12 protein-coding genes and 2 pseudogenes (1 of these 14 only partly in view) are annotated in these 51,374 nt (G+C 72.8%); 13 read left to right on the forward strand and 1 reads right to left on the reverse strand.

Annotated features, from left to right (window positions below):
- The 8 genes and pseudogenes from ACFYW7_RS36415 to ACFYW7_RS36450 form a co-directional block, all read left to right on the forward strand.
- Positions 1 to 1,427, forward strand: partial view of an SDR family NAD(P)-dependent oxidoreductase gene (locus ACFYW7_RS36415; protein ID WP_389510496.1) — the final stretch only. 9,253 nt of this gene lie to the left of the window's left edge; only the last 1,427 of its 10,680 coding nucleotides appear in the window; the start codon falls outside the window, past its left edge; its stop codon occupies positions 1,425 to 1,427.
- Between the two features lie 45 nt (positions 1,428 to 1,472).
- Positions 1,473 to 6,953: pseudogene (locus ACFYW7_RS36420) on the forward strand (SDR family NAD(P)-dependent oxidoreductase); the annotation flags it as partial.
- A gap of 34 nt (positions 6,954 to 6,987) precedes the next feature.
- Positions 6,988 to 25,470: a type I polyketide synthase gene (locus ACFYW7_RS36425; protein ID WP_389510498.1), complete on the forward strand. Its 18,483-nt coding sequence runs from the start codon at positions 6,988 to 6,990 to the stop codon at positions 25,468 to 25,470.
- A gap of 37 nt (positions 25,471 to 25,507) precedes the next feature.
- Positions 25,508 to 35,581, forward strand: coding sequence for a type I polyketide synthase (locus tag ACFYW7_RS36430; protein WP_389510500.1), 10,074 nt, complete (start codon positions 25,508 to 25,510; stop codon positions 35,579 to 35,581).
- Positions 35,582 to 35,641: 60 nt separating this feature from the next.
- Positions 35,642 to 36,898, forward strand: coding sequence for a crotonyl-CoA carboxylase/reductase (gene ccrA / locus ACFYW7_RS36435; RefSeq protein ID WP_389510502.1), 1,257 nt, complete (start codon positions 35,642 to 35,644; stop codon positions 36,896 to 36,898).
- Between the two features lie 45 nt (positions 36,899 to 36,943).
- Positions 36,944 to 38,143: a cytochrome P450 gene (locus ACFYW7_RS36440; RefSeq protein WP_389510504.1), complete on the forward strand. Its 1,200-nt coding sequence runs from the start codon at positions 36,944 to 36,946 to the stop codon at positions 38,141 to 38,143.
- Between the two features lie 570 nt (positions 38,144 to 38,713).
- Entirely contained in the window at positions 38,714 to 39,928 is a 1,215-nt protein-coding gene (locus ACFYW7_RS36445) for a cytochrome P450 (protein WP_389510506.1), read from the forward strand.
- Complete coding sequence (locus ACFYW7_RS36450; protein ID WP_389510508.1) at positions 39,925 to 40,167, forward strand: ferredoxin; 243 nt, start codon at positions 39,925 to 39,927, stop codon at positions 40,165 to 40,167. Before ACFYW7_RS36445 ends, ACFYW7_RS36450 begins: the two co-directional genes overlap by 4 nt.
- Positions 40,168 to 40,322: 155 nt before the next feature.
- On the opposite strand, the gene ACFYW7_RS36455 is transcribed toward ACFYW7_RS36450, so the two are convergent.
- Positions 40,323 to 43,847 carry a BTAD domain-containing putative transcriptional regulator gene (locus tag ACFYW7_RS36455; RefSeq protein ID WP_389510511.1) on the reverse strand — a complete coding sequence of 1,175 codons (3,525 nt, stop codon included), beginning with the start codon at positions 43,845 to 43,847 and terminating at the stop codon, positions 40,323 to 40,325.
- Positions 43,848 to 44,318: 471 nt separating this feature from the next.
- Between ACFYW7_RS36455 and ACFYW7_RS36460 the strand changes: the two genes are divergently transcribed.
- The 5 genes and pseudogenes from ACFYW7_RS36460 to ACFYW7_RS36480 form a co-directional block, all read left to right on the forward strand.
- Positions 44,319 to 44,897 (forward strand): LuxR C-terminal-related transcriptional regulator, encoded by a 579-nt coding sequence (locus ACFYW7_RS36460; RefSeq protein WP_389510515.1) that lies wholly within the window; start codon positions 44,319 to 44,321, stop codon positions 44,895 to 44,897.
- A 513-nt stretch (positions 44,898 to 45,410) separates the two neighbouring features.
- Positions 45,411 to 47,021, forward strand: coding sequence for a GMC oxidoreductase (locus ACFYW7_RS36465; RefSeq protein WP_389510521.1), 1,611 nt, complete (start codon positions 45,411 to 45,413; stop codon positions 47,019 to 47,021).
- A gap of 100 nt (positions 47,022 to 47,121) precedes the next feature.
- Positions 47,122 to 47,889, forward strand: a complete 768-nt coding sequence (locus ACFYW7_RS36470) for a thioesterase II family protein (protein WP_389510517.1) — start codon at positions 47,122 to 47,124, stop codon at positions 47,887 to 47,889.
- Between the two features lie 1,346 nt (positions 47,890 to 49,235).
- On the forward strand, positions 49,236 to 50,348 hold the full coding sequence (locus ACFYW7_RS36475; RefSeq protein WP_389510519.1) for a catalase family protein: 1,113 nt from the start codon (positions 49,236 to 49,238) through the stop codon (positions 50,346 to 50,348).
- A 524-nt stretch (positions 50,349 to 50,872) separates the two neighbouring features.
- Positions 50,873 to 51,064: pseudogene (locus ACFYW7_RS36480) on the forward strand (SpoIIE family protein phosphatase); the annotation flags it as partial.
- Positions 51,065 to 51,374 lie beyond the last annotated feature (310 nt).

The raw sequence follows: 51,374 nt of genomic DNA on the forward strand, positions 1-51,374 counted from the left end.
CCGTCCCCCGGCTCCTCGCCTCCGAGGAGCCGCAGGCGGCGCTCCGCGGCGACGCGCTCCTGCTGCCCCGGCTCGCCAGGGCCGCCGCCGACGCCCCGCGGGCCGCCCCGGACCTCGGGACCGGCACCGTGCTCCTGACCGGCGCGTCCGGCGCTCTGGGCGGGCTCGTCGCCCGGCACCTGGTCGCCGAGCACGGCGTGCGCAGCCTGCTGCTGATGAGCCGGCGCGGCGCGGAGGCCGAGGGTGCGGCGGAGCTCCGGGCGGAACTGACCGCCGCGGGCGCCGAAGTGTGCTGGGCCGCCTGCGACGTGGCCGACCGGAACGCCCTCGCCGAGGTGCTGTCCGGCACGCCGGTGACGGCCGTCGTCCACACGGCCGGCGTCCTCGACGACGGCGTGATCGGTTCGCTCACGCCGGAGCGCCTGGAGAAGGTGCTGCGCCCCAAGGCCGACGCGGTGCTGAACCTGCACGAACTCGCGGGCGACGTGTCGGCGTTCGTGCTCTTCTCCTCGCTCGCGGGCACGCTCGGCACCCCCGGCCAGGCCGGCTACGCCGCGGCCAACGCCTTCCTGGACGCCTTCGCCCGGCACCGCCGCGCCCAGGGGCTGCCCGCGGTGTCGCTGCCGTGGGGCCTGTGGCAGCGCACCGGCACCATGACCGAGTCCCTCGGCGGCGCCGACCGGACCCGGCTCGCCCGCGGCGGCGTGCTGCCCCTGTCCGACGAGGAGGGCCTGGAACTTCTCGACGCCGCGCTCGCGCTGCAGGAACCCCTCGTGGTGGCGGCACGGCTGGACCTCGCCGCCCTGCGGAACGCGACCGCACCGGTGCCGCCGCTGCTCAGGGCGCTCGTCGGCGGCCGGCCGCGGCGCATGGGCCGGGCGGCTTTAGTACCGCTGGCGCAACGGATCGCGGGCCTGCCCGAGAGCGAGCGCGAAGAGGCGGTCCTGGACCTCGTCCGCTCCGAGGTCGCCGCCGTCCTCGGCCACGGCTCGGCCAAGGCCGTCCAGCCCGACCAGGCCTTCGGCGACCTGGGCTTCGACTCGCTGACCGCGGTGGAGCTCCGCAACCGGATGAACACGGCCACCGGCCTGCGGCTGCCCGCGACGCTGGTCTTCGACCACCCGACGCCCGCGGTACTCGCGCGGCGGGTGCTGAAGGACCTCCCCGGTGGTACGGGCGGGACGGCGCCGGTCCTCGACGAGCTCGACCGCCTCGCCGCCGCCCTCGACGGCGCCGGAGCGGACCGCGTCGACAACATCACCCGAACCAAGATCAACATGCGTCTCCAGGCGCTGCTCGCCCGCTGGAACGGGGACGAGCCGGCCGATCCGGGAGGCGCCGGCGGAGCCGGGGACGAAGACGACCTCAGCTCGGCGAGCGACGAAGAGCTGTACGAGCTCCTCGACGACGAACTCGGCATCTTCTGAACTGCGCAGGTCAAAAGGGGGCGGGCGACACCGATGATGAACGAGGACAAGCTCCGGGACTACCTCAAGCGGGCCACCACGGACCTGCGCCAGGTCCGGCGGCGCGTGCGCGAGCTGGAGGCCCGCGACCAGGAGCCGATCGCCATTGTGGGCATGAGCTGCCGGTTCCCCGGCGGCGTCGGCTCCCCCGAGGAGCTGTGGCGGCTGCTGGCCGAGGGCGAAGACGCCATCTCGCGGTTCCCCGAGGACCGCGGCTGGGACGTCGACGCGCTCTACGACCCCGACCCCGAGCAGCCCGGCAAGGTCTACACCCGGCACGGCGGCTTCCTGCACGACGCGGCGGACTTCGACGCGGACTTCTTCGGGATCTCGCCGCGTGAGGCACTGGCCATGGACCCGCAGCAGCGGCTGCTGCTGGAGACCGCCTGGGAGGCCTTCGAGCACGCGGGCATCGACCCCGCCGGCCTCAAGGGCAGCCGCACCGGTGTTTTCACCGGCCTGATGTACCACGACTACGGCTTCACGCCCGGAGTCCTCCCCGAAGGGGTCGAGGGGCTGATGAGCACCGGCAACTCCGGCAGCGTCGCCTCCGGGCGCATCGCCTACACCTTCGGGTTCGAGGGCCCCGCGGTCACCGTCGACACCGCCTGCTCGTCCTCGCTCGTCGCCCTGCACCTCGCCGTGCGGGCGCTGCGGGGCGGCGAGTGCTCCATGGCGCTCGCCGGCGGCGTGACGGTCATGGCGGGCCCGAGCGCCTTCGTCGAGTTCAGCCGCCAGCGTGGACTCGCCCCCGACGGCCGCTGCAAGTCCTTCGCGGCGGCCGCGGACGGCGCGTCCTGGTCCGAAGGCGTCGGCCTGCTGCTCGTGGAGCGGCTGCGCGACGCCCGCCGGCTCGGCCACAAGGTGCTCGCCGTCGTCCGGAGCAGCGCCGTCAACCAGGACGGCGCGTCCAACGGCCTGACCGCGCCCAACGGCCCCTCGCAGCAGCGCGTGATCCTCGAAGCGCTGGCCGGCGCCCGGCTGTCCGCCGAGGAGGTCGACGCCGTCGAAGCACACGGCACGGGCACGAACCTCGGCGACCCGATCGAGGCGCAGGCACTGCTGGCGACCTATGGACAAGAGCGCGAACGACCGCTCCTGCTCGGCTCGCTGAAGTCCAACATCGGCCACACACAGGCCGCGGCGGGCGTCGCCGGCGTGATGAAGATGGTGCTGGCGATGCGGCACGGCGTGCTGCCGAAGACGCTCCACGTGGACCGGCCGACCCCGCGGGTCGACTGGTCGGCCGGCTCGGTCGAGCTGCTGAGCGAGGCGATCGCGTGGCCGGAGACCGACCACCCCCGCCGGGCCGGGATCTCGTCGTTCGGGATCAGCGGCACCAACGCCCACGTCATCGTCGAGCAGGCGCCCGAACCGGAGGCGCAGGACCCGGCCGACGAGAGGCCCGAAAGCGAGGGCGTGGCCGAGGAACCGCTGCTGGCCCGGACCACGGTGGTGCCGTGGGTACTCTCCGCGAAGACCGGGGAGGCGCTGCGGGAGCAGGCACGACGACTGCTGTCGTCCGTGGACCTCGCGGCCGCGTCCCCGGCCGACGTGGGGTTCTCGCTGGCGGCCACCCGCTCGGCGCTGGAGCACCGGGCGGCGGTCGTCGGCGCGGACGGGGCAGAGCTGCGCGCGGGGCTGACCGCCCTCGCGGCGGGCGAGCCCGCCGCACAGGTGGTGACGGGGCGCGCCGGCGCCGACCGGGGCAAGGTCGGGTTCTTGTTCTCGGGTCAGGGTTCGCAGCGGTTGGGGATGGGGCGTGAGCTGTATGCGGCGTATCCGGTGTTCGCGGCGGCGTACGACGAGGTGTGCGCACATCTTGAGGTCACGGTCGATGTTGGTTCGGATGAGCTGAACCAGACCGGTCGCACCCAACCGGCGTTGTTCGCTGTCGAGGTGGCGCTGTTTCGGTTGCTGGAGTCGTGGGGTGTGCGGCCGGACTATGTGGCGGGTCATTCGGTGGGTGAGATCGCAGCCGCTCATGTGGCGGGTGTGTTGTCGCTCGGGGATGCGGCGAGGTTGGTGTCGGCGCGGGCGGCGTTGATGCAGGCGCTGCCCGCGGGCGGGGCGATGGTCGCTGTCGAGGCCACCGAGGACGAGGTACTGCCCTACCTGACCGACGGTGTCGGGATCGCGGCGGTCAACGGCCCGCGGTCAGTGGTGGTTTCCGGTGCGGAGGGCGCGGTCGTCGCCATCGGTGAGGTCTTCGCCGGTCAGGGTCGTAGGACGTCCCGTCTGAAGGTCAGTCACGCGTTCCACTCGCCGTTGATGGACCCGATGCTGGAGGAGTTCGCGCAGGTCGTCAGTGGTCTGGTCTTCGACGAGCCGCGGATCCCGGTGGTCTCGAACCTCACCGGCCGACTGGCCGAGCCGTACACGCCCGAGTACTGGGTCCGGCACGTCCGCGAGGCGGTCCGCTTCGCCGACGGCGTCCGGACTCTCCACGAGCTGGGCGTGAGCACGTTCGTGGAGATCGGCCCCGGCGGCGTGCTGAGCGCCCTCGCCCAGGGCTGCCTCGACGACGCGGACATCGTCACTGTTCCCGCCCTGCGTACCGACCGTCCCGAACCCCAGGCGCTCACCCTCGCCCTCGGGCAGGTGCACGCGCACGGTGTCTCCCCGGACTGGCAGGGGCTGTTCCCCGGCGCCCGGCGCGTCGACCTGCCCACGTACGCCTTCCAGCGCGAGCGCCACTGGCTCGAAGGCACGGCCGCGCCCGACGTCTCCTCGGCGGGCCTGGACCCCTCCGGCCACGCCCTGCTCGGCGCGGTGGTGGAGACCGCCGGGGTGCAGGACGTGCTGTTCACCGGTCGGCTGTCCCCGGCCGAGCTGCCCTGGATCGCGGAACACACGGTCGGCGGTGTGCCGGTGCTCCCGGTCGCCGCGCTCGTGGAGCTGGCCCTGGCCGCGGGACGGCAGGCCGGGTTCCCGCACCTGGAACAACTGGACGTGGACGCCCCGCTCGCCCTGGCCGAACAGGGCGCCGTACGCGTCCAGGTACAGGTCGGCGCGGGCGACGGCCCTGACCGGCGTTCGGTGCGCGTCTTCGGCCGGCCGGCCTCGGGCGGCACCGGCGAGCCGTGGGTCTGCCACGCCACGGGAGAACTCACCCGGAACGCTCCGGCGCCCGAGTTCGACATGACGACGTGGCCGCCGACGGGTGCCGAACCCGTCGACGTCGAGGGCCGTCCGGGGCTGCGCGCCGCCTGGCGCGCCGGGGACGAGCTGTACGCCGAGGCCGTACTGACCGTCGCGGAGCGGGACCGGGCGGACCGCTACGGCCTGCACCCCGTACTGCTGGACGCCGCCCTCGGCATGCTGGCGTCGGACCGCGCCGAAGACCCCGGCGAGGTGCTCATGCCCCACGCCTGGCGCGGCGTCTCCGTGCACACTCCGGGGCCCGGGGCCGTACGCATACGCATCCGACCCGCAGCCGACGACGCGGTGGCGATCGAACTGTCCGACGCCGACGGCTCTCCCGTCGCCTCGGTCGCGTCCGTCCGGACACGGTCGATGTCCCCGCAGCAGATGCTGGCCTCGCGCGTGGCGCACCAGGACCGGATGTTCGAGGTCGACTGGGTCGAGCACACCGCGGCTCCCGCCCCCGAAGCCGCGTGGGCGGTCCTGGGCAGCGAGGGTTCCCACTCCGACGTCGACGGGCTCCGCAGAGCAGTCGAGGGCGGTGCACCCACACCTGGCCACGTCCTCCTGCCGTGCGCCCCGAGCGAGGGCGATGCCGCCGCCGCGACGCGCGGGCTGCTGGCCGAGGTGCTGTCGGCCGTCCAGGAGTGGGTCGCCGACGAGCGGCTCTCCGACGCGCGGCTCGTCGTGATGACGCGCGGAGCCGTCGAGCTGGACGGCACGGCTCCGGACCTCGCGCACGTCGCGGTCTCCGGGCTGGTGAAGTCGGCCCAGACCGAGCACCCGGACCGGCTCCTGCTCGTCGACGCGGACGACTCGGTCGCGAACGGCGGCACGGTCGCGAACGGCGGCCTCGATCCGGCGCTGGCCGCGGCCCTCGCCGCTCTGGACGAGCCGCAGGCCGCGGTGCGCGACGGAAAGCTGTACGTGCCGCGCCTCGCCCGGATCACCCCGCCCGAGGAGCCCACCGGTCACGCGTGGGACCCCGAGGGGACCGTGCTGCTCACCGGCGCGACCGGCGGCCTCGGACGGTCGCTCGCGCGGCACCTCGTCGCCGAACGCGGCGCACGGAGGCTGCTGCTGGCCAGCCGACGGGGCCCCGCGGCCGAAGGCATCGGGGAACTCGTCGCCGCCCTCTCCGAACTGGGCGCGCACGTCGACGTGGCCGCCTGTGACATCGGGGACCGGGACGCCCTCGCGGAACTGCTGGCCTCGGTCCCGGCCGAGCACCCGCTCGTGGCCGTGGTGCACGCGGCGGCGGCCCTGGACGACGGCGTGGTCACCGCCCTGACCCCGGAGCGCCTGGACTCCGTGCTGCGGCCGAAGGCCGAGGGGGCGCTGCACCTGCACGAGCTGACCCGGGACCTGGACCTCTCCGCGTTCGTGCTCTTCTCCTCCCTGGCCGGAGTCCTGGGCAGCGCCGGCGCGGCGGGCTACGCCGCCGCGAACGCCTTCCTGGACGGACTGGCGCGGCAGCGCCGGGCCGAGGGCCTGCCCGGCACCTCGCTGGCGTGGGGTCTGTGGACGGACAACGGCGGCATGGGCGACCGGATCACCGACGCCGACCGCAACCGGATGGGGCGGGCCGGAGTCGTGCCCTTCACTCCGTCGGAGGGGCTGGCCCTGCTCGACGCCGCCCTCACCATGGACCGGCCGGTGGTCGTGCCGGTCCGGCTGGACGTTCCAGGACTGCGCGCCATGGCCCGCGCCGGCATGCTGCCCGCCGTCCTCCGCGGCCTCGTCGGCGACACCGGTGCCGCGGCCGGCGAGCCCGCGGCCGCAAGCACCCCCGCCCTGGTGCGCCGTCTCGCCGGGCTACCGGAGGCGGACCAGGAGAAGGTCCTGCTGGACCTGGTGCGCCATCAGGCGGCAGCCGCCCTCGGCCACGCCACCGCTGCCCGCATCGAGCCCACCACGGCCTTCAAGGACATCGGCTTCGACTCCCTGACCGCCGTGGAACTGCGCAACCGGCTCAAGGCCGCGACCGGGCTCCGGCTCAAGCCCACCCTTGTCTTCGACCACCCCAACCCCGTCGCGATCGCCCGGCTCCTCCACAAGGACCTGGTGCTCGACCTCACAGCCGAGGCCCCGCCCGTGCTCGCCGAACTGGACCGGCTGGAGGCGCAGCTCGCCGCGCTCGCCCCGCAGGACGCGGTACGGGACAAGGTCACCGCCCGGCTCAAGGCGCTGCTCTGGAAGTGGACGGACACCCGTCAGGACGCTACGGCGAACACCGCCGACGCCGAGGCCGGCCCCGACCGCGACATCGACCTGGACCGGATCGACGCCGCCACCGACGACGAGATGTTCGACCTCATCGACCAAGAGCTCGGGTCTCACTGACTCATCTCACGCACTGCTACCGAGGACGTAAAACATGTCGAACGACGACAAGCTCAGGGATTACCTCAAGCGCGTGACGGTGGACCTGCGCCAGACCCGCAGGCAGCTGAGTGAGCTGGAGGCGAAGGACACCGAGCCCATCGCCGTCGTCGGAATGGCCTGCCGCTACCCGGGCGGCGTCGGCTCGCCCGAAGACCTGTGGCAACTGGTCGTCTCGGGCGGCGACGGAGTGTCCGGGTTCCCCACCGACCGCGGCTGGGACCTGGACACGCTCTACGACCCCGAGCCCGGGCGGACGGGCCGCACGTACGTGCGCGAGGGCGGATTCCTCCACGACGCCGGCGAGTTCGACCCCGCGTTCTTCGGGATCTCCCCCCGCGAGGCACTGGTCATGGACCCGCAGCAGCGGCTGCTCCTGCAGACCTCCTGGGAGGCCCTCGAACGCGCGGGCATCGACCCCGTCACCGCACGCGGCACCCGGGCCGGCGTGTTCGTCGGCACCAACGGCCAGGACCACGCCTACCTCCAGCGGCAGGGCGACAGCGACACCGAGGCCCACCTCGTCACCGCGAACACCGCGGCCGTGGTGTCCGGCCGCATCTCCTACGCCCTCGGTCTCGAAGGCCCGGCGGTCACCGTCGACACGGCCTGCTCGTCCTCGCTGGTGGCGCTCCACCTGGCCGCGCAGGCGCTGCGCCGCGGCGAATGCTCGCTCGCCCTGGCAGGCGGCGTGACCGTGATGGCCACGCCGAACACCTTCATCGCGTTCAGTGCCCAGCGCGGCCTGTCGTCCGACGGCCGCTGCCGCGCGTTCTCCTCGACCGCCGACGGCACGGGCATGTCCGAAGGCGTCGGCGTGCTCCTGCTGGAGCGGCTGTCCGACGCCCGCAGGCTCGGCCACGACGTGCTCGCCGTCATCCGCGGCAGCGCCGTCAACCAGGACGGCGCCTCCAACGGCCTCACGGCCCCGAACGGCCCGTCGCAGGAGCGCGTGATCCGGCAGGCGCTGGAGAACGCGCGCCTGACCGCCTCCCAGGTCGACGCGGTCGAGGCGCACGGCACGGCCACCACCCTCGGCGACCCGATCGAGGCGGAGGCACTGCTCGCCACGTACGGTCAGGAGCATTCGGGCGACCGGCCGCTGTGGCTGGGATCCATCAAGTCCAACATCGGTCACACACAGGCCGCCGCGGGTGTCGCCGGTGTGATCAAGATGGTGATGGCCATCCGCAACGGCGTCCTGCCGCAGACGCTGCACGTGGACGAGCCGACCGCTCAGGTCGACTGGTCGGCGGGCGGTGTCAAGCTCCTGACCGAGGCCGTCCGGTGGCCCGAGTCGGACCACCCCCGCCGCGCCGCGGTCTCGTCCTTCGGCGTCAGCGGCACCAACGCGCACACGATCATCGAGCAGGCCCCGGCCCTCGACGAAGAGCCCGCCGTGGAGCCGGGCGGGGCCCCGACCGCCGGCGCGCTGCCGTGGGTGCTCTCGGCGAAGAGCGACGCGGTGCTGCGCGCCCAGGCGGAGCGCCTGCTGTCCTTCCTGGAGGACGGCCGGAGCGGCCCCGGGAGCGCCCCGGCCGACATCGGCCTCTCCCTCGCCACGACGCGCACCGCCTGGGACCGCAGGGCGGCCGTCGTCGGCGAGAGCCTGGAGGAACTCACCGAAGGCGTACGGGCGTTGGCGTCCGGCACCCCGTCCGCGGCCGTCGTCCACAACGCGGCCCGCCACGGCGACAAGACCGGATTCCTGTTCTCGGGCCAGGGCTCGCAGCGGGTCGGCATGGGCCGCGAACTCTACGACGCCTTCCCGGTATTCGCCGCCGCCTACGACGAGATCCGTGCCCACCTCGACGTCACGCTCGACGCGGACGCGGAACAGCTCGACCGGACCGGCTGCACCCAGCCGGCGTTGTTCGCGGTGGAGGTGGCGTTGTTCCGGTTGCTGGAGTCGTGGGGTGTGCGGCCGGATTATGTGGCCGGGCATTCGGTGGGTGAGATCGCGGCGGCGCATGTGGCGGGGGTGTTGTCGCTCACGGACGCGGCGAGGCTGGTGTCGGCGCGTGCCGCGTTGATGCAGGCGCTGCCCGCGGGCGGGGCGATGGTGGCGGTCCAGGCGACCGAGGACGAGATACTGCCGTACGCGACCGAGGAGGTCGGGATCGCGGCGGTCAACGGGCCTCGGTCGGTGGTGGTCTCCGGTGCCGAGGACGCCGTGCTGGAGATCGCCGAGGTCTTCACCCGGCGGGGCCGTAAGACATCTCGCCTGAAGGTCAGTCACGCGTTCCATTCGCCGTTGACGGATCCGATGCTGGAGGAGTTCGCGCAGGTCGTCGGCGGTCTGACGTTCAGTGAGCCGCGGATCCCGGTGGTCTCGAACCTCACCGGCCGGCTGGCCGAGGCGTACACGCCCGAGTACTGGGTGCGGCACGTGCGCGAGGCGGTCCGTTTCGCCGACGGCGTCCGGACCCTCGGCGAGCTGGGCGTGACCACGTTCGTCGAGATCGGCCCAGGCGGTGTCCTCAGCGCGCTCGTCCAGGGCTGTGTGGACGACGCGGTTGTCGTGCCCGTGCTGCGCGCTGACCGCCCCGAGCCGCAGGCCGTCGTGACCGCGCTCGCCGAACTGCACGTCAGCGGTGCCGAAGTGGACTGGCAGGCCTTCTTCCCGGGCGCCCGGCGTGTCGACCTGCCCACCTACGCCTTCCAGCAGCAGCGCTACTGGCTCGACGCCCCCGAGGCCGAGACGGCCGCCGTGGACGCGGTCGACGCCGAGTTCTGGGCGAGCGTCGAGCGTGAGGACGCCCAGTCCCTCGCCGCCACACTGGGGCTGAGCCCCGAGGAACTGGACGTCTTAGTACCGAAGTTGTCGGCCTGGCGGGGCCGGCGGCGCGAGCAGTCCGTCGTGGACGGCTGGCGCTACCGACTGGCCTGGCAGCCGCTGACCGGCCTGTCCGCAGGCGACCTGTCCGGCAGCACATGGCTGTTCGCCGCGCCCGAGGGCGACGAGTGGGCCGGCACGGTCCGCGCGGCCCTGGCCGGACGCGGCGCGTACCTGATCCCGCTGACGGTCGGCGCCGACGCCGACCGCGCGTCCCTGACCGACGAGCTGACCCGGGTCGCGGGCGAAGCCGGATCGCTCGACGGCGTCCTGTCCCTGCTCGCGACCGACGAGACCGCCTCGCCCGAACACCCCGCGCTCTCCCGGGGCTTCGCGCGGACCGTGGCCCTGGCCCAGGCACTTGGCGACTCGGGCATCGACGCGCCGCTGTGGTGCGCCACCCGCGGAGCGGCCGCCACCGGCCGCTCCGACGACGCACCGCTCAGCGCGGTGCAGAACCAGGTGTGGGGCCTCGGCCGTGTCCTGGCCCTGGAGCACGCCCGGCGCTGGGGCGGCCTGATCGACCTGCCGGCGGCCGTCGACGAGCGCGCCGCCGGCCGCATCGCCGCCGTACTGAGCCAGGGAGCCGGTGCCGCCGATGGCCAGGAGGACCAGGTCGCCGTCCGCGCCACCGGCGTGTTCACCGCCCGGCTCGCCCACGCCCGAAGCGGCGCCGACCGTTCGTGGTCGCCGCGCGGCACGGTGCTGATCACCGGTGGTACGGGTGCGCTGGGCGGGCACGTGGCCCGCTGGCTCGCCGGTGCCGGTGCCGAACACCTCGTGCTCACCGGCCGCCGCGGCGCCGACGCGCCCGGCGCGACCGCGCTCAAGGCCGAACTGGAGGAGCTGGGAGCGCGCGTCACCCTCGCCGTGTGCGATGTCGCCGACCGCGAAGCGGTGGCCGCGCTGCTCGCCGAGCACACGTTCACCTCCGTCTTCCACGCCGCGGGCGTGGAACAGCTAGCCCCCTTCGACGAGCTGACACCGGCCGACTTCGCCCGCACGGTGGCGGCGAAGGCCCGCGGCGCCGCACACCTGGACGAACTACTCGGCGACCGCGAGCTCGACGCCTTCGTCATGTTCTCCTCGATCGCCGGGGTGTGGGGCAGCGGCCACCAGGCCGCCTACGCGGCCGGCAACGCCTTCCTCGACGGGCTCGCCGCCCGGCGGAGGGCCCGGGGCCTGGCCGCCACCGCGATCGCCTGGGGCCCGTGGGCCGACGGCGGCATGGTCACCGACGCCGACGAGGAGCACCTGCGCCGCCGCGGCGTCGTCACCCTGCCCGCCGCACTCGCCGTGACCGCGGTCCAGCGCGCCCTGGACTGCGACGACACCGCGGTCGTCGTGGCCGACATCGACTGGGAACGGTTCATCGGACCGTTCACCCTCGGCCGCCCGAGCGCCCTGCTGTCCGAGTTGCCCGAGGTGCGCCGCGCCGGCACCGCCGCACCGGCCGGCGCCGCCACCGGCGCCGCGCCCCTGGCGGCCCGGCTCGCCGGACTGCCGGAGGCCGAGCGCACGGAGAGACTGATCGACCTGGTCCGCGCGCACGTCGCGGCCGTCCTGGGCCACTCCTCGGCGGCGGAGGTCGAGCCCGACCGGGCGTTCAAGGACCTCGGCTTCGACTCCCTGACCGCCGTCGAACTCCGCAACAAGGTGAACACGGCGACCGGTCTCGCGCTGCCGCCCACGCTGGTCTTCGACCACCCCAACGCCACGGCGCTCGCCCGCTTCCTGCAGAGCGAGCTGCTCGGATCGAAGGCCGCCGTGGAGCAGGAGCGGCACGCGGCCGCCGACGACGAGCCCATCGCCATCGTGGCGATGAGCTGCCACCTGCCCGGCGGCGTCGACTCGCCCGAGGCGCTGTGGGACCTGGTGACGTCCGGCGGCGACGCCGTCTCCGCGTTCCCGTCGAACCGCGGCTGGGACGTCGAGGCCCTCTACGACCCCGACCCCGACCGCCCCGGCAAGACGTACGCGCGCGACGGCGGCTTCCTTCATGGCGCCACCGACTTCGACGCCGGCTTCTTCGGGATCTCCCCGCGTGAGGCCCTGGCGATGGACCCGCAGCAGCGCCTGCTGCTGGAGGCCTCGTGGGAGGCCTTCGAGCGGGCCGGCATCGCCCCCGCGCAGCTGCGCGGCAGCCGGACCGGCGTCTTCGTCGGCATGGCCTACCAGGGCTACGGAGCCGATGTGCGCCGCGCGCCGGAAGGCGTCGAAGGACACCGGCTCGTCGGCGGCGCGTCCAGCGTCGTCTCCGGCCGGGTGGCCTACACCTTCGGACTCGAAGGGCCTGCCGTCACGATCGACACGGCGTGCTCGTCGTCCCTGGTCGCCCTGCACCTGGCCATCCAGTCGCTGCGGAGCGGCGAGAGCACGATGGCGCTGGCCGGCGGCGTCACCGTCATGGCCGGCCCGACGGTCTTCGTGGAGTTCAGCCGGCAGCGCGGTCTGTCGCCCGACGGGCGGTGCAAGGCGTTCGGCGCCGGGGCCGACGGCACCGGCTGGGCGGAGGGCGTCGGCGTGGTGCTCGTGGAGCGTCTCTCCGACGCCGTGCGCAACGGCCACGAGGTGCTGGCGGTGGTTCGGGGCAGCGCTGTGAACCAGGACGGTGCGTCCAACGGTCTGACGGCGCCGAACGGTCCCGCGCAGCAGCGGGTGATCCGCCAGGCGCTGGCTTCCGCCGGGCTCGCTCCGGGCGATGTGGATGTCGTCGAGGCGCATGGTACGGGTACGAGGCTGGGTGACCCGATCGAGGCGCAGGCGCTGCTCGCCACGTACGGGCAGGGACGGGACGACCGGCCTTTGTGGCTGGGCTCGTTGAAGTCCAACATCGGTCACGCGCAGGCCGCGGCGGGTGTCGCCGGTGTGATCAAGATGGTGATGGCGATGCGCCACGGAGTGCTTCCGCGGACCCTGCACGCCGATGAGCCGACGCCGCACGTGGACTGGTCGGCCGGTGATGTCCGGTTGCTGACCGAGGCCGTCGACTGGCCCGAGTCGGACCGTCCGCGCCGTGCCGCGATCTCGTCCTTCGGTGTCAGCGGAACCAACGCCCACACCATCATCGAACAGGCCCCCGCCGCCGAGGAGTTGCCTCCCACGCCCGACTCCGGCGCGCTCGTGCCGTGGGTGCTGTCGGGCAAGGGCGAGCGGGCGCTGCGTGCCCAGGCGGCCCGGCTGGTCGGCCACCTCGACGCGAACGACTGCTGGACGGCTTCCGACATCGGCCTCTCCCTGGCCTCCCGCGAGACGTTCGAGGACCGCGCGGTGCTCCTGGCGGAGGGCTCGGACAAGCTCCGGCAAGCCCTCACCGCCCTCGCCGCCGGTCAACCGGCGGCGAACGTGACGCTGGGACGAGCCCGCTCCGAGGGCAAGGTCGGTTTTCTGTTCTCGGGTCAGGGTTCGCAGCGGGTCGGGATGGGGCGTGAGTTGTATGAGGCGTTCCCCGTCTTCGCCGATGCGTACGACGAGGTGTGCGCGCGTCTGGAGGCGCCGGTCGACGTCGATGCCGACACCCTGCACCAGACCGGGTGTGCTCAGCCCGCGTTGTTCGCGGTGGAGGTGGCGTTGTTCCGTCTTCTCGCATCGTGGGGTGTGCGGCCGGATTATGTGGCCGGTCATTCGGTGGGTGAGATCGCGGCGGCGCATGTGGCGGGGGTGTTGTCGCTCGCGGACGCGGCGAGGCTGGTGTCGGCGCGTGCCGCGTTGATGCAGGCACTGCCCACGGGCGGTGCGATGGTCGCTGTGCAGGCGACCGAGTACGAGGTGCTGCCGCATCTGACCGGCGAGGTCGGGATCGCGGCGGTCAACGGCCCGCGGTCGGTGGTGGTCTCCGGTGCCGAGGACACCGTGCTGGAGATCGCCGAGGTCTTCACCAGGCAGGGCCGCAAATCCTCCCGGTTGAAGGTCAGTCATGCGTTCCATTCGCCGTTGATGGATCCGATGCTGGAGGAGTTCGCGCAGGTCGTCGGCGGTCTGACGTTCAGTGAGCCGCGGATTCCGGTGGTCTCGAACCTCACCGGTCGCCTGGCCGAGGTGTACACGCCCGAGTACTGGGTGCGGCACGTGCGTGAGGCGGTGCGTTTCGCCGACGGCATCGAGTCCCTGGCCGAGCTGGGCGTGACCACGTTCGTGGAGATCGGTCCCGGCGGCGTCCTCAGCGCCCTGGCGCAGGGCTGCTTGGACGACATCGTCACCGTCCCCCTACTCCGAGCCGACCACCCCGAGCAGCGGGCACTCCTCACCGCGCTCGCCGAACTGCACGTGCACGGCGTCTCCCCGGACTGGCAGGCCCTCTTCCCCGGCGCTCACCGTGTCACCCTGCCCACCTACGCCTTCCAGCGCGAGCGCTTCTGGCTGGACGGGGACGGCGACGAGGACCTGGCCGTCGCCGGCACCCCGGCCGACGCGGCGGACTCCGGCTTCTGGGACAGCGTCGAGCGCGAGGACGCGGAGTCCCTCGCCGCGACCCTGGGCGTCGCCGCGGACGCCTCGCTGAGCGCGCTCCTGCCCCGGCTGTCCGCGTGGCGCCGTCAGCGCCGCGAGCAGTCCGTGGTCGACGGCTGGCGCTACCGCGTCACGTGGAAGCCGCTCGGCGCGCTCCCTCAGCCCGGCGCGTCCGGGACCTGGCTGCTCGTCGTGGCCGGGGAGAGCGAGTGGACCGCCTCGGTCCGGACCGCGCTCGGCGAGCGCGGCCTGGAACTGGTGACGCTCGTCGCCGGGCCCGGCACCGACCGCGGGACGTTGGCCCATGAGCTGGCCGGCGTCGGCCCGGTGACCGGCGTGCTGTCCCTGCTCGCCGAGGACGAGAGCGCCTCGGCCGGCCTGCCCGGCCTGTCGCACGGCCTCGCAGCGACCCTCTGTCTGGTGCAGGCGCTCGGCGACGCGGGCGTCGACGTCCCGTTGTGGTGCGCCACGCGCGGTGCGGTGGCCACCGGCCGCTCCGACCGCGTGGAGCGCCCCCTGCAGTCGCAGGTGTGGGGCTTCGGCCGGGCGGCGGCGCTGGAACACCCGCAGCGCTGGGGTGGGCTGCTCGACCTTCCGGATCTGCTGGACGTCCGCGCCGCGGCCCGCGTGGCCGCCGTCCTCGGCCAGACGGCCGAGGACCAGGTCGCGGTCCGCTCCTCGGGCCTCTTCGGGCGCCGGCTCGTCCGGGCCGCACCCGCCACCGGCCCCGCCCCGGAGTGGTCGCCGCGCGGCACGGTGCTGATCACCGGTGGCACGGGCGCGCTGGGCGGGCACGTGGCCCGCCGGCTCGCCGGTGCCGGTGCCGAACACCTCGTGCTCACCAGCCGCCGCGGCCCCGCGGCGCCCGGCGCCGCGGAGCTCGTCGCGGAGCTGGAGGAGCTCGGCGCGGCCGCGACCGTGGTGGCCTGTGACGCGGCCGACCGTGACGCCCTGCGGGCGCTGTTGGCCGAGCACCCCGTCAACGCCGTCGTCCACGCCGCCGGCGTCGGCGACCACGTCATGATCGAGGACTCCGACCCGGCCGGGTTCGCCGGCACGGTGGCGGCCAAGGCCGCAGGTGCCACGCACCTGGACGAACTGCTGACCGGTCAGGAGCTCGACGCGTTCGTCATGTTCTCCTCGGGCGCCGGCATCTGGGGCGGCGCCGGTCAGGGCGCCTACGCGGCGGCCAACGCCTACCTGGACGCCCTCGCCGAGTACCGGCGGGCACACGGGCGCACCGCGCTCGCCGTCTCCTGGGGCGGCTGGGCCGAGGGCGGCATGGCCGGCGTCGACGACGGAGAGGAGATGCTGCGCCGCCGTGGCCTGCCGCCCATGCGGCCCGCCCTCGCGGTCTCCGCGCTCCAGCAGGCGCTGGCCGACGGCGAGACCGCCCTCACCGTCGCGGACTTCGAGTGGGAGCGGTTCATCGGCCCGTTCACCGTCATCCGCCCCAGCGCCCTGTTCTCCGATGTGCCCGAGGCACGCCACGCTCTGGAGGCACCGGCCTCCGGCGGTGCCGAAGCCGGCAACGCGCTCGCCGCGAGGCTGATCGGGCTGTCGGCGGGCGAGCAGGACCGCACGCTGGTGGACCTCGTCCGTACGCACGCGGCCGCCGTGCTCGGCCACGACGGTGCCGCGGCGGTGGAGCCCGGCCGGGCGTTCAACGACCTCGGCCTCGACTCGCTCACCGCCGTCGAACTGCGCAACAAGCTCACGGTCGGCACCGGCCTGAAGCTGCCCACCACTCTGGTCTTCGACCACCCCAACGCCACGGCTCTGGCCCGGTTCCTGCGTGCCGAACTGCTCGGTTCGCAGGGCGCCGTGCCGCAGGAGCGGCGCACGGCCGCCGTCGGCGACGAACCCATCGCGATCGTGGCGATGAGCTGCCGCCTTCCCGGTGGCGTCGGCTCGCCCGAGGACCTGTGGCAGCTCGTGACGTCCGGCGGCGACGCGATCTCCGGCTTCCCCGAGGACCGCGGCTGGGACGTCGAGGACCTCTACGACCCCGACCCGGGCACCCCCGGCAAGACCTACGCGCGCGACGGCGGCTTCCTCTACGACGCCGGCGACTTCGACGCCGCGCTGTTCGGGATCTCGCCGCGCGAGGCGCTCGCGATGGACCCGCAGCAGCGCCTGCTGCTGGAGGCCTCGTGGGAGGCCTTCGAGCGGGCCGGCATCGACCCGGCCTCCCTGAAGGGCAGCCGCACCGGCGTGTTCGTCGGCATGTCCTACCAGGGCTACGGCGCGGGCCTTCAGGAGGTCCCGGAAGGTGTCGAGGGCCACCTGCTCACCGGCAGCGCCGCGAGCGTCGTCTCCGGGCGCGTGGCCTACTCGTTCGGCCTGGAGGGCCCGGCCGTCACCGTCGACACGGCGTGCTCGTCGTCGCTGGTCGCCCTGCACCTGGCCATCCAGTCGCTGCGGGGCGGCGAGAGCACGATGGCCGTCGCGGGCGGGGTGAACGTCATGGCCGTACCGGCCGCGTTCGTGGAGTTCAGCCGCCAGCGCGGTCTGTCGCCCGACGGACGGTGCAGGGCGTTCGGCGTCGGCGCCGACGGCACCGGCTGGGCGGAGGGCGTGGGCGTGGTGCTCGTGGAGCGGCTGTCCGACGCCCGCCGCAACGGGCACCAGGTGCTGGCGGTGGTACGGGGCAGCGCCGTGAACCAGGACGGGGCGTCCAACGGGCTGACCGCGCCGAACGGCCCCGCGCAGCAGCGGGTCATCCGCCAGGCCCTGGCCTCCGCCGGGCTCACCGAGGCCGACGTCGACGCGGTGGAGGCACACGGCACGGGCACCGCTCTGGGTGACCCGATCGAGGCGCAGGCGCTGCTCGCCACGTACGGCCAGGAACGCCCGGAGGACCGGCCGCTGTGGCTCGGCTCGCTGAAGTCCAACATCGGTCACGCCCAGGCGGCGTCCGGCGTGGCCGGTGTGATCAAGATGGTGATGGCGATGCGCCACGGCGTGCTTCCGCGGACCCTGCACGCCGATGAGCCGACGCCGCACGTGGACTGGTCGGCGGGCGCGGTGCGGCTGCTGACCGAGGCCGTCGGCTGGCCGGAGACGGACCGTCCGCGCCGTGCCGCGATCTCGTCCTTCGGTGTCAGCGGCACCAACGCCCACACCATCATCGAGCAGGCCCCGCCGGCCGAACCGGCCGCCGTCGCACCAGTCGAGGTCGCCTCGCCGGCCGTACCGTGGGTCCTGTCCGGCAAGTCCGAGGCCGCGCTGCGCGCCCAGGCCGAGCGCCTGCTGTCCCTCACGGCCGACGGCGCCGAACCGCCCCTCACCGACGTCGGCTTCTCGCTGGCCACCACCCGGACCGCCCTGGAGCACCGCGCCGCCGTGGTCGGTGCCGACCACGGCCGGATCGCCGAGGGCCTGCGGGCCCTGGCCTCGGGGGCGCCCGCTCCCGGCGTCGCTCTCGGCCGCGTCGGCGCCGGCCAGGTCGGGTTCCTGTTCTCCGGGCAGGGCTCGCAGCGCATCGGCATGGGGCGGGAACTGTACGAGGCGTTCCCGGTCTTCGCGGAGGCGTACGACGAGGTGTGCGCCCACCTCGACCGGCACCTCGACCGGCCACTGCGGGACGTGGCCTTCTGCGAGAACGGTCACGAGGACGGCGAGGAGCTGAACCGCACCGTCTTCACCCAGCCGGCGCTGTTCGCGCACGAGGTCGCCGTGCACCGCCTGTTCGAATCGTGGGGCGTGCGGCCGGACTTCCTGGCCGGGCACTCCGTGGGCGAGATCGCGGCGGCCCACGTGGCCGGGGCCCTGTCGCTGGAGGACGCGGCCGCACTGGTGACGGCTCGTGCCGCGCTGATGCAGGCCCTGCCCGTCGGCGGGGCGATGATCGCCGTCCAGGCCACCGAGGACGAGGTACTGCCGCAGCTCACCGACGACGCCGACATCGCGGCGGTCAACGGCCCGCGGTCCGTCGTGGTCTCCGGAGCCGAGGACGCAGTGGCCGCCGTCGCGGACCACTTCGCCCGGGAGGGCCGCAAGACCTCCCGGCTCACCGTGAGCCACGCGTTCCACTCGCCGCTGATGGACCCCGTGCTGGCGGACTTCGCCCGCGTCGTCGGCGGTCTGCGCTTCGAGACACCCCGGACACCGGTCGTCTCGAACCTCACCGGTGAGCTCATCGACGCGTACACACCGGACTACTGGGTCCGGCACGCCCGCGAGGCCGTGCGCTTCGCCGACGGCATCCGGACCCTGGCCGGGCTGGGCGTGACCACGTTCGTGGAGACCGGCCCCGGCGCGGTGCTCAGCGCCATGACCCTGGGCTGCCTGGACGGCGCGGTCACCGTTCCCTCCGCACGGTCCGGCAGCCCCGAACCCGAGGCGATCACCGGCGCCCTCGCGCAACTCCACGTGCACGGTGTTCCCGTCGACTGGCAGGCGTTCTTCGCCGGCCGCGGCGCCCGGCGCGCCGACCTGCCCACCTACGCCTTCCAGCACCGGCGGTACTGGCTGGAGACCACCACGCCGACGGCCGCCGCCGTCGCGGGGACCGACGCCGTGGAGGCCGGGTTCTGGGCGACGGTGGAGCGCGAGGACACCCAGTCCCTCGCCGCCACCCTCGACCTGCCCGCCGAGCAGTTGGACGCGGTGCTGCCCCGGCTGTCCGCGTGGCGGCGACAGCAGCGCCAGGAGTCCGCCGTGGAAGGCTGGTCCTACCGCACGGGCTGGAAACCGCTCGGCGGCCTCCGGGCGCACGAACTGCCGGGCGACTGGCTGTTCCTGGTCACCGAGGACACCGAGGACACCGCGAACGCCGAGGCTGTCGAGTGGACCGCCGCCGTCGCCGACGGGCTCGCCGCCCGCGGGGCCCGGCTGGTCCGGGTGGCGGTCGACCCGACCGCCGACCGCGGCGCACTGCTGCGGCAGCTCGGCGACGCCGTTGGGGAGACCACGGTCGACGGGGTGATCTCCCTGCTCGGCACCGACGAGCGTCCCCACACCGGACACCCGGCTCTCTCCGTCGGCATCGCGCTGTCCCTCGCGCTCGTCCAGGCCCTGGGCGACGCCGGCATCGACGCCCCGCTGTGGGCGCTGACCCGGTCCGCCATGTTCACCGGCCGTGCGGACACGGTGCCGAGCGCCACTCAGAACGCCGTCTGGGGCCTCGGCCGGGTCGCCGCGCTGGAGCACGCGCCGCGCTGGGGCGGTCTGATCGACCTCCCGGACACGGTCGACGACCGGGTCGCCGACCGCCTCGCCGCGGTGCTCGGCCAGTCGGTCGAGGAACAGTCGGCCGAGGACCAGATCGCGATCCGCGCCCGCGGCGTGTTCGGCCGCCGGCTGTACCGCACCGCCGCCCGCAGGAACACCCGGGCCGGGCAGCGGTGGTCGCCGCGCGGCACGGTGCTGATCACCGGTGGTACGGGTGCGCTGGGCGGGCACGTGGCCCGCTGGCTCGCCGGTGCCGGTGCCGAACACCTCGTGCTCACCAGCCGCCGAGGCCCCGCGGCGCCCGGCGCCGCGGAACTCGTCGCGGAGCTGGAGGAGCTCGGTGTCCGGGTCACCGTCGCCGCGTGCGACGTCGCCGACCGTGAGGCGCTCGCCGCGCTGCTCGCCGAGCACCCGGTGAACGCCGTCGTCCACACGGCGGGCGTGGACCACCTGGAGCCGCTGGAGGCCATGACACCGGGCTCCTTCGCCGACGTGCTGTCCGCCAAGGCAGCCGGCGCCCTGCACCTCGACGCGCTCCTCGCCGACCGGGAACTCGACGCCTTCGTCCTCTTCTCCTCCATCGCCGGCGTGTGGGGAAGCGGCCACCAGGCCGCCTACGCGGCGGCCAACGCCCTGCTCGACGGACTCGCCGAACGCCGCCGGGCCCAAGGCCTGCCGGCGACCGCCGTGGCCTGGGGCCCGTGGGCCGGCGGCGGCATGGCCGAAGCCGACGGCGCGGACGAACGACTGCGCCGGCGCGGCCTGACCCCGATGCCCGCCACGCTCGCTGTGGCCGGCCTCCGGCAGGCGCTGGAATCCGGTGAGGCGACCGCCACGGTGGCCGACGTCGACTGGGAGCGGTTCCTGCCCCCGTTCACCCTGGGCCGCCCGAGCGCCCTGCTCGGCGACCTCCCGGAGGCCGACCGGATCCTCACCGCGGGCAGCACCGCCGGCGGGCCCGGCCCGGCCGCCGCCTCCCCCTTGGCCGACCGCCTCACCGGGATGCCCGAGACCGAGCAGCACGCGCTGCTGGTCGACCTCGTCCGCACACACGCGGCGGCCGTCCTCGGTCACAACAGCGCCGGCGAGGTCGAGGCCGACCGGGCCTTCAAGGACCTGGGCTTCGACTCCCTGACCGCCGTCGAACTGCGCAACAAGCTCAACGCCGAGAGCGGGCTCGCACTGCCGCCCACACTGGTCTTCGACCACCCCAACGCCCAGGCACTCGCCCGGCAGCTGCGCACCGAGCTCACCGGCCTCACCGTCGCGGCTTCACCGGAAGCCGCCGCCGCGCCCGCCGAGGACGACGACCCCATCGCGATCGTCGGCATGGCGTGCCGCTACCCGGGCGGGGTGCGTTCCCCCGAGGACCTGTGGCAGTTGGTGGCCGCCGGTGGTGACGCGGTCGGCGGGTTCCCGGCGGACCGGGGCTGGGACGTGGAGGACATCTACGACCCGGACCCGGACGCGTCCGGCAAGACGTACACGCGCCGCGGTGGATTCCTCTACGACGCGGGGGAGTTCGACCCGGGGTTCTTCGGGATCAGCCCGCGTGAGGCCGTGGCGATGGATCCGCAGCAACGGCTGTTGCTGGAGACCACGTGGGAGACGTTCGAGCGCGCCGGCATCGACGCGGAGTCGGTGCGCGGCAGCCGTACCGGAGTCTTCGTCGGCTCCGGATACCAGGACTACGCCGCCCAGGCCTTCCACGCGATCGACGACTCCGAGGGCTTCTTCGGCACGGGCAACTCCGCGAGCATCATGTCCGGCCGTATCGCCTACACCCTCGGCCTGGAAGGACCGGCGGTCACCGTCGACACGGCGTGCTCGTCGTCGCTCGTCGCCCTGCACTGGGCGGTCCAGGCCCTCCGCAACGGCGAGTGCTCCATGGCGCTGGCCGGCGGTGTGATGGTCATGTCCACCCCGCGCGCGTTCGTGGAGTTCAGCCGCCAGCGCGGGCTGGCCCCCGACGGACGGTGCAAGCCGTTCGCCGCCGGGGCCGACGGCACCGGCTGGGCCGAGGGCGTCGGCCTGCTCCTGGTGGAGCGGCTGTCCGACGCCCGCCGCAACGGGCACCAGGTGCTGGCGGTGGTTCGGGGCAGCGCCGTCAACCAGGACGGTGCGTCCAACGGTCTGACCGCGCCGAACGGCCCCGCGCAACAGCGGGTGATCCGCCAGGCACTCACCTCCGCGGGCCTCACCACCGCTGATGTCGACGCGGTGGAGGCGCACGGTACGGGTACGAGGCTGGGCGACCCGATCGAGGCGCAGGCGCTGCTTGCGACCTATGGCCAGGAGCGTGAACGGCCGCTCCTGCTCGGCTCGTTGAAGTCCAACATCGGTCACGCGCAGGCTGCCGCGGGTGTCGCCGGTGTGATCAAGATGGTGATGGCGATGCGCCACGGAGTGCTTCCGCAGACCTTGCACGTGGACGAGCCGACGCCGCACGTGGACTGGTCGGCCGGTGATGTCCGGTTGCTGACCGAGGCCGTCGACTGGCCCGAGTCGGACCGTCCGCGCCGTGCCGCGATCTCGTCCTTCGGTGTCAGCGGAACCAACGCCCACACCATCATCGAACAGGCCCCACCGGCCCCGGCCGAAAAGGCCCCAGCCGTTCCCGCCCCGGCGCTCCTGCCGTGGGTGCTCTCCGCCAGGACCAGCGATGCTCTGCGCGACCAGGCACGACGACTGCTGGACTTCGTGGAGGACGGCACATCACCGGCCGATGTCGGCTTCTCGCTGGCCACCACCCGGAGCACCCTGCGCCACAGGGCGGCCGTCATCGGAGAGAGCTGTGACGACTTCCGCCGCGGACTGGAACGCCTGGCAGCCGGAATGCCGTCGCCCGGAGTCGTCCAGGGCCGACCGGGGGGCAAGGTCGGTTTTCTGTTCTCGGGTCAGGGTTCGCAGCGGGTCGGGATGGGGCGTGAGTTGTATGAGGCGTTCCCCGTCTTCGCCGATGCGTACGACGAGGTGTGTGCGCGTCTGGAGGCGCCGGTCGACGTCGATGCCGAGAGCCTGCACCGAACGGGGTGCGCTCAGCCGGCGTTGTTCGCGGTGGAGGTGGCGCTGTTCCGGTTGCTGGAGGCGTGGGGTGTGCGGCCGGATTACGTGGCCGGTCATTCGGTGGGTGAGATTGCGGCCGCGCATGTGGCCGGGGTGTTGTCGTTGGACGACGCCGTGAGGCTGGTGTCGGCGCGTGCGGCGTTGATGCAGGCGCTGCCCGCGGGCGGGGCGATGGTGGCGGTGCAGGCGGCCGAGGACGAGGTGCTGCCGCACCTGACCGACGGCGTCGGCATCGCGGCGGTCAACGGGCCTCGGTCCGTGGTCGTTTCCGGTGCGGAGGACGAGGTTGCGGCGATTACCGAGGTGTTCGCTGCACGGGGTCGTAGGACGTCCCGTCTGAAGGTCAGTCACGCGTTCCATTCGCCGTTGATGGATCCGATGCTGGAGGAGTTCGCGCAGGTCGTTCGCGGGCTGTCCTACGGTGAGCCGCGGATCCCGGTGGTCTCCAGCCTCACCGGTCGCCTGGCCGAGCCGTACACCCCCGAGTACTGGGTCCGGCACGTGCGCGAGGCGGTCCGCTTCGCCGACGGCATCGAGACTCTGGGCGATCTGGGCGTGACCACGTTCGTCGAGGTCGGCCCCGGCGGCGTCCTCAGTGCCCTGGCACAGGGCTGTGCGGATGGCATCGTCACCGTCCCCGTACTCCGGGCCGACTGCCCCGAGCGGCAGGCCGTCGTGACCACGCTCGCCGAACTGCACACGCACGGCGTGTCCGTGGACTGGAGCTCGTTCTTCGCCGGTGCGCGGAAGACCGACCTGCCGACCTATGCCTTCCAGCACGAGCGGTACTGGGTCGACGCCCCGGAAACCGCTGCCGCCGCCCCGGCGGTGGATCCGGTGGACGCGGAGTTCTGGGAGACCGTCGAGCGCGAGGACCTGCAGTCCCTCGCCGAGACGCTCGACATCGGGGCGGGGGACGCGTTCAGCGACGTGCTGCCGAGGCTGTCGTCGTGGCGGCGGCAGCGCAAGGAGCAGTCCACCGTGGACGGCTGGCGCTACGGCGTCACCTGGAAGGCGATACCCGACCCCTCCCCGGAGGACCCCGCCCGGAACGGCATATGGCTGGTTCCGGTCAGCGCCGTCCAACTCGGCGACGACTGGGTCGCCGCCTGCCTCCGCGCGCTGACCGAGCGGGGCCTGACCCCGCTGCCGGTCCTGGTCGAGCCGGCCACCGGCCGTGAGGACCTGACCGCGCAACTCGCCCGAGCGGTCGGGGACGAGACCGTGGCGGGCGTCCTGTCGCTGCTCGCCGTCGACGGCGAGGCCGCCCCGCAGGCCGCCTCGATGCCCGTCGGCGTCACGCTGTCCGTGCTGCTCGTCCAGGCCCTGGGCGACGCGGGCGTCGGCGCCCCGCTGTGGTGCGCGACCCGGAACGCGGTGGGCGTGAACTCCGTTGACGAGGCGGTGGACCCGTACCAGTCCCTGGTCTGGGGTCTGGGCAGGGTGGCGGCGCTGGAGCACTCGCGGCGCTGGGGCGGTCTCGTCGACCTTCCCGGCACGGTCGACGACCGGGTCGCCGGCCGCCTCGTCGCGGTGCTCGGCCAGTCGGCCGAGGACCAGATCGCGATCCGCGACCACGGGGTGTTCGCACGGCGCCTGTCGCGTCTGCCCGCAGCCCGGAGCGACCGTTCGTGGTCGCCGCGCGGCACGGTGCTGATCACCGGTGGTACGGGTGCGCTGGGCGGGCACGTGGCCCGCTGGCTCGCCGGTGCCGGTGCCGAACACCTCGTGCTCACCGGCCGCCGCGGTCTCGACGCCCCCGGCGCCACCCGCCTCAAGGACGAACTGGAGGGGACGGGCGTGCGCGTGACCGTCGCCGCCTGTGACGTGGCCGACCGCGAAGCGCTGGCGGCGCTGCTCGTCGAGCACCCGGTGAACGCCGTCGTCCACACGGCCGGCACAGCCGAGGCGGGCATGCTCGCCGAGACGAGCCTCGGCGACTTCGTGGCGACGGTCGCCGCGAAGGCCGTGGGGGCCGCGCACCTCCATGAACTGCTCGGCGATCAGGAGCTGGACGCCTTCGTCCTCTTCTCCTCCGTCTCCGGCGTGTGGGGAGGCGGCGGGCAGGCCGCGTATTCGGCCGCGAACGCCTTCCTCGACGGCCTGGCGCAGCACCGGCGGGCCCGGGGCCTCGCCGCGACCGCGATCGCCTGGGGCCCGTGGGGCGAGGGCGGCATGGTCGCCGACGCCGGGGACGAGGAACGGCTGCGACAGCGCGGCCTGACCGTGCTGCGGCCGGACCGGGCTGTCTCCGCGCTGCACGGTGCGCTGAGCGGCGGGGACGGCACGGTCACCGTGGCCGACGTGGACTGGGAGCGGTTCGTCGTCCCGTTCACCGTCGGCAGGCCGAGCGCGCTGCTGAGCGACCTGCCCGAGGTCAGGGACGCCCTCGCGGAGGAGCCCGCCGAGCGGACCGCGGAGCCGTCCGCGCTCAAGGCGAAGCTGTCCACGCTGTCCGAAGGCGAACAGCAACGCCTGCTCGTGGACACGGTGTGCGCGCACGCGGCGGCGGTACTGGGCCACAGCGGATCCGCGGCGGTGGAACCGGACCTGGCGTTCCGGGACCTCGGCTTCGACTCCCTGACCGCGGTGGAGCTGCGCAACCTGCTCACTGACGACACCGGCCTGACCCTGCCCGCGACGCTGGTCTTCGACCACCCGACGCCCGAGGCGATCGCCCGCCACCTGCGGAGCGAACTCACCGGCGGGACGGGCCCGGAGGAGGTGTCGGTCTTCAGCGAGCTCGACCGGCTGGAGTCGGTGATCTCGACGGCCGCCTCGGCCGAGGAGACGGTCCGGTCGGGGGTGCGGAGGCGGCTGCAGGAACTGCTGTCCCTGGTGAATTCCGCCGGAGAGCAAGGCGCGGAATCCGCCGACGCGCAGCGACAGCTCCAGGACGCGACGATCGACGACATCTTCGATCTGATCGATCAAGATCTAGAAATTTCCTAGTTCTTGGCGCTCTACCTTTAACGACAGCCGAGGACGGATGAGGCGGATGAGCAGCAACGAAGACAGGCTTCTCGAGTATCTCAAGCGCGTCACCGGAGACCTTCGTCAGGCCCGGGAGCGCCTTCGCGAGGTCGAGGAGAAGGACCAGGAACCCATCGCGATCGTCGGCATGGCGTGCCGGTATCCGGGCGGGGTGCGTTCGCCCGAGGACCTGTGGCAGTTGGTGGCCGCCGGTGGTGACGCGGTCGGCGGGTTCCCGGCGGACCGGGGCTGGGACGTGGAGGACATCTACGACCCGGACCCGGAGGCGACGGGGAAGACGTACACGCGCCGTGGTGGATTCCTGTACGACGCGGGGGAGTTCGACCCGGGGTTCTTCGGGATCAGCCCGCGTGAGGCCGTGGCGATGGATCCGCAGCAGCGCCTGTTGCTGGAGACCACGTGGGAGGCGTTCGAGCGCGCCGGTATCGACGCGGATTCGGTGCGTGGCAGCCGTACCGGAGTCTTCGTCGGCTCCGGCTACCAGGACTACGTCAACCTCCTGGTCGGGGTGGGCGGCGAGTCCGACGGCCATCTCGGGACCGGCAACTCCGCCAGTGTGATGTCCGGTCGCATCGCCTACACCTTCGGCCTGGAGGGCCCGGCGGTCACCGTCGACACGGCGTGCTCGTCGTCGCTGGTGGCGCTGCACTGGGCGATCCAGGCGCTGCGGGGCGGCGAGTGCTCCATGGCGCTGGCCGGCGGCGTGCAGGTGATGACCACGCCCACCGCGTTCGTGGAGTTCAGCCGCCAGCGCGGGCTGGCCCCCGACGGACGGTGCAAGCCGTTCGGCGCCGGGGCCGACGGCACCGGCTGGGCCGAGGGCGTCGGCCTGCTCCTGGTGGAGCGGCTGTCCGACGCCCGCCGCAACGGGCACCAGGTGCTGGCGGTGGTTCGGGGCAGCGCTGTGAACCAGGACGGTGCGTCCAACGGTCTGACGGCGCCGAACGGCCCCGCGCAGCAGCGGGTGATCCGCCAGGCGTTGGCATCGTCCGGCCTGTCTCCCGCCCAGATCGACGTGGTCGAGGCGCACGGCACGGGCACGACGCTGGGCGATCCCATCGAGGCACAGGCACTGCTCGGCACGTACGGCCGGGAGCGGCCGGAGGACCGGCCGCTGTGGCTGGGCTCGCTCAAGTCCAACATCGGCCACGCGCAGGCGGCCGCGGGCGTCGGCGGCATCATCAAAATGGTCATGGCCATGCGCCACGGCGTGCTTCCGCGGACCTTGCACGTGGACGAGCCGACGCCGCACGTGGACTGGTCGGCGGGCGCGGTACGGCTGCTCACCGAGGCCGTCCAGTGGCCGGAGACCGATCACCCGCGCCGTGCTGCCGTGTCGTCCTTCGGCGTCAGCGGCACCAACGCCCACACGATCATCGAGCAGGCCCCGCCGGCCCAGGACGAGGAGCCCGCGGGGGTTCCCGCCGACGGCCCCCTGGCGTGGGTGCTCTCCGCCAGGAGCGACGCGGCGCTGCGGGCCCAGGCGGCCCGGCTGCTGCCCTTGGTACGGGGCGAGGTCCGGCCCCAGGACGTCGGACTGTCGCTGGCCACGACTCGCGCGGCCATGCGTCACCGGGCCGCGGTCGTGGGGAGGAACCATGAGGAACTGCTCCTCGGGCTGGCGGACCTGGCCGCCGGGACCCCTTCGTCCCGTGTGCTGCCGGGGCGCCCGGCCGGCGGCAGGACCGGCTTCCTCTTCTCCGGGCAGGGATCGCAGCGCATCGGTATGGGGCGCGAACTGTACGCGGCGTTCCCCGCCTTCGCCGCGGCCTACGACGAGGTGTGCGCGCACCTGGACGCCCCCGTCGACGTCGATGCCGAGACGCTTCACCGGACCGGGTGCACCCAGCCCGCCCTCTTCGCGGTCGAGGTGGCCTTGTTCCGGCTCCTCGAATCCTTGGGCGTCCGGCCCGACTTCGTCGCCGGCCACTCCGTGGGCGAGATCGCCGCCGCGCACGTGGCCGGTGCGTTGTCCCTCGGCGACGCGGCGAAACTGGTGTCCGCGCGTGCCGCGCTGATGCAGGCACTGCCCGCGGGCGGCGCGATGGTTGCCGTGCAGGCCACCGAAGAGGAAGTCCTGCCCCACCTCACCGACGGGGTGGGCATCGCCGCGGTCAACGGCCCCTCGTCGGTTGTGGTTTCCGGTGTCGGGACGGCGGTCCTGGCGATCGCCGCGGGCTTCGCCGAGCAGGGCCGTAAGACGTCCCGGCTGAAAGTCGGTCACGCGTTCCACTCGCCGCTGATGGACCCGATGCTGGAGGAGTTCGCCGAGGTCGTCCGTGGCCTGGCCTTCGAGCAGCCGCGGATCCCCGTCGTCTCCAACCTCACGGGTCAGCCTGTCGAGTCCTACACCCCCGAGTACTGGGTCCGGCACGTGCGCGAGACCGTCCGCTTCGCCGACAGCGTCCGCACCCTGCACGACCTGGGCGTGAAGACCTTCATCGAGATCGGTCCGGGCGGTGTGCTGAGCGGCATGGCGCAGGGCTGTGCGGAGGACATCGTCACCGTCCCCGTGCTCCGGGCCGACCGCCCCGAGCGGCAGGCCGTCGTGACGGCGCTGGCCCATCTGCACACGCACGGCGTGTCCGTGGACTGGAGCTCGTTCTTCGCCGGTGCGCGGAAGACCGACCTGCCGACCTATGCCTTCCAGCACGAGCGGTACTGGGTCGACGCCCCGGAAACCGCTGCCGCCGCCCCGGCGGTGGATCCGGTGGACGCGGAGTTCTGGGAGACCGTCGAGCGCGAGGACCTGCAGTCCCTCGCCGAGACGCTCGACATCGGGGCGGGGGACGCGTTCAGCGACGTGCTGCCGAGGCTGTCGTCGTGGCGGCGGCAGCGCAAGGAACAGTCCACCGTGGACGGCCGGCGCTACCGCGAGTCGTGGAAGCGCCTGGGCGAGCCCGCTCCGGCCGGCATCGGCGGAACCTGGCTGTTCGCCGTGCCGGAGGAGGAGAACGAGCAGACCGCCGCGGTCCGCACCGCGTTCACCGCCCGCGGCGCCACTCTGAAGACGCTGGCCGTCGGCGCTGCGAGCGACCGCGCCGGTCTGGCCGGGGAACTGGCCGGGATCGGACCGGTCGACGGCGTGCTGTCCCTGCTCGTCACCGGCGACCCCGTGCTGCCCACTCTGCTGCTCGTCCAGGCCCTGGGCGACGCGGGCGTCGACGCCCCGCTGTGGTGCCTCACCTCGGGTGCGGTGGCCGTGAGCGGCTCCGACGCCGTACGCGACGCCCGGCACGCCCAGGTCTGGGGCCTGGGCCGCACCGTCGCCCTGGAGCTGCCCCGGCGCTGGGGCGGCCTGATCGACCTGCCGGAGTCCGTCGACGACCAGGCCGCCGCACGCCTGGCCGACGTGCTGGGACAGGCGCTGACGGGCCGGTGGGAGGAGGACCAGCTCGCCGTTCGTGCCTCCGGCGTCTTCGCCCGGCGGCTCGCCCACGCACCGGCACGGGAGGCCACCCGCCGCTGGCAGCCCCGCGGCACCGTCCTCATCACCGGTGGTACGGGTGCGCTGGGCGGCCATGTCGCCCGCTGGCTGGCGCGCGGCGGCGCCGAACACCTCGTCCTCACCAGCCGTCGAGGCGCGGACGCCCCGGGCGCCGCCGCCCTGCGGGACGAACTGGAAGCCCTCGGTGCCCGCGTCACGCTCGCCGCCTGCGACGTGGCCGACCGCGACGCCGTGGCGGCCCTGCTCGCCGAGCACGCCTTCACCGCCGTCGTGCACGCCGCGGGGGTCGCCGACGCCGGCACGGTGGACGCCACCACCCCGGCCGGCTTCGCCGCCGCGCTCGCAGCCAAGGCCGGCGGCGCGGCGCACCTGGACGAACTGCTGGGCGACCAGGAGCTCGACGCCTTCGTCCTCTTCTCCTCCGTCTCCGGCGTCTGGGGCAGCGGCGGCCAGGCCGCCTACGCCGCCGGCAACGCCTTCCTGGACGGTCTCGCCCGGCGGCGCCGCGACCGCGGACTCACCGCGACCGCCGTCTCCTGGGGCCCCTGGGCCGACGGCGGCATGGTCGAGGACGGCGACGACGAGGAGCGGCTGCGCCGCCGCGGCCTTCGCGCGATGACCCCCGCATCGGCGATCACCGCCCTGCAGCACGCGCTCGACCGCGACGAGACCCTGCTGACCGTGGCCGACGTGGACTGGCCGCGCTTCATCGTGTCCTTCACCCTCGGCCGGCCCAGCCCGCTGCTCGGCGACCTCCCCGAGGTGCGCGCGACCCTCACGGAGGACGCCCCCGAAGCGGGCCGCGGCTCCGGGGCGCTCGCCGAGAGCCTGGCCGGGCTGTCGCACGAGGACCGCGCACGGGCCCTCGTGGACCTCGTGCGCACGCACGCCGCCGCCGTCCTCGGCCACCGCGGAGCGGGCGCCGTCGAGACCGACCGGCCCTTCCGGGACCTCGGCTTCGACTCCCTGACCGCGGTGGAACTCCGCAACCGCGTCAACGAGGCCACCGGCCTCGCCCTGCCCACGACGCTGGTCTTCGACCACCCCACGGCCGCGGACCTCGCCGCCCACCTGCTCACCGAACTCACCGGCGGCCAGGACGCGGTGGCCACGGTCGCCGCGACCGCCGCGGTGCCGGCCGAGCCGATCGCCATCATCGGCATGGCCTGCCGCTACCCAGGCGGCGTGCGCTCACCCGAGGACCTGTGGGAGCTGGTCGCCTCCGGCCGCGACGCGATCTCCCGCTTCCCCGGCAACCGCGGCTGGGACGTCGAACGGCTCTACCACCCGGACCCCGATCACCCCGGCACCACGTACACCACCCAGGGCGGATTCCTGCACGACGCGGACGAGTTCGACCCCGCGGTCTTCGGAATCAGCCCGCGTGAGGCCGTCGCCATGGACCCGCAGCAGCGCCTGCTGCTGGAGACCACCTGGGAGGCCTTCGAGCGCGCCGGGATCGCCCCCCACGCGATGCGCTCCACCGCCACGGGCGTCTTCGTCGGCTCCGGCTACCAGGACTACACCGGCCGCCCGCTCAAGGTGCCCGACGGCGTCGAGGGCTACCTCCCCAGCGGCAACGCGGCCAGCGTGATCTCCGGCCGGCTCTCCTACACCTTCGGCCTGCAGGGCCCGTCGGTCACCGTCGACACCGCCTGCTCGTCCTCGCTGACCGCCCTCCACCTCGCCGTGCAGGCGCTGCGGGGCGGCGAGTGCTCCATGGCACTGGCCGGCGGAGTGATGGTGATGGCCGGACCGTCCGCGTTCACGATGTCCAGCCGGCAGCGCGCGCTGTCCGCCGACGGCCGCTGCAAGGCGTTCTCCTCGTCCGCCGACGGCACCGGCTTCGCCGAGGGCGTGGGCCTGATCCTGGTGGAGCGCCTGTCCGACGCCCGCCGCAACGGGCACGAGGTCCTCGCCGTCGTGCGGGGCAGCGCGGTCAACCAGGACGGCGCCTCCAACGGCCTGACCGCGCCCAGCGGCAAGGCCCAGCAGCAGGTCATCCGGCAGGCGCTGGCCAATGCCCGGCTCGCCGCGGACGAGGTGGACGCCGTGGAGGCCCATGGCACCGGGACCCGGCTCGGCGACCCGATCGAGGCACAGGCGCTGCTGGCCACGTACGGCGAGGAGCGTTCCGGGGACCGGCCGCTGTGGCTCGGTTCGCTGAAGTCCAACATCGGCCACACGCAGGCGGCCGCGGGCGTCGGCGGTGTCATCAAGATGGTGATGGCCATCCGCAGCGGCGTCCTGCCGCGGACGCTGCACGTCGATGAGCCGACCCCGGACGTCGACTGGTCCAGGGGGAACGTGCGCCTGCTCACCGAGCAGACCGCCTGGCCCGACCGGGACAGGCCACGGCGTGCGGCCGTCTCCTCGTTCGGGATGAGCGGCACCAACGTGCACACCATCATCGAGCAGGCCCCGCGGATCGCGCCCGCCACCGAGGGCGAACAGACCCCCGCGGCGCAGGACGCGACCGCCGCCCGACCCCTGGACGTGCTCCCGTGGGCGCTGTCCGCGAAGACCGCCCGGTCCCTGCGCGAGCAGGCCCGCCGGCTCCTGAACCACCTCGACCGTGCCGAAGGGCTCTCGCTGCCCGACGTCGGCCGCGCCCTCGTCACCACGCGGACGCCGCTGGAGCAGCGGGCCGTGGTCGTCGGCCGCAACCGGCACGAGCTGCGGGCCGGGCTCGTGGCGCTCGCCGACGGTGAACCCGCGGACACCGTGGTCCAGGGCACCGCCGAGGCCTCCGGCAAGGTCGCCTTCGTCTTCCCCGGCCACGGCTCGCAGTGGACCGGGATGGCCCGCGAACTGCTGGACACCGCCCCGGTCTTCGCCGAGCGGGCGAAGGCCTGCGCCGAGGCGTTCGCCCCCTACCTCGACTGGCCGCTGCTCGACGTCCTGCGCGCCGAGCCCGACGCGCCTGACGTGGCCGAGGTGGAGGTCGCCCAGCCCGCGCTGTTCACCGTCATGGTGTCGCTGGCCGCCCTGTGGCGCTCCTACGGTGTGACGCCCGCCGCCGTCGTCGGCCACTCGCAGGGCGAGGTCGCCGCCGCGTACGTCGCGGGCGCGCTGACCCTGGACGACGCGGCCCGGATCGTGGCCCTGCGCAGCCGCTCGCTGACCAAGCTCATCGGCAAGGGCGCCATGCTCGCGGTCGCCATGCCCGCCGACCGCGTGCGCGCGAGGCTGGAGAAGTACGGGGACCGGCTGTCGGTCGCCGCCGTGAATGGGCCCGCCGCCCTGACCGTCTCCGGAGAGCCCGACGCGGTCGACGAACTCCTGGCGGAACTCGAAGCCGAGGGCGTGCGCGTGCGCAGGGTCCGCGGCGCCACCGGCGCCGGGCACTCCGCCCAGGTCGAGAGCCTGCGCCCCGAACTGCTCAAGCTGCTCGCCCCGGTCGCGCCGCGCGCGGCGGACATCCCCTTCTACTCCACGGTGACCGCCACCGTGCTGGACACCACCACCCTGGACGCCGAGTACTGGTACCGCAACGCGCGGCACACGGTGGAGTTCGAGCGGACCGTACGGTCGCTGCTGACGGACGGGCACGGGGTGTTCGTCGAGTGCAGCGCGCACCCGCTGCTGGCCGGCTCGGTGCAGGAGACCGCGGAGGAGGCCGGTGCCGACGTCGTGACCGGCGCCTCGCTGCGCAGGGACCAGGGCGGCATGGACCGCTTCCTGCGCTCCGTGTCCGAACTGCAGGTGAGCGGCGTGCACGTCGACTTGACGGTTCCCTTCGCCGGGCGTCCGGTACGGCGCGTGGACCTGCCGACGTACGCGTTCCAACGGCAGAGGTACTGGCTGGAGAGCGCCGACCCGGTGCCAGCGGGCACCGATCCGGTCGAGGCCGGGTTCTGGGAGCTGGTGGAGAACACGGACCTGTCCGGGCTCGCCGATGAACTCGGGGCGGATGACGCCGACCTCGTCGGCCCGGCGCTGCCGGTGCTGTCCGCGTGGCGTCGGCGCAGTCGCGAGAAGTCCACCCTGGACGGCTGGCGCTACCGAGTCTCCTTCCGGCGGCTGACCGACCACCCGGCCCCCGGCCTGGACGGCCTGTGGCTCGCCGTCTTCCCCGCCGGAATGGCGGACGAGCAGTGGGCGCCCTGCGTCGTCGGCGTGCTCGGCGCCCACGGCGCCAAGGTGCGGGTCGTCGAACTCCCCGTCGACTGCGACCGGTCGCAGGCCGCGGAACGGCTCACCGAGGAACTCGGCGGCGAACAGCCCGCCGGTGTCCTGTCGATGCTCGGCCTCGCCCCCGGCCGCCACCCCGCCCACCCCACGTTGTCCGCGAGCCTCGCCGCGACCGTCACCCTGGTGCAGGCGCTGGGCGACGCGGACGTCCAGGCACCGCTGTGGTGTGCGACCCGCGGAGCCGTGTCCACCGGAGCCACCGACCCGCTGCGCGACGCCGGCCAGGCACAGCTCTGGGGCCTGGGCGTCGTCGCCGCACTGGAACTGCCCCGGCGCTGGGGCGGTCTCGTCGACCTGCCCGAGAAGCTGGACGAGCACGCGCTGCGCCGACTGGCCGGGGCGCTGGCCCGGCACGATGAGGATCAGCTCGCCGTACGGGCCGACGGCGTGTACGGCAGGCGCCTGGTCCGGGCGCGGCCCGCCGACGTGGAGCCCGCGACACCGTGGCAGCCGCGCGGCACCGTCCTGGTCACCGGCGGAACCGGTGGCGTGGGCCGGCACCTCGCCCGTTGGCTGGCCGGTGCGGGCGCGCAGCACCTGGTGCTCACCAGCAGGAGCGGGCCCGACGCCCCCGGTGCACGGGAGTTGCACGCGGAGCTGACCGCCCTGGGCGCCGAAGTGACCATCGTCGCCTGCGACATCGCCGACCGTGACGCGGTCGCCCGGCTGCTCGCCGGCATCGAGTCCCGGCACCCGCTCACCGCGGTGCTGCACGCCGCCGGCACGGCACGGTCGTCCCCGCTGGCCGACGCCGGTCTCGACGAGTTCACCGAAGCCGCGGCCGCCAAGGTCACCGGCGCCATCCACCTCGACGAGTTGCTCGACGGCCGTGAGCTGGACGCGTTCGTCCTCTTCGCCTCCGGTGCCGGCGTCTGGGGCAGCGGCGGGCAGGCCTCCTACGCCGCCGCCAACGCCTTCCTCGACGCCCTGGCACTGCGGCGGCGGGCCCGCGGTCTGACCGCGACCTCGGTCGCCTGGGGCGGCTGGGCGGGCGGCGGCATGGTCGACGACGCGGTCCAGGAGCGCGGCGAGCGGCGGGGCCTGGGCCTCATGGCCCCCTACCTCGCGATCACCGCCCTGCGCCAGGCCGTCGAGCACGACGAGGCGGCCCTCACCGTCGCCCCGATCGACTGGGAGAAGTTCCTGCCCGCCTTCACCGTCGGACGGCCCAGCCCGCTGCTGGCCGACCTGCCCGACGTACAGCGGCTCCTGGAGGCCGAGCAGACCGCCGGCGAGGAGACCGGCGCCGAAGCGGCGCTGGCGACCGAGCTCGCCGCACTCGCCCCGGCCGAGCAGGAGGAGCGGCTGCTGGAGCACATCCGCGCCCAGAGCGCCGTGGTCCTCGGCCACGCGTCGGCCGAGGACGTGCCGCCCACCGCGCACTTCCTGGAGCTCGGCTTCGACTCGCTCACCGCGATCGACCTGCGGCGGCGCCTGTCGGCGGCGACCGGTGTCCGCCTGCCCGCCGGACTGGCCTTCGACCATCCCACGCCCGCCAGGCTCGCCAGGCACCTGTTGACGCGGCTCCGGGGCGCCGGCCACGGCACGGCGGAGGAGCGGCCCGCCGACATGCTGGTGCAGCTCTACCGGCACGCGAGCGAGAACGGGACGGCCGCCGAGGCCATGGGGATGCTGATGGAGGCGGCCCGCTTCCGGCCCTCGTTCCAGCGGCCCGAGGAACTGGACCGGCGGCCCGCCCCGGTACGGCTGTCGCAAGGCGACCGTCCCCTCGCGCTGATGTGCTTGTCGCCGTACGTCGTACCGGCCGGGGCGCACCAGTACGCGCGGTTCGCCGCCCCCTTCCGCGACCGGCTGGACGTGTGGGCACTGGTCAACCCCGGCTACGAGGAGGGCGAGCCGGTCCCGTCCGATCCGGATGCCGTGCTCCGCCTGCACGCGCAGACCGTACGGGAGTGCGCCGGCGGAAAGCCGGTCGTCCTGCTCGGCTACTCCTCGGGCGGCTGGATCGCCCACGGCGTGGCGGCACACCTGGAGGCCATGGGCGAGCGGCCCGCGGCCGTGGTCATGGTCGACAGCTTCAGCCGCGAGGCCCCCTTCGACCACCAGGTGCTCAACGCGATGGCCCAGGCGCAGTCGCAGCGCCTGGACTTCATGAGGTCCGGCGGCGAGCAGCTCACCGCGATGGGCCGCTACATGTGCCTGTTCGACGGCTGGGCCGCGCCGCGGATCGCCGCGCCGACCCTGCTCGTACGGGCGAGCGAGCCCATGCTGGCCGACGCCGCGGACGGCGACGGGCGCGCGGCACCGCCCGAGCACGTGGACACGATCGTCGAAGTGACCGGAAACCACTACTCGATGCTGGAGGACCACGCCGGCAGCACCGCGGCGGCGGTGGATTCCTGGCTGGCGGACGTCGTCACCGATCCGTCCGGCCCTGCCGCGCCTTCTGACGCAACGACCGCATGACCGGCCCGCGACCACCGCGGGCACCCCGGACCCGGACAGAGCAGATGTGGGAGAGAAACCATGACGAAGCCTCTCTACGAGATAGGCGAGACCCCGCCCCTCGGTGAGGTCCCGCGGCAGATGTACGCGTCGGTGATCCGCCAGAACCGCTTCGGAGAGCCCAAGCAGGCGTTCCGCACCGAGGTCGTCGACACCCCCCAGGTGGGCCGGGGCCAGGTGCTGGTCTACGTGATGGCCGCCGGCATCAACTACAACAATGTGTGGTCCTCGCTGGGCGAGCCGGTCGACGTCATCGGCATGCGACAGCGCCAGGGCCAGCCCGAGGACTTCCACATCGGAGGCTCGGAGGCCTCCGGCGTGGTGTGGGCCGTCGGCGAAGGCGTCCGCAACGTCGAGGTGGGTGACCACGTGCTGCTCACCAGCGGCCAGTGGGACGAGGCCGCCGCGGACATCCGGCTGGGCACGGACCCTCTGGTCTCGGAGAGCATCAAGGCCTGGGGATACGAGACCAACTACGGTTCCTTCGCGCAGTTCTGCCGCGTCGACGAGTACCAGTGCCATCCCAAGCCCGCCCATCTGTCGTGGGAGGAGTCGGCGGCCTTCCTGCTCACAGGGCCCACCGCCTACCGGCAGCTGTTCGGCTGGCAGGGCAACACGGTCCGCCCCGGCGACCCCGTGCTGATCTGGGGCGGTGCGGGCGGCCTCGGCTCGATGGCCATCCAGCTCGTCAGGCTGGCCGGCGGCATCCCGATCGCCGTGGTCTCCAGCGAGGACCGCTCCGAGTACTGCCGCCGCCTCGGAGCGGTGGGCACCATCGACCGCCGTGACTTCGATCATTGGGGCCGGCTGCCCGATGCCGGGGACGCCGAGGCGTCGGCGCGGTTCCTGCGCGGCGCTCGCGGGGTCGGCAAGAAGGTCTGGGAGATCCTCGGCGAGCGCAGGTCCCCGCGCATCGTGCTGGAGCACAGCGGCCAGGACACCCTGCCGACCTCGATGTACCTGTGCGACAACGCCGGCATGGTGGTGATCTGCGGTGGCACCTCCGGCTACAACGGCGACGTCGACCTGCGCCATCTGTGGATGCGCTCCAAGCGCCTCCAGGGCTCGCACTACGCCGACACCCGCCAGTGCCGCGAGGTCATCAGCCTCGTCGGCGCCGGCATGCTCGACCCCTGTCTGTCCGTCTGCGAAGGCCTCCAGGACATCGGGCGCATGCACCAGATGATGCACGACAACGTGCACCCCTCCGGGAACATGGCCGTCCTCGTGAACGCGCCCCGGCGCGGCGAGATCGCGCTCGAACTCGCCGCCGCCTGACCGTCCCGCCGTACGAACCCCCTTTCCACCAGCGCAAGGAGAGTCATGCCCGAGCCCACCGTCGACGTGCCCGCCGTCCCCAAGGCCCGCAGCTGTCCGTTCCTGCCGCCGGACGGCATCGCCGACATCCGGGCGGCCGCCCCGGTGACCCGGGCCACCTTCACCAGCGGCGACGAGGCGTGGCTGGTGACCGGTTACGAGGAGGTGCGCGCCCTGTTACGCGACCCCTCGTTCAGTGTCCAGGTGCCCCACGCACTGCACACCCAGGACGGCGTCGTCACCCAGAAGCCCGGCCGCGGCAGCCTGCTGTGGCAGGACGAGCCGGAGCACACCTCGGACCGCAAGCTGCTCGCCAAGGAGTTCACCGTCCGGCGCATGCAGGCGCTCCGGCCGAACATCCAGCGCATCGTCGACGAGCACCTCGATGCCATCGAGGCGCAGGGCGGCCCGGTCGATCTGGTGAGGACCTTCGCCGATCCGGTGCCGTCCATGGTGATCTCCGACCTGTTCGGTGTCCCGGTCGAGCGCCGGGCGGAGTTCCAGGACATCGCCGAGGCGATGATGCGGGTCGACCAGGACGCCGCCGCCACCGAGGCCGCCGGCATGCGCCTGGGCGGGCTGCTCCACCAGCTCGTCCAGGAGCGCCGGGCCGACCCCGGGGACGACCTGATCTCGGCGCTGATCACCACAGAGGACCCCGATGGCGTCGTCGACGACATGTTCCTCATGAACGCGGCCGGCACCCTGCTGATAGCGGCCCACGACACCACCGCCTGCATGATCGGCCTCGGCGCGGCGCTGTTGCTCGACCGCCCCGACCAGCTGGCCCTGCTTCGCGAGGACCCGTCGCTGGTCGCCAACGCGGTCGAGGAACTGCTGCGCTACCTCACCATCGGCCAGTTCGGCGGCGAACGCGTCGCCACCCGGGACGTCGAGCTCGGTGGCGTGCGCATCGCCGAGGGCGAGCAGGTCGTCGCGCACGTCCTCGCCGCCGACTTCGACCCCGCCTTCGTGGAGGAGCCGGAGCGGTTCGACATCACCCGCCGCCCCGCCCCGCATCTGGCCTTCGGCTTCGGCGCACACCAGTGCATCGGCCAGCAACTCGCCCGGATCGAGCTGCAGATCGTCTTCGAGACCCTGCTCCGCCGTTTCCCGACCCTGCGCCTGGCCAAGCCCGTCGAGGAACTCCGCTTCCGCACCGACATGGTCTTCTACGGAGTGCACGAGCTGCCCGTCACCTGGTGACCTGCGCACCCACGGTCCGCTCCCGCGGGTGATCGGCGCACGCGTCCGGGTGCGCCGATCACGCCCCGCGTCGCCGCCTCGCGCCGCGGGCGGCCGAGGCCGCCGGCGGCCGACCCGCTTCGGGGCACACTGCCGCCGGACGGCGGGATTTCACATGCCGGTCTCCGTGCCGCCGTGACCTCCCTGCCCCTGCCGCGGCCCTCGCGCCGACGGCCCCGAAGCCGCCTGCCGCACGGCACGGCCCGACGAGGCGGCGGTCGTGTCCCCGGGTGGTCCGGCGCGCGGTGCCGTTCACCGAGGCCGCCGTCATCGAGCGCGGCGATGGTTCGTCCCTCCGTGCCCCGGCACGCGTCCGGCGTCCGGTCGGCCACCGGGCACTCCGACGGCCGGACGACCATGGCCGCGCCCGTGTCAGCGACCCGCGGCCCACTCGCCAGCGAAGGGGCCGGAGCCTGTCGGCCGGGTGCCGACCGGACCGCGCACGGCCTCGCCGACGGACCGGAACCCGTGTCCAACAACCCATCACGCACCGATGGACCACCGCACCGCCGATCGTTCGAAAGGCACGACATGACCGAGACCGAAAACCGCCGTACCGGGCCGCAGGCCCCGACCTTCCCGCAGGACCGGACCTGCCCGTACCAGCCGCCGACGGCCTACGCGCAATGGCGGGGCGAGAACCCGCTGACACGAGTCACACTGTTCGACGGCCGGCCGGCGTGGCTGATCACCGGGCATGCCGAGGGACGGGCCCTGCTCGTCGATCCCCGGCTGTCCTCCGACTGGGGGCACCCGGAGTTCCCCGTCGTCGTCCGGCGCACCGAGGGCCGCGGCGGGCTCGCCTTCCCGCTGATCGGCGTCGACGACCCCCTGCACGCCCGTCAGCGGCGCATGCTGATCCCCAGCTTCGGCGTCAAGCGCATGAACGCCATCCGTCCCAGGCTTCAGAGCCTCGTCGACCGGCTTCTGGACGACATGCTGGCGAAGGGGCCGGTCGTGGACCTGGTGTCGGCCTTCGCCCTGCCGGTGCCCTCCATGGCGATCTGCGAGCTCCTCGGCGTCCCGTACGGCGACCATGACTTCTTCGAGGAGTGCTCCCGCGACTTCGTGGGCGCCGCGACATCGGCGGAGGCCGACGCGGCCTTCGGCCGGCTGTACACGTATCTGCACGGCCTGGTCGGGAAGAAGCAGGCCGAGCCCGGGGACGGACTGCTGGACGAGCTGATCGCACGCCAGTTGGAGGAGGGCGCGCTGGACCACGACGAGGTGGTCATGATCGCGCTGGTCCTGCTGGTGGCCGGCCACGAGACCACCGTCAACGCGATCGCCCTCGGTGCCCTCACGCTCATCCAGCACCCCGAGCAGACCGATGTGCTGCTGCGCGACCCCGGTGCGCTCCCGGGAGTGGTCGAGGAGCTGCTGCGGTTCACCTCCGTCTCCGACTACTTGGTCCGGATGGCGAAGGAAGACATCGATGTCGGCGGCGAGACCGTCAGGGCCGGGGACGCGGTGCTGGTCTCCATCACACTGATGAACCGGGACCCGAAGGCGTACGAGAACCCCGGCGTCTTCGACGCCCGGCGCACCGCACGCCACCACGTCGGCTTCGGCCACGGCATCCATCAGTGCCTGGGGCAGAACCTCGCCCGCGCCGAACTCGAGATCGCCCTCGGCGCGCTCTTCGCCCGCATCCCGGGCCTGCGGCTGGCCGTACCCCTGGACGAGGTGCCCATCAAGGCCGGCCACGACGCCCAGGGCCCGATCGAGCTCCCGGTGACCTGGTGAGGGGCCGGGCGGAAGGAACGGAAGGAAGCGGGACCGGCCACACCACGCGCATCACCGTCGACCGCGACCGGTGCATCGGCTCCGGCCAGTGCGTCATGACCGCACCCGGCGTCTTCACCCAGGACGACGACGCGCTGGTCGCCCTGGTCCCGGGACATGAGGACGCGGCGGCGGACCCGCGGGTGCGCGACGTCCCCATGGCCTGTCCGGTACAGGCGATCACGATCCACGAGGACTGAGCCGCATCGGCCGTGAGGCCCGGGGTCCGCGACCGTGCGAGTGGTGGCTCTCCGGGAGCCGAGTGGTCAGGGCCACCGCTCGCTGAATCCCGCAGCGGCGCGTCACGGGGCCACGGAACCGGATGAGTCGGCCGGCGAGGCAGAGCATGGACCCATCACGCTCGTCGGCCGGAGCCGGGCCCGTGCCGTCCCGGGCCCCGTCCCGTGAGCGCGTCGTCGGCACCGTGGCTCAGCAGTTCGTGGAGCAGCGGGGTCGCGGGCAGGGCCGGGTGGAGGTACACGCGCTCGCGGCGTTGTTCGACGGCGGCCAGCAGCTTCCGGAAGGTGGTCCTCGCCTCCTCGGTCCGCCCGCCGTGATGTTGCGCCTGGCCCAGCAGGCCCAGGTGGAGCGGGTGGCGTAAGTAGGTCCTGGACCGGCCCAGTTCAGCGAGTGAGGTGTGGATGAGGGTGAGGCCGTCGTCGTGATGTCCTGTGTGCGCCAGGCCCCACCCTCTGACGACGCCCAGCATCGCCTTCCAGTAGAGCAGTCCGTGTTCGCCCGCGACGCGGATGCCCTCGTCGCTCGAGGCGAGTGCGGTGCGGGTGTCGCCCTCCCAAGCCGCGACGACCCCGTCCACGTACAGTGCGAAGGAGCGGTCGGACGGCCTGCTCTCGTACTCGGTGAGGCTCAACAGCTCGCGTCGGCGCGTGCCGGCGGTCCGCCGGTGTCCAAGGAGCCAGTGGGTGAAGGTGTCGTAGGAGCGGCAGGAGACGCGTGGGTCGTGCTGGAAGGTTCGCGCCAGCGCCTGGTTCTCGTTGGCGAAACGATCCGCTATGCCGACGCCGCGCTCCAGTTCGGCGAGTGCCTGCGGGAGCATCCCGCGCACATGCAGCACGATGCCTTCGCCGTACGCCGCACCGAGCGCCGCCACGGGCTCCCAGGTCTGCCGCGAGATCTTCCGCAGCAGGCCGGAGAACTGCCGTGAGGCGTCGTAGCGGCCGGTGACCATGTACGCCGTGCACAGCGCCCAGAGCACCGACGGGTCCTCGGGGGCATGAGCGGCCGTGCTGAGGGCGCGACCGCGCGTCAGTGCCGTCTCGGCCTCGGGGTGGCCGTAGCCGCGAGTGGTGGCGAGTACCTGGCCGAGCTGGATGTGCAGGTCCTGTTCCAGCCTCCCTGTGGCGGGATCGTCCTGCGGCAGGAAGCCGACCAGGTGCACGGCGCGGCGCAGCCAGATCTCCACCTGCTCGTACGCCATGGACTGCTCGGCGTGTTCTGCGGCGAGCAGCAGCCGGGGCAGCACCTCGGCGGCGGGCAGCGCACTCTTGGCGTGCCAGCTGTGATGCGCCACCCGCTCGACCTCCTCGTCCCCCACCTGCCCGCTCCTGCGCGCGCACAGCGCGTCGGCGACCCTGGCGTGCAGACGGTGGCGGTCCTCACGGGGGAGCTCGTCGACGAGCGTCTCCTGGACCAGGGCGTGAGCGAAGTGCAGCCGCCCCGGATGGTGCGGGTCCTCCCCGAGCAGGCCGGCACGGATGGCCGACTCCAGACCTACGACGACCGGTTCGTCGTGCGTGGCGGTCCGGTGCAACAGGTCGGTGTCCACCTCGGCGCCGATGACGGCGCACAGGTGAAGCACCCGCAGGACCGGCTCGGGCAGCGCGGCGAACCGCTGGTGCAGTGCCTCGCGTACTCCGGTGGGAATGTGAGCCAGGAGCGTGTCGACCGCATCCGGACGACGGAGATTGCGCGCGTCGTCCACGAGGGAGAGAAGCTGGATCACCGAGTACGGGTTGCCTTCGCTGCGCCGGTGCAGCACCTCGACGACCTTCGGGTCCACACCAGGTCCTGCGTGTGCCTCGACGAGGGCACCGACGGCCTGCAGGGAGAGCCCGCCGAGCCGCAGCGTCTCGGTCCTGGGGCCGCGCAGCACCTCGGAGACCATCCGGCGCAGCGTCGCGTCCGACTCGGCCTCGAACGCCCGCGCCGTGAGCACGATACTGATCGGATGGCCCTGGCAGCGGGTGCTCAGCAGCCTGAGCAGGTCGAGGGATGCGGTGTCCGCCCATTGCAGATCTTCGAGGAGCAGGACGAGCGGGTGTTGCCCGGCGAGGGCGAGCAGCACCTCGCAGACCGCGTCATGGGCGAGGAAGCGGGCCTGGCACCAGTCGGAGGCCCATCCCGGGCCTCCGGTCCGGGCCGCCGACCGCTCGGGCATCAGCGGGGCGAGCAGGGCGCCGAACGGTTCCGTCGCCTTGCGAAAGGCATCCGGCCGGGTCGCGGACAGCCGCCGCAGGATCTGCGTCCACAGCCAGTAGGCGGGCACGCCCTCGCCGGGGAAGCAGTGGCTCCAGAGCATCTCCAGCCTGGAGCCGTTCTCGTGCGCGTCCATGCTCTCCAGACGTACCGCGAGTTCGAGCAGCAGGCGGGTCTTTCCGACTCCTGGGGGGCCGAGGACACCGGCCACATGGCCGTGGCCCACCACCGCGCTCGCGGCGGCGGTCGTCAGGCGGTCGAGCTCCTGGCCACGGCCGGTGAACGGCGAGGGGGCAGGCGCCCACCCCGACTCGAACTCCGGGGACTCCCCGGCTTCCCGGGCGGCAGCCGGCTCGTGCTCCGGTCCGAGTACGGGCCGCGACCGGGACGACCCGGTCCGCGTGCCGACGGCATCCGCACGCGGGCCCGGCGGCACATCGGTTCGCGTCCTCGGGCGCGCGTCGGTCCCCGCGGTCCCCTCGCGTTCGACGGCCGTGCCGGACTCGTCCGTCCCGCCCGCGCCGCCGGGTGCCACCGCCGGGCCGTACCCCCGGGCCGTGACGGCCGTCCCGCCGTTCCAGGAGGCCCCGAAGTTCTGCAAGCCCTCGGAGACTTGTACTCCGACGTCACCGGTCTCGTTCATCACCGGCGGGACATGTGACGCTCCGGTGGACTCGAGCGGTGGGGGAGACGGCTTCTTCGAGGGGGCGCTCGCTCCCGGCTCCTGGCGCAGGATCGCGCTTCTGACCCGGCGCAGCTCGGCCGCGGTGTCCACGCCGAACTCCTCGACCAGATGACTGCGCGTCCGCTCGTACACCTCGAGCGCCTCGGCCTGCCGCCCGAGCCGGGACAGTGCCGTCATGAGGTGGCCGACCAGCCGCTCCCGCGTGGGATGACGGCGCGCCTCCCCGTCCAGATCGGCGGCCACCTCCTCGGCCGCGCCGAGAGCCAGCCGTGCCTCGGCACGGGATTCGACGGCGGTGAGCCGGATCTGTTCGAGTCGGGTGCACTCGTCGCTGAGCGGCGGATGACCGTCGAACTCCGCGTACGGCGAGCCGCGCCACAGCCCCAGGGCCTCGGTGAGCCGTGTATGCGCGGCGCGCGGATCGCGCTGCTCCAGCAGTCGCCGTCCATCGGTGACCAGACGCTCGAAGCGGCAGGCATCGACCTGTTCGGGGTCGAGATCGAGGACGTAGCCCGGTGTCCGATGACGCAGCACCGAAGTTTGGCCTGTTCCCGTCTTTGCGCGCAGGGACCGCCGCAGATGGGAGACGTGGCTCTGGAGGGTGGCGACGGCATGTCGGGGCGCTTGGCCACCCCACAGTTCCTCGACGAGCAGCTCGGTGGGCACCACGCGGCCGAGGCGGACGAGCAGCAGGGCGAGCAGGGTTCGCCGACGTGGCGGGCCGAGCGGCAGGTCATGCCCGTCGTGTCGCGCCGACATGGGCCCCAGAACGCTCAGGAGGAGCTCAGCCCGGCCGGTCGTCCCGGGTGACACGTCTACGGGCGGAGGGAAAGGCATGAACGGTCCTCATCGTGCTTGCGGATATGGCTGACGGACGGTTCGAGCTGGCTGGTCTCACACCTTCTTCTGTGGATCCTGACATGGCGAACGACGCCCTCCAAGCCGGAGATCCGGCGATTGGCAAGAAAGCGTCAGGCGTCCGGCAAGGATTTCGGCAAGAGGGCCGGAAAACGACGGCGAGCGGCGGCAAGGGTGCCGCCAGCGGCTCGACCAGAACTCTGCAAGGGCCGTGACGCACGATGTTCGCATCTGGAGTTACCGCTGGTCCCAGGGCCGATGACGCCCCTGCCGACAGCCTCACGGCCGTTCGCCGGCGTCCGAGTTCATTTCGCCCAAGTTTCTGGGAGGTCTCTCTTGCTGAGTCCAGCACCTGCAACTCCGGGCCTGTGCATGGCGAGTCTCGATAAAACCTTGACCATCCAGCAGGCGAACCAGGAGTTCTTCACTCAGTTCAACGGATCGTCCGAGGACATATGCGGTCGCAATTTCCGTGACGTCGTGCACCCGAGCGTTCAGCAACCGTTGATGCGTCAATTATCGAATTTACTCGAAGGGAAACACCAGCGATTCGTCACGCCCGTCATCGCCGTGGGGCCCGGCGCGGAGTCCGCCTTCACCGTTCCCCTCACCGCGGTCGCGGTACGCGGCGTCCTGCCCGACACGACCGCGATCCTGGTCATGATGCCCACGGCCGGGGACGCCGAGCAGACACCTGTGATGCCCCGACGCAAGAAGATCCTCTCCTCGATGGACGCGCGCATCCTCGAAGGCATCGCCGCCGGCGTCTCCACCATCCCCTTGGCCGCAAGCCTCTACCTCAGCCGGCAGGGCGTCGAGTACCACGTGACCTGCCTGCTGCGGAAGCTGAAGGTGCCCAACCGCGCCGCGCTGGTCTCCCGTGCCTACTCACTGGGCGTACTCAAGGTCGGCACCTGGCCGCCCCAGGTCGTGGACGACTTCGTGAAGTGAGCGGGCACGGGGCCCACGCCGGGCGCCCGCTGGCGCGGGTGGCCGTGGCAGAGTTCGCCCGGGCCGGACGCGGGGTCGCCGGACTCGCCGCTCACCCGGTATCCGGCAAGCGCATGGCGGAGCGGCTCGGCTCGTGTGCGTGCACGCGCGGTGGACGAGCACCTCACCGGCGCCTACCACAGGCTCCGGGCCGCCGGACGGCCCGAACCGGCCGCGTCCTGCCCTCTGCCGCCCGGTCCGGCGGACGCCTGAAGACATGCGTGAGTTCTGCCCGCGCCCGGGAGCGGGCCGTACCGTGACGCCCTCTTCCGAGCCCCGGGCAACCGAACAGCCGTGCCTGGCCTTCACCGGGTCGGCCCGCGTCCGATCCGGACGTCGCCGACGGCCATTGCGCGATCTCCACACGGTCCGTTCCACCCCGGACCGCCACTCCGGTCGGCGTTCCGATTCACCTTTTCCCCCAGGTTCAGGAGCCACAGCGTGATTGCCCACCAGTCTCTGTCCCGCCGCCGCATGCTCGGCCTGGCGGTCCTGGGTGCCGCCGCACTCGGGGGGCAGACCACGATCACCGCCGCCCCCCGGGCGGCCGCCGCCACCGCAACCAGTGGTTCCGGCGGCACGTTCGTCCCTGCCGTCGTGGTCGGCACCGGTTACGGCGCGGCCGTCTCCGCCCTGCGCCTCGGCGAGGCAGGGGTCCCCACCCTGATGCTGGAGATGGGCCGACTGTGGAACCAGCCCGGTCCGGACGGCAACGTGTTCTCCGGAATGCTCAAGCCCGACAAGCGCTCCAGCTGGTTCAAGACCCGCACCGAGGCGCCGCTCGGCTCCTTCCTGTGGCTCGACCTCGCCAACCGGGACATCGAGCCATACGCGGGCGTACTGGACCGGGTCAACTTCGACCAGATGTCCGTGTACGTGGGACGCGGGGTCGGCGGCGGTTCGCTCGTCAACGGCGGCATGGCGGTCACGCCCCGGCGCTCGTACTTCGAGGAGGTGCTGCCCCAGGTCGACGCCGAGGAGATGTACACCAAGTACTTCCCCCGCGCGAACTCCACCCTCCGGGTCAACAACATCGACAAGAGCTGGTTCGAGCGGACCGACTGGTACTCGTTCGCGCGTGTCTCGCGCCGGCAGGCCTCGAACGCGGGCCTGAGCACCACCTTCGTGCCCAACGTCTACGACTGGGACCACATGCGCCGTGAGGCGGACGGCGCGGTGCCCAAGTCCGCGCTGGCCGCCGAGGTGATCTACGGCAACAATCACGGCAAGGTCTCACTCGACAAGAGCTACCTGGCGGCCGCCCTGGGCACCGGCAGAGTCACCATCGAGACCCTGCACGAGGTCAGGACGATCCGTCAGCAGAACGACGGCACATATGCGCTGACCGTCGAGCAGAGGGACGCCGACGGCACGCTGCTCGCGACCAAGGAGATCTCCTGCCGCCACCTCTTCCTCGGCGCGGGCAGCCTCGGCTCGACCGAGTTGCTGCTGCGTGCCCGGGAGACCGGCGCTCTCCCGAACCTCAGCCCTGAGATCGGCGGAGGCTGGGGCCCCAACGGCAACATCATGACCGCCCGCGCCAACCACATGTGGAACCCCACGGGCACCAAGCAGTCGTCGATCCCCGCCCTCGGCATCGACGACTGGGACAACCCGGACACCCCCGTCTTCGCCGAGATCGCCCCCCTGCCGGCGGGAGTCGAGACCTGGGCCAGCCTCTACCTGGCCATCACCAAGAACCCGGAGCGCGGCACCTTCGTCTACGACGCCGCCGAGGACCGGGCGGACCTGCGCTGGACCCGGGACCAGAACGCACCCGCGGTCGCGGCCGCGAAATCGCTGTTCGACCGCATCAACAAGGCCAACGCCACCGTCTACCGGTACGACCTCTTCGGCAAGCAGATCAAAGCCTTCGCCGACGACTTCTGCTACCACCCGCTCGGCGGCTGCGTCCTCGGCAAGGCCACCGACAACTACGGCCGCGTCGCGGGATACAAGAACCTCTACGTGACCGACGGCTCACTCGTCCCCGGCAGCATCGGCGTCAACCCGTTCGTGACCATCACGGCACTGGCGGAGCGGAACGTCGAGCGCATCATCAAGCAGGACGTCACGGATTCCTGACCAGCGGTAGGCGCGGCCCGACCGCGCCCCACCCCTTCTCCTCCCGGCGAACGCCCCGCCACGGCAGGCGGTCGAACCGAAACCGAAAAGGAACGACTCCGTGAACTCCCCGCTCACCGAGAACAACAGTCTCTGGATCCGCAGGTTCCACCCGCGTCCCGACAGCCGCGTCCGGCTGGTCTGCCTGCCCCACGCGGGCGGCTCCGCCAGCTTCTACTTCCCCGTGTCCCGGTCCATGCCCGACAGCGTCGACGTGTTGTGCGTGCAGTACCCCGGCCGCCAGGACCGCCGCACCGAACCTCTCCTGGACTCCGTACCGGCGCTCGCCGACAAGGTCTACGAGGCCCTCCTGCCCTGGACCGACCGGCCCGTCGCCCTGTTCGGCCACAGCATGGGCGCCTCCCTCGCCTACGAGATCGCCCGACGGCTGGAGCAGGAGCGGGGCGTCGTGCCCGCCGCCCTCATCGCCTCCGGCCGCCGCGCCCCGTCCATGCACCGTGACGAGACCCTCCACCTGCGCGACGACGACGGCCTCGTCGCCGAGATGCGCGGCCTCAGCGGCACCAGCCCCCAGCTGCTGGGCGACGAGGAGGTCCTCCGCATGATCCTCCCGGCCATCCGGGCGGACTACCGCGCAGCCGAGACCTACGTCTGGGAAGCCGGGCCGCCCCTGCGCTGCCCCGTGACCTGCCTCGTCGGCGACGACGACCCGAAGGTCACCGTGGAGGAGGCCGCCGCCTGGTCCGGGCACACCGACGGCCCCTTCATGCTGAAGGTCTTCCCCGGCGGCCACTTCTTCCTGGCCCAGCACCAGACGGAGATCGTCCACCTCATGGCCACCCAGCTGGAGGCGTCCGACCGGGCATGAGAACCGGCCTGCCCGTCGCGCTCCGGCAGAGTTACATACCCCACTTCTCAGCCTGCGGGTGAGCGCTCATTCGATGCGACCCGTTGAACCCAGTAACCGGTGACCCACCTGTAGACCGGTAAGTGAGGTTCGTACATGTCAAAGATCGGTCCGAAACAAACCAAGCGGCGTCTCCCCGCCGCTGACTGCCGCCCGGGTTGGGTGCACCTTTGCTCCCGTCAACTCAAGGACTGAGGACGGTCGCTTCATGGACTACTGCATCCCGTGCAGCCGCACGCTCAACGGCGCCGTTACCTGCCCGGAGTGTGGGGCATATGACCCCAGCATGGCACAGCCGAGCGATCGGAGAGGCGGTGCTCCGGCCGTCGAGGCCGCGATGCCGGAGGTCCGCTCGAGTCGGGGACCGAGCTCCTCCGGGTCGCCCCTTCCCGGGTCACCGACTGCCTCGCAAGACCTGTCGGCTGATCGGTACGACCGTCCGGCGCGGCTGAAGAAGTATGCCGTCCGGTCTCTTGCCGCAGCCGCCTTCACCCTACTCGGAGGCCTGGCCACCGCATCGGTGTTTCCCCAGTCGACGGCCCCACGAGCAGCCTCGATCCCGGAACAGTCGTCCCCCGAAGAGCCCGGGGTCCGCGTTCCCGATTCACAGGCTTCACCGGAGCGTGTGACCACGCACCCGGCCCGAAAGGGCGTCCGAGACCGAAACGGTGACGGGATCCGGCGTCCTCTGCCAACGGCGACTCGCAGCACGTCATCGGTCTCTCGGCCTCCCGCCACCACCAGTGCGCCACCACCGGTGAAGGCGAAGCCGACCCCCCGAGCCTCCAGCGGCCGCCGCCCCAGCTCGCCCTCGCAGACGGCAACCCCTTCCGCGAGGCCCTCCGCCAGTTCCTCCGTCAGTCCTTCCGTCAGTCCTTCCGTCAGCATCAGCGCCTCTTCCACCAGTTAGTGGCTCACCGGGCAGCACAGGGGAAGCCGGTGGGCTGAAGCACCGGCAGGGCTCCCCGGCACAGGAACCTCCACCTGGTCCGTGCACGGCATCCGCCTGATCGTCAGCGGGCTCGCCCAGCGCCAACAGAGGCCACAACCACGCACCCCTCTGCCGTCAACGACGTGCGGCACGTGGACCGTGGCCAGGAGTTCAACGGTGGCGATGGCGTCACCCTCACCGGCCCGGGCGCCGGCGACGAGGACGCGAACATCGGCACCCGCGCACCGGGCGCCGACGAGTAGCCGGCACCGACGATTCGGTGCTGGGAACGTGTGATCGCCCACAGTTATGTTGTGCACAATTGAATTGCACACTAGCGTCTGTGTGCAGTGCACCACGAGAGGGAGGCGCCACAATGAATCCTGTCCGCTACGAGGACTACCGCCCCATCGAACGCCCCTCCTATCAGGAGGAGTTGGAAGCAGTTGTCGCCCAGGTCGCGCGCCGTACTCGCGCCTCGGTCGAGCGCGAGACCGTCGGCCGCGCTGTCCGCACGGCCCACGGCAAGACCTACGGCCTCCTCAAGGCCACGGTCACGGTTGGTGACAATCCTGGCTTCTACCGGCAGGGAATCTTCGCGCGGCCGACCGCGTACGACGCCGTCGTCCGCTACTCGAACGGCTTGGGCCACGACCGCCCCGACCACCAGCTGGGCGCGGCCTGCGGAATGGGCATCAAGCTGTTCGGAGTTTCCGGCCCCTCGCTGCTGGACGACGAACGAGACAGCGGCACCTTCGACCTCAACCTGATCAACAACGATGTCTTCTTCGCGAACACGGCCTACGACTACATGGTGATCGAGGATTTGTTCGCCGAATTGCCCGAGGCCCTCGTGGATCCGGCCCGCCGCAAGACCTGGATGGCGGAGTTCCTGACCCGTCGACAGACGCTCACGGATCCCGACAGCTGGCTGTGGGACGAACTGCTCGCCATGCTGTCGTTCACCGGGGTCCCGCGCAGGAACCTGCTGTCGTACACCTACAACAGCATGGGCGCCTTCCGGTACGGCGAACACATCGCCAAGATCCGTACCGTGCCGACCGCCGCGTCCCTGGCCTCCATCACGCAGCAGATCGTGGACGTGCGCGCGGACAACGAGGCATTCCGCCGCACCCTGGTGGCCGAGGCCGCGGAGCGAGACCACTCCTTCGAGCTCCAGGTCCAGCTCAACACCGATCTGGCCCGTATGCAGGTGGACAACACGTCCGTCAAGTGGCCCGAGGACCTGTCCCCCTGGGTGACGGTCGCCCGGGTGGATCTCCCGCGCCAGGCTATCGGCGGGGACGACAACCTGGCGGCCGCCGACGCCACGTCGATCACGCCGTGGCGTTCACGCGAGGACCACCGGCCCATCGGCGAGATTCAGCGGGTGCGGCAGGAGGTGTACCGGCGCTCGTCCATCGAACGGCACCGCATCAACGGGCAAGAGCGGCGCGAACCGGCCGGCAGCGCTGAACTGCTTGGCTGAGCCGCCTCGGTCGCGCCCGCCGTCGCGCAGGTCAAGTGGGCACGGCACCGTCGTCCACCGGCCCGTTGGACACCCAGGGGCGCGGCAGCCGGGTGGTGGCCGGCGGATCGGATGGCCGGCAGGTGTGTGGTGCCCCGGAGGCCGGCGGCGACTCCCGTGGCTCGGACCGGTTGAACCCGTGCACGAACCGCTCGTGCCCAGCATCCAGTTCACTCGCCCACAACCTGACGTCAGCAAGGTCCCCATCCATAACCACGCACGTCATCTGCAAGCACCTGCGACTTCAAGACCCTGGGCGTCGACTTCGCAGGGCGGCCTGTCTTTGACCGGATCGGGCCCGGCCGGTCGAGTCTGACCTGACGGGTAAGGGACCAGGAGGGCCGCAGGTGGGTGCTGCGGTGCCCACCGCTGGGTCGCCTGCTGGCGTCGGCGCACGACGTGGCCCGCGAGGCGCGGATTCTGACCGCGCTGGAGGGCGCTGTCGTCTCAACCCCGTGGATGCTCGGGCCGACCGACGGTCTGTGGGCGAGCAGCTCGTCGGCGCCACCTGCCTGTACGCCGTGTACGACCCGGTCTCCCGGCGCCGGTCCATGGCCCGCGTCGGCAACCCGCCGCCGGTGGTGACCGCTCCGGATGCACGGGGGTGGCTCCGTCGACTGCCCGCCGGCCCACCGCTCAGCCTGGGCGGGCTGCCGTTCGAGGCCCGGGAGATCGACAAACTGCGACCTCCAGCGGCCTCCAGATCCCCGTCCTCTCTGCCCCGAGCTCCCTCCGCCGCTCCCACCAGCACGGTTGAGCTCCGGTGCTGGGTGCGAGCTGACTTCAAGGCCATCCATGAGGTGAAACCGCAGGTCCTAGCTCCGATCGGATGAGTTGTCGTACCACTCGATGGTGGTGCCGATGAGACTGGCGGCGACGATGCGCCGCAGGCGCGCGGGTGCCGGGGGAGCCGTTGCTGGGGAGGCCATGTGCGCCACTTCCTCGTGTGCGGTGGGGACGGGTACGTGTTGGCACACGGTAGGAAGA

The sequence above is a fragment of the Streptomyces sp. NPDC002580 genome (assembly GCF_042889485.1).
Classification (GTDB): domain Bacteria; phylum Actinomycetota; class Actinomycetes; order Streptomycetales; family Streptomycetaceae; genus Streptomyces.

Coding starts and splice junctions, on each gene's coding strand:
- ACFYW7_RS36425 (WP_389510498.1), top strand. CDS start 6,988: ATGTCGAACGACGACAAGCTCAGGGATTACCTCAAGCGCGTGACGGTG.
- ACFYW7_RS36430 (WP_389510500.1), top strand. CDS start 25,508: ATGAGGCGGATGAGCAGCAACGAAGACAGGCTTCTCGAGTATCTCAAG.
- ccrA (WP_389510502.1), top strand. CDS start 35,642: ATGACGAAGCCTCTCTACGAGATAGGCGAGACCCCGCCCCTCGGTGAG.
- ACFYW7_RS36440 (WP_389510504.1), top strand. CDS start 36,944: ATGCCCGAGCCCACCGTCGACGTGCCCGCCGTCCCCAAGGCCCGCAGC.
- ACFYW7_RS36445 (WP_389510506.1), top strand. CDS start 38,714: ATGACCGAGACCGAAAACCGCCGTACCGGGCCGCAGGCCCCGACCTTC.
- ACFYW7_RS36455 (WP_389510511.1), bottom strand. CDS start 43,847: ATGTCGGCGCGACACGACGGGCATGACCTGCCGCTCGGCCCGCCACGT.
- ACFYW7_RS36460 (WP_389510515.1), top strand. CDS start 44,319: ATGGCGAGTCTCGATAAAACCTTGACCATCCAGCAGGCGAACCAGGAG.
- ACFYW7_RS36465 (WP_389510521.1), top strand. CDS start 45,411: ATGCTCGGCCTGGCGGTCCTGGGTGCCGCCGCACTCGGGGGGCAGACC.
- ACFYW7_RS36475 (WP_389510519.1), top strand. CDS start 49,236: ATGAATCCTGTCCGCTACGAGGACTACCGCCCCATCGAACGCCCCTCC.